48 protein-coding genes (2 of these 48 running past the window's edge) are annotated in these 57,193 nt (G+C 66.2%); 25 read left to right on the plus strand and 23 right to left on the minus strand.

Going from position 1 to position 57,193, the window contains the following annotated elements; translation table 11 throughout:
- Positions 1-222, plus strand: the 3' portion of a protein-coding gene (locus ACT53T_RS07675) for an N-acetyltransferase family protein (protein ID WP_476160771.1). The gene continues 309 nt to the left of window position 1, outside the view; 222 of the gene's 531 nt are visible here — the last part of the coding sequence; the start codon falls outside the window, past its left edge; its stop codon occupies positions 220-222.
- Between the two features lies 1 nt (position 223).
- Here the strand turns inward: ACT53T_RS07675 and ACT53T_RS07680 are convergent, their stop codons facing one another.
- From ACT53T_RS07680 to ACT53T_RS07690, 3 genes are all read right to left on the minus strand, one after another.
- Entirely contained in the window at positions 224-1,660 is a 1,437-nt protein-coding gene (locus ACT53T_RS07680; RefSeq protein WP_476160772.1) for a M15 family metallopeptidase, read from the minus strand.
- A gap of 50 nt (positions 1,661-1,710) precedes the next feature.
- On the minus strand, positions 1,711-2,622 hold the full coding sequence (locus tag ACT53T_RS07685) for a phage tail tip lysozyme (RefSeq protein WP_476160773.1): 912 nt from the start codon (positions 2,620-2,622) through the stop codon (positions 1,711-1,713).
- 129 nt (positions 2,623-2,751) lie between these two features.
- The gene (locus ACT53T_RS07690) at positions 2,752-3,225 is read right to left on the minus strand and encodes an NUDIX domain-containing protein (protein WP_400767835.1); all 474 of its coding nucleotides are present in this window, start codon (positions 3,223-3,225) and stop codon (positions 2,752-2,754) included.
- Between the two features lie 140 nt (positions 3,226-3,365).
- On the opposite strand from ACT53T_RS07690, the gene mbfA reads away from it, so the two are divergent.
- A complete protein-coding gene (gene mbfA / locus ACT53T_RS07695; RefSeq protein WP_036287222.1) occupies positions 3,366-4,337 on the plus strand; it encodes an iron exporter MbfA in 972 nt (323 codons plus the stop codon).
- 9 nt (positions 4,338-4,346) lie between these two features.
- Positions 4,347-5,228 (plus strand): metallophosphoesterase family protein, encoded by an 882-nt coding sequence (locus ACT53T_RS07700; RefSeq protein WP_476160774.1) that lies wholly within the window; start codon positions 4,347-4,349, stop codon positions 5,226-5,228.
- Positions 5,229-5,334: 106 nt separating this feature from the next.
- On the opposite strand, the gene ACT53T_RS07705 is transcribed toward ACT53T_RS07700, so the two are convergent.
- The gene (locus ACT53T_RS07705) at positions 5,335-6,099 is read right to left on the minus strand and encodes a hypothetical protein (protein ID WP_476160775.1); all 765 of its coding nucleotides are present in this window, start codon (positions 6,097-6,099) and stop codon (positions 5,335-5,337) included.
- Positions 6,100-6,525: 426 nt separating this feature from the next.
- Here ACT53T_RS07705 and ACT53T_RS07710 point away from each other — a divergent pair, with 426 nt between their 5' ends.
- The 3 genes from ACT53T_RS07710 (at position 6,526) to mobA (ending at position 13,613) form a co-directional block, all read left to right on the plus strand.
- Positions 6,526-11,970, plus strand: coding sequence for a GH36-type glycosyl hydrolase domain-containing protein (locus tag ACT53T_RS07710; protein WP_476160776.1), 5,445 nt, complete (start codon positions 6,526-6,528; stop codon positions 11,968-11,970).
- Between the two features lie 125 nt (positions 11,971-12,095).
- Positions 12,096-12,962, plus strand: a complete 867-nt coding sequence (locus tag ACT53T_RS07715; RefSeq protein WP_476160777.1) for a hypothetical protein — start codon at positions 12,096-12,098, stop codon at positions 12,960-12,962.
- Between the two features lie 24 nt (positions 12,963-12,986).
- The gene (mobA, locus tag ACT53T_RS07720; RefSeq protein WP_476160778.1) at positions 12,987-13,613 is read left to right on the plus strand and encodes a molybdenum cofactor guanylyltransferase MobA; all 627 of its coding nucleotides are present in this window, start codon (positions 12,987-12,989) and stop codon (positions 13,611-13,613) included.
- On the opposite strand, the gene lepB is transcribed toward mobA, so the two are convergent.
- The 3 genes from lepB to ACT53T_RS07735 form a co-directional block, all read right to left on the minus strand.
- Positions 13,601-14,308 carry a signal peptidase I gene (lepB, locus tag ACT53T_RS07725; protein ID WP_476160779.1) on the minus strand — a complete coding sequence of 236 codons (708 nt, stop codon included), beginning with the start codon at positions 14,306-14,308 and terminating at the stop codon, positions 13,601-13,603. The two genes, mobA and lepB, sit on opposite strands and share 13 nt — an antisense overlap.
- A gap of 98 nt (positions 14,309-14,406) precedes the next feature.
- Positions 14,407-15,438 (minus strand): cysteine synthase A, encoded by a 1,032-nt coding sequence (locus tag ACT53T_RS07730; RefSeq protein WP_476160780.1) that lies wholly within the window; start codon positions 15,436-15,438, stop codon positions 14,407-14,409.
- 69 nt (positions 15,439-15,507) lie between these two features.
- Positions 15,508-16,389 (minus strand): aldose epimerase family protein, encoded by an 882-nt coding sequence (locus tag ACT53T_RS07735; RefSeq protein WP_476160781.1) that lies wholly within the window; start codon positions 16,387-16,389, stop codon positions 15,508-15,510.
- A gap of 163 nt (positions 16,390-16,552) precedes the next feature.
- Here ACT53T_RS07735 and recJ point away from each other — a divergent pair, with 163 nt between their 5' ends.
- The 12 genes from recJ (at position 16,553) to mazG (ending at position 29,597) form a co-directional block, all read left to right on the plus strand.
- Positions 16,553-18,373, plus strand: a complete 1,821-nt coding sequence (gene recJ, locus ACT53T_RS07740) for a single-stranded-DNA-specific exonuclease RecJ (protein WP_476160782.1) — start codon at positions 16,553-16,555, stop codon at positions 18,371-18,373.
- 305 nt (positions 18,374-18,678) lie between these two features.
- Complete coding sequence (locus tag ACT53T_RS07745) at positions 18,679-19,668, plus strand: septal ring lytic transglycosylase RlpA family protein (protein WP_476160783.1); 990 nt, start codon at positions 18,679-18,681, stop codon at positions 19,666-19,668.
- A gap of 138 nt (positions 19,669-19,806) precedes the next feature.
- On the plus strand, positions 19,807-21,009 hold the full coding sequence (locus ACT53T_RS07750) for a D-alanyl-D-alanine carboxypeptidase family protein (protein ID WP_400767814.1): 1,203 nt from the start codon (positions 19,807-19,809) through the stop codon (positions 21,007-21,009).
- Positions 21,006-21,725, plus strand: coding sequence for a dTMP kinase (gene tmk, locus ACT53T_RS07755; RefSeq protein WP_018265387.1), 720 nt, complete (start codon positions 21,006-21,008; stop codon positions 21,723-21,725). Before ACT53T_RS07750 ends, tmk begins: the two co-directional genes overlap by 4 nt.
- Positions 21,722-22,795 (plus strand): DNA polymerase III subunit delta', encoded by a 1,074-nt coding sequence (locus tag ACT53T_RS07760; RefSeq protein ID WP_476160784.1) that lies wholly within the window; start codon positions 21,722-21,724, stop codon positions 22,793-22,795. The genes tmk and ACT53T_RS07760 overlap by 4 nt, the downstream gene beginning before the upstream one ends.
- Before the next feature lie 9 nt (positions 22,796-22,804).
- Positions 22,805-23,320, plus strand: coding sequence for a DNA-deoxyinosine glycosylase (locus ACT53T_RS07765; protein ID WP_476160785.1), 516 nt, complete (start codon positions 22,805-22,807; stop codon positions 23,318-23,320).
- A 68-nt stretch (positions 23,321-23,388) separates the two neighbouring features.
- Complete coding sequence (gene metG / locus ACT53T_RS07770) at positions 23,389-24,963, plus strand: methionine--tRNA ligase (RefSeq protein ID WP_476160786.1); 1,575 nt, start codon at positions 23,389-23,391, stop codon at positions 24,961-24,963.
- Positions 24,964-24,976: 13 nt separating this feature from the next.
- Complete coding sequence (locus ACT53T_RS07775) at positions 24,977-25,489, plus strand: hypothetical protein (RefSeq protein WP_400767803.1); 513 nt, start codon at positions 24,977-24,979, stop codon at positions 25,487-25,489.
- A 134-nt stretch (positions 25,490-25,623) separates the two neighbouring features.
- Complete coding sequence (locus ACT53T_RS07780) at positions 25,624-26,424, plus strand: TatD family hydrolase (RefSeq protein WP_400767802.1); 801 nt, start codon at positions 25,624-25,626, stop codon at positions 26,422-26,424.
- Positions 26,421-27,218 (plus strand): MBL fold metallo-hydrolase, encoded by a 798-nt coding sequence (locus ACT53T_RS07785; RefSeq protein ID WP_476160787.1) that lies wholly within the window; start codon positions 26,421-26,423, stop codon positions 27,216-27,218. The genes ACT53T_RS07780 and ACT53T_RS07785 overlap by 4 nt, the downstream gene beginning before the upstream one ends.
- A 587-nt stretch (positions 27,219-27,805) precedes the next feature.
- Positions 27,806-28,474 carry a cold-shock protein gene (locus ACT53T_RS07790; protein ID WP_400767798.1) on the plus strand — a complete coding sequence of 223 codons (669 nt, stop codon included), beginning with the start codon at positions 27,806-27,808 and terminating at the stop codon, positions 28,472-28,474.
- Between the two features lie 304 nt (positions 28,475-28,778).
- Entirely contained in the window at positions 28,779-29,597 is an 819-nt protein-coding gene (mazG, locus tag ACT53T_RS07795) for a nucleoside triphosphate pyrophosphohydrolase (protein WP_476160788.1), read from the plus strand.
- 16 nt (positions 29,598-29,613) lie between these two features.
- Here mazG and ACT53T_RS07800 read toward each other — a convergent pair whose 3' ends face one another.
- From ACT53T_RS07800 to dusB, 9 genes are all read right to left on the minus strand, one after another.
- Complete coding sequence (locus ACT53T_RS07800) at positions 29,614-30,267, minus strand: glutathione S-transferase family protein (protein ID WP_476160789.1); 654 nt, start codon at positions 30,265-30,267, stop codon at positions 29,614-29,616.
- A gap of 10 nt (positions 30,268-30,277) precedes the next feature.
- On the minus strand, positions 30,278-30,604 hold the full coding sequence (locus ACT53T_RS07805) for a DMT family transporter (protein WP_018265373.1): 327 nt from the start codon (positions 30,602-30,604) through the stop codon (positions 30,278-30,280).
- Between the two features lie 55 nt (positions 30,605-30,659).
- Complete coding sequence (gene hflX, locus ACT53T_RS07810) at positions 30,660-32,051, minus strand: GTPase HflX (protein ID WP_476160790.1); 1,392 nt, start codon at positions 32,049-32,051, stop codon at positions 30,660-30,662.
- 123 nt (positions 32,052-32,174) lie between these two features.
- The gene (hfq, locus tag ACT53T_RS07815) at positions 32,175-32,444 is read right to left on the minus strand and encodes an RNA chaperone Hfq (RefSeq protein WP_018265371.1); all 270 of its coding nucleotides are present in this window, start codon (positions 32,442-32,444) and stop codon (positions 32,175-32,177) included.
- 262 nt (positions 32,445-32,706) lie between these two features.
- Entirely contained in the window at positions 32,707-34,071 is a 1,365-nt protein-coding gene (ntrX, locus tag ACT53T_RS07820) for a nitrogen assimilation response regulator NtrX (RefSeq protein ID WP_476160831.1), read from the minus strand.
- Between the two features lie 12 nt (positions 34,072-34,083).
- Positions 34,084-36,348 (minus strand): sensor histidine kinase NtrY-like, encoded by a 2,265-nt coding sequence (locus ACT53T_RS07825; RefSeq protein WP_476160791.1) that lies wholly within the window; start codon positions 36,346-36,348, stop codon positions 34,084-34,086.
- Positions 36,349-36,431: 83 nt separating this feature from the next.
- Positions 36,432-37,910, minus strand: a complete 1,479-nt coding sequence (ntrC, locus tag ACT53T_RS07830) for a nitrogen regulation protein NR(I) (RefSeq protein WP_018265368.1) — start codon at positions 37,908-37,910, stop codon at positions 36,432-36,434.
- 25 nt (positions 37,911-37,935) lie between these two features.
- Positions 37,936-39,174, minus strand: coding sequence for a two-component system sensor histidine kinase NtrB (locus ACT53T_RS07835; protein WP_018265367.1), 1,239 nt, complete (start codon positions 39,172-39,174; stop codon positions 37,936-37,938).
- 61 nt (positions 39,175-39,235) lie between these two features.
- On the minus strand, positions 39,236-40,240 hold the full coding sequence (gene dusB / locus ACT53T_RS07840) for a tRNA dihydrouridine synthase DusB (RefSeq protein WP_476160792.1): 1,005 nt from the start codon (positions 40,238-40,240) through the stop codon (positions 39,236-39,238).
- A gap of 147 nt (positions 40,241-40,387) precedes the next feature.
- On the opposite strand from dusB, the gene ACT53T_RS07845 reads away from it, so the two are divergent.
- The gene (locus ACT53T_RS07845; RefSeq protein ID WP_476160793.1) at positions 40,388-41,593 is read left to right on the plus strand and encodes a bifunctional 2-C-methyl-D-erythritol 4-phosphate cytidylyltransferase/2-C-methyl-D-erythritol 2,4-cyclodiphosphate synthase; all 1,206 of its coding nucleotides are present in this window, start codon (positions 40,388-40,390) and stop codon (positions 41,591-41,593) included.
- A 54-nt stretch (positions 41,594-41,647) separates the two neighbouring features.
- Here the strand turns inward: ACT53T_RS07845 and katG are convergent, their stop codons facing one another.
- The gene (gene katG / locus ACT53T_RS07850) at positions 41,648-43,825 is read right to left on the minus strand and encodes a catalase/peroxidase HPI (protein ID WP_476160832.1); all 2,178 of its coding nucleotides are present in this window, start codon (positions 43,823-43,825) and stop codon (positions 41,648-41,650) included.
- Positions 43,826-44,004: 179 nt separating this feature from the next.
- On the opposite strand from katG, the gene ACT53T_RS07855 reads away from it, so the two are divergent.
- From ACT53T_RS07855 to ACT53T_RS07870, 4 genes are all read left to right on the plus strand, one after another.
- Positions 44,005-44,889: a hydrogen peroxide-inducible genes activator gene (locus tag ACT53T_RS07855; protein ID WP_476160794.1), complete on the plus strand. Its 885-nt coding sequence runs from the start codon at positions 44,005-44,007 to the stop codon at positions 44,887-44,889.
- Positions 44,890-45,049: 160 nt separating this feature from the next.
- Positions 45,050-46,861, plus strand: a complete 1,812-nt coding sequence (locus tag ACT53T_RS07860) for a methyl-accepting chemotaxis protein (RefSeq protein ID WP_476160795.1) — start codon at positions 45,050-45,052, stop codon at positions 46,859-46,861.
- 289 nt (positions 46,862-47,150) lie between these two features.
- Entirely contained in the window at positions 47,151-47,855 is a 705-nt protein-coding gene (locus ACT53T_RS07865; protein WP_476160796.1) for an HD-GYP domain-containing protein, read from the plus strand.
- Positions 47,856-48,011: 156 nt separating this feature from the next.
- Complete coding sequence (locus ACT53T_RS07870; protein WP_476160797.1) at positions 48,012-48,512, plus strand: CinA family protein; 501 nt, start codon at positions 48,012-48,014, stop codon at positions 48,510-48,512.
- On the opposite strand, the gene ACT53T_RS07875 is transcribed toward ACT53T_RS07870, so the two are convergent.
- Positions 48,497-48,967, minus strand: coding sequence for a type II toxin-antitoxin system RatA family toxin (locus tag ACT53T_RS07875; RefSeq protein WP_018265360.1), 471 nt, complete (start codon positions 48,965-48,967; stop codon positions 48,497-48,499). The genes ACT53T_RS07870 and ACT53T_RS07875 overlap by 16 nt on opposite strands.
- Positions 48,968-49,080: 113 nt before the next feature.
- Here ACT53T_RS07875 and ACT53T_RS07880 point away from each other — a divergent pair, with 113 nt between their 5' ends.
- Positions 49,081-49,485, plus strand: a complete 405-nt coding sequence (locus tag ACT53T_RS07880) for a DUF488 domain-containing protein (protein WP_476160798.1) — start codon at positions 49,081-49,083, stop codon at positions 49,483-49,485.
- Here the strand turns inward: ACT53T_RS07880 and lipA are convergent.
- The 4 genes from lipA to ACT53T_RS07900 form a co-directional block, all read right to left on the minus strand.
- A complete protein-coding gene (gene lipA, locus ACT53T_RS07885; RefSeq protein WP_476160799.1) occupies positions 49,412-50,386 on the minus strand; it encodes a lipoyl synthase in 975 nt (324 codons plus the stop codon). The genes ACT53T_RS07880 and lipA overlap by 74 nt on opposite strands.
- A gap of 9 nt (positions 50,387-50,395) precedes the next feature.
- On the minus strand, positions 50,396-50,704 hold the full coding sequence (locus ACT53T_RS07890) for a GlsB/YeaQ/YmgE family stress response membrane protein (RefSeq protein WP_400767769.1): 309 nt from the start codon (positions 50,702-50,704) through the stop codon (positions 50,396-50,398).
- 201 nt (positions 50,705-50,905) lie between these two features.
- Positions 50,906-54,373, minus strand: a complete 3,468-nt coding sequence (gene dnaE / locus ACT53T_RS07895; protein WP_476160800.1) for a DNA polymerase III subunit alpha — start codon at positions 54,371-54,373, stop codon at positions 50,906-50,908.
- A gap of 211 nt (positions 54,374-54,584) precedes the next feature.
- The gene (locus ACT53T_RS07900) at positions 54,585-54,926 is read right to left on the minus strand and encodes a phasin family protein (protein WP_018265355.1); all 342 of its coding nucleotides are present in this window, start codon (positions 54,924-54,926) and stop codon (positions 54,585-54,587) included.
- 267 nt (positions 54,927-55,193) lie between these two features.
- On the opposite strand from ACT53T_RS07900, the gene ACT53T_RS07905 reads away from it, so the two are divergent.
- Positions 55,194-56,876: an SPOR domain-containing protein gene (locus ACT53T_RS07905; protein ID WP_476160801.1), complete on the plus strand. Its 1,683-nt coding sequence runs from the start codon at positions 55,194-55,196 to the stop codon at positions 56,874-56,876.
- A gap of 55 nt (positions 56,877-56,931) precedes the next feature.
- Here the strand turns inward: ACT53T_RS07905 and ACT53T_RS07910 are convergent, their stop codons facing one another.
- Positions 56,932-57,193 carry the 3' end of a DnaJ domain-containing protein gene (locus tag ACT53T_RS07910; RefSeq protein ID WP_476160802.1) on the minus strand. It continues 464 nt past the right edge of the window, so the window shows 262 of its 726 coding nt (coding positions 465-726); the start codon falls outside the window, past its right edge; it ends in the stop codon at positions 56,932-56,934.

A 57,193-nucleotide genomic window follows, 5' to 3' on the forward strand; every position in this document is an offset into this window, starting at 1 on the left:
GCGCTGAGACGTGGGCTCGGCGGCAGGCTGCTGCGGCTGATGGCGGCGGAGATGCGCGCCAGCGGCCTCAAATGGGCGAGCCTCGTGGTGCTGCGCGACAATCTCCCCGCTCGCCATTTCTATGAGGCGATGGGCGCGCGTCGCTTCGGCCGCGAGCTCTCCTGGCGCGGCGTTCCGCAGGTCGCCTATGGCTGGCGGGACCTGCGTCGGCTCGGGCGTTAGCTCAGACGATTTGCCCGCTGGACGACGGGCGGCGGCAAAATTCGAAATGCATTCCGTCGCGCGCGCTGTCCGGTCGGAAATATCCGCCCCAGGCGAATCCGAAGCTCTCGAAGATCGGCGCCAGCTCGACCACGCTGCCGACAGAGCCTTTTGGAGCGGGGTCGGCGCCATAGGCGTTCCAGCGCGCATTGATGTCGAAAGCGAGGCCCCAGCTATGCGCGCTCAGATCGCGCGCGGGGTTCCAGGATTTGTGGCGCGGCACATGGCAGCCGTCCCATTTCAATATGCGGTCGAGCAGGTCGCGCGCGGCGATCTCCGCAATAGCGGCGCGCAGCGGCTCGGCGATGGCCTTGTTGCAGGCGATCTCGCCATTGGGGACGAGATGCGCGAGCGCGGCGATCTCTATGGTGACGATATTGTCTTTCGCCCAGTCGTCGGTGATCTTTATGGCGCCGCGGGGCGAACTCTCCTCATAGGCGAAACGTCCGAAAATCTCGCGGATCTCGTCGGTCTTCAGCACTTTGAGATGCGTCGCCGGCGTCAGCGGCGCGGCCGGCGCCGCGCTTTCGGGGAGCGGAACGACGACGACGCAATTCTGATTGGTCGACAGGCCGAGCTTGTGAGCGAGGCCGGGCGAGAGGTCGGCGACGCGGCCGGTATTCTCATTCGGCCCCCAATCGACCGGCTGCGCCCGCTCGGCGGCGCCCGTGCTCGGATTGACGACCGAGACCTCGATCTTTCTCAGATGAGCTTTGGGCGTGTCGTCGTAATTCCAGCGGCAGGCGACATAGAAAGCGTCGGGATCGAGGCGGCGCGCCAGCCCGGTCGTTCCCGGCGGCTGCTGCGCCAGGAAAAGGCCCGGATAAGCGGGGATGTCGGACTCTTCCAGCAGAGCGAGGCCCTCGTTCGGTCCGACGCCCGGATCATGCGGGCCGCCGAAGGTCGACATTGGACCTCGAAAGGTGACGCTGCGGCCGGGGGCGACCGGCAGCGAAGGCGTCGACGAGACGGGCGGCGGCAAGGATGGCGGCGTCGCGGGAAGCGAGACCGCGCCGGTCCGCGCGAACAGCGAGGCGTCGATCTTGGGCGCGGGGACGTTGGCGAGATTGCGCGTGAACGCCTCGATCACATCCGAGCCGACATAGCCGGCGACGATCACGCCGAGGAGAATTTGCGCCGATGCAGACGGATCGACATTCATCAGCTTGGCGGGGCCGAGTGAGAGCGTCGTCGCCACTCCGGCGACGAAGCCGATCATCAGGCTCGTCGCGAGACGGGCGGCGCTGAACAGATCCTCCGCAGAAGCGTCGGCGGTCTGAGCGTCGTCGTTCATCTTCTTGAGGCCGGCGATCACGCGCAGCCCCTGTCCGATCGCGCCGAGCAGGCCTCCGAGCGTGAGCGCGCCGAGGACGTCGAAGAGCTGGCTGCTGTCCGTCATGACAAACCTCACAAATAAAAACGCGGAAATTCGGCTGGGGCGGCGAGCGCTCAGGCGACCGCGGAACCGCTCATCGGCGGCAGATCGTCGAAGAAAGCCAATCTCTTGCGTATTTCGAGGTCCGGCTTGGCGGGAACTTCGTAATTGCGCACCAGCGCGTCCATGATCTCGCCGGCGGAGGCGCCGTGGTCGAGCGCGCTGCATGACCGGGCGAAGCGCGGGACGCTGCGAATTTCCCATATCGCCGCGGCCGTCTGCTCGGCGACCGACATGTCTTTCGGATAGCGGCCGAACTGCTTGCGAATGGCTTCCGCGCGGCTCGGATCCCATTGCACTATGCCTTGGGAGCTGTGGTGAACATCCCAATGCTCGTCCCGCGGATTTGCGAGGGATTCGCCGGTCATATTGGCGACGAGCGCGCGCGCGGCGAGATCGCCGAGACCGAGCTGGCGCGCCGCCCCATAGGCCTCGATCTGATTTTGCCGCAGTGGGCTGAGCCTGCCGCTGGGCTTGCCGCCGCCGCTGGGAAGCTTCGGCGGCGAGACGGGGCCGCCGCCGGCGCCGCCGGGGGCGGGGGAGCCTCCGAAATTGCGCGTGAACGCCTCGAGGAAATCGACGCCCGCATAGCCGGACGCCGCTATTCCCAAGAGAAGCTGCACATCGTCCGGCTTGATGGCGAGCAGGCGGCTTATTCCGATCGATATGCCGGCGATGACGCCGGCTATGAAGCCGACGACGAGGCTGACATTGATGCGGCTGGCGACGAAGAGATCTGCGCGGCTGGCGGGTTTCGTCAGCGCCTCGTCGTTCATCTTCTTCAACCCGACGATGGCGCGGGCCCCTTGGCCCACTGCGCCGAGCAAGCCAGCGAGAAGAAGCGCGCCGAGGATTTGTCCGGGGGTGAGGCTCGTCGTCACATTGGCGGCGGCGCTGGCTGCGCCGGCGATCGGATTCTCCGCCATTCTGCAACCCCTTGAAAATTTGTCGCTATTGTTGCAACATCCATGAAAACGGGAAAAATTCTCTACATATGATGACGAAATTTTGACAGTCAGGCAAGCGCATAGCCGCGGTCGAGACGCGTTTCAGTCTCACCAATAGGGAGAGACTTTCGCGTCGCCGAAAACCTCGGCTATGCGCGCCCGCGTCGCTGGAGTCGCGCCCTCGGGCAGGGCGTCGAGCGGGAAGAAGCCCGCCTCGGCGATCTCACGGTCCGGCGGGCGCGGCGCCGTCTGGCGAAAGGCGCGCGCGACGAAAAACGCCACATGGTCGCGCTTGGAGATGCGGCGGTTGAGATAGACGCCGCGCAGCTCCGCCGGGGCCTCCAGCTCTATATTGCCTTCCTCGGCCAGCTCGCGGGCGAGCGCCTGCTCCACAGTCTCGCCCGGCTCGACGCCGCCGCCCGGCAGATAATAGCCGGAGATATAGGTGTGCCGCACCAGCAGCACGCGCCGATCCGCATCGACGACGAGGCCGCGGACGCCGAGCGTCATCGGCCGTATCACCGTCGCCGCGAGCACGATCAGCCGCGTCGTCAGCAGCGTCCGCCAGGAGGGCTCGCTCATCGATCCGGCGCTCGCGCGGCCGAGCGTTCAAATGTCTGGCGTTCCATGGTTCGACCCTCTAGAACCGCTCCAAATCGTCGCCGGCGCGACGTCGACAGCTAACTAGCGCCGCCGTTCCGCCGCGCGCAAGGAGCGTCAGATTGAAATCCTTTAGCGACCTCACGGAACGTGAAATTCTCGCCGTCGCCATCGCCTCGGAGGAGGAGGACGGCCGCATCTATCAGAGCTTCGCCGAAGACCTCTCCGAGCGCTATCCCTCCTCGGCCAGCGTCTTCGAGGAAATGGCCGAGCAGGAGGCCGCCCATCGCCACGCGCTGCTCAACCTCTATCAAAAGCGCTTCGGCCCCAATCTGCCGCCCATTCGGCGCGAGGATGTGAAGGGCTTTTTGCGCCGCAGGCCGATCTGGCTGACGCGCAATCTCTCGCTCGAGACGATCCGCAAGGAAGCGGAGGTCATGGAATATGAGAGCGCGCTCTTCTACCAGCGGGCGGCGGCGCGGGCGACCGACGTCGGCGTGCGCAAGCTGCTCGGCGATCTCGCCGCGGCGGAGCAGGGGCACGAGACGCTCGCCATGCGTCTCGGCGCGCAAATCCTCACGCCCGGCGCGAAAAAGGAGGAGGATCTCGCCTATCGGCGCTTCTTCATCCTGCAATATGTGCAGCCGGGCCTCGCCGGGCTCATGGACGGCTCGGTCTCGACTCTGGCGCCGCTCTTCGCCGCCGCCTTCGCCACCCATAATAATTGGGAGACGTTTCTCGTCGGCCTCGCCGCCTCCATCGGCGCCGGAATCAGCATGGGCTTCGCCGAGGCGCTCTCGGACGACGGCTCGCTGACCGGCCGCGGCTCGCCGATCCTGCGCGGCGGCGTCTGCGGGCTGATGACGACGCTGGGCGGCCTCGGCCATACTCTGCCCTATCTCGTGCCGGATGCGATCCCCGACAGCTTCGCCATAGCGACGACCATCGCCGGCGCGGTGGTCTTCTTCGAGCTGTGGGCGATCGCCTTCATCCGCGCGCGCTACATGGACACGCCTTTCCTGCAGGCCGTGTTTCAGATCGTGCTCGGCGGCGCGATCGTGCTCGCGGCGGGCATTCTCATCGGCGGGGCGTGAGGCTAGCCAATGGCGTTTCTGCTCGCGCATCTCTCCGACGCCCATATCGGGCCGATCCCGCGGCCGAGCCTGCGCGAGCTCGCCGGCAAGCGGCTCACCGGCTACGCCAATTGGATCAATAAGCGGGCGCAGGCGCATGACATGAGCCTGCTCGGCCGGCTCGTCGAAGACATGGCGGCGCAAAAGCCCGACCATGTCGCGATGACCGGCGACATCGTCAACATCGGCCTCGACGCCGAGATAGAGGCCGCGCGGCTCTGGCTCTCCGGCCTCGGCAGCCCGGAGAATGTCAGCTTCACCCCCGGCAATCATGACGCCTATGTGCCGGCCGCCGTGCCGCGTATCGCCGAGACTTTCGCGCCTTGGACGACATCGGAGGAGGGGGCGGGCTTTCCTTATCTGCGGCGGCGCGGCGGGGTGGCGCTCATCGGTCTCGACTCGGCCGTGCCGACGGCGCCTTTCGTCGCCTCGGGCCGGCTCGGCGCGGAGCAGCGCGAGAAATTGGCGGCGCTGCTCGACAAGACCAAGGCGGAAGGGCTGGCGCGGATCGTGCTGCTGCATCATCCGCCGCATCGCGGCGGCGCCAAGGCGCTGCGCGGCCTGGACGACGCCGCCGAGCTGGAGGCGATCATCGCCCGCCACGGCGCCGAGCTGATCCTGCATGGCCATAATCACAAGATCAGCCTGCATCGCCTGCCCGGCGCGCATGGCGAAACGCCGGTCGTCGGCGCGGCCTCCGCCTCGACCAAGGCCGGCGCGCATTATCCCCGCGCCGCCTATAATCTCTATTCCATCGAGCGCGAGGGCGACAAAATCACCATCTCCGCCCGCTCGCGCGGATTGGGCGCGGACGGCGAGACGATCGAGGAGCTAGACGCGCTGGCCCTCTAGAGTGTTTTCGAGCGAAGCGGGAACCGGCTCGCGTGAAGAAAACACGACCGAACCCGGAGATAGAGAGTCATTCCGGTTCGATTCGAACCGGAATGACTCTGGAGGCTCAGCGCGTCAGATAGGGGATGGCGTAGACGCCGAGCCGCCACAGCAGGAAGAAGAACGCCGCCGCGCCGGCGCCCTGCGCCAGAAATAGAATGGCGCGATAGAGCGTCTCGCCGATTCCGCCCGGCCGGGGCAGGGCGGGCAGGCTCGCCTTCGGAGCCGCCAGCTGCTTTTTCTTCGCCGCCTCCTCGGTGAAGGCGCGGGCGCCGCCCTGTCCGGCAAAGTCGAAAGCCAGCGCTTTCTCCCGCTCGATCAGCCGATGCGCCATATATTCGGTGATGGCCTCCACCACCGTCGCAATATTTTCGCTCTCGCCTATGGTGACGCGGCCGTTGCGCGTGTCCTGCAGAAAGCGATAGGTGCGGCGGTCCCGGCCCATCTCGACGAAGCCGACGTGATCGATGAAGAGCCGCGGCCGATCGCCATGCGAGACGCCTATGTCGAAGAGGTCGCAATCCTTCGGCGCCTGGGCGAGGACGGGATCCAGATGTTCCCGCAATATTTCGAGCCGGGCGATCTCGGCGTCGCGGAGATCGGCGAGAACGCCCGAGCGCTCGGCGTTGGCGAGCCGCGCCCGACGCATCGCGCCGGTCAGATTGGCGACGCGGGTCTCCTTGGTCTCCGTGGCCAGCGCGCGCTGGCTGGAGCCCCGCTCGGGCCGCCTATCCGTCACCAGCGCCGTCGGGGCGGGCGCATCGCCCGTCGTCGCCGGCTGGCCCTCCCTTTTGGATTCGTCCATCTCACTCATTCGCACGAAAGACCGCATGGCCATCTCATTCATTATACCTTCTCGCGACCGAGTTTCGACCGGAAAGAGCCGCTCACAGCGAAGCTTCGGCCGGGGCTTCGCTCTCATGTAACGAGCCATTATCGGAGGCGAGCGCGTCTTGGTTAGACCGCAAAGGCGGATAAAGCATGGCCGTCGTTACGAACGCGCCAATAGGATGTCGGGAATAATACTGATAATTCGACGCGAATATTAGACGTTTCGGCCTCTGTTCCGATGATGTTCCTTACGCGCCTCTCGCCGACCGCGACGCGGAGAAATGCGGCTTCGACGGCCGAGCTTGCGGAGAGTCGACATTTGCGCCGCCATCCGGCAAATCTCCGGCCGACGAGAGCGGGCGCCCGCGATTCGCGCGCAGGAGGAGGCCGCAGCCCGCTGCTGGCCGCGCGCAAGCTGGAGACCCCTATGGCGCCTCACCAAGCCGGCCTGCCGACGGCAGGCGCGCGATTTGGGCGGATCGCATTCGGCGCGATCTGCTCGCTCGTTTCGGCCACGGAGGCGGGCGGCGGCCATGAGCATATGCTCGTCGCCGGCTTTTTCGCCGCGACGGCGCTGCTCCTTTTGCGCCCAGCGCAGGGGCGCATCCGCCAGGGCGTCGATTTCGCCATTGATTTCCTCGCCATTGGCGCGCTCGCCTTGCTCTGCGATCCCGCGGGCGTGCTGTGGCGCGCGCCGGAGGCGCTTTCCGGCCTCTTCACATTGACGCCGATCGGCGCGGGCTCCGCGGTCGGCCTCTATCTCTTCGGCGTCTCCATTCTTCCTGGATCGCCCTTCGCGCTGCGCGCGGCGCTTTTCCTTCTTCCCTTCCTGTTCAGCCTTTTGGTCGCGCTCGGCTCGCGGGTCGTCGGCGAATTGGGCGGGCTGCTCTTCCTCGGTCTCGACGTTCCGCAGACGGCGCGCGTCATCGCAGCGCGGACGATCATTGTTTTTCTGTTGAACGAGGCCGTCATCGTCGGCGCGCCGCTGGCGCTCGGCCGCTATCTGCCGCAGCAATGGCGCCCGCATGGCGTGCTGTTCCTCGCCGCGCTGATCGCCGCCGTCACGCCGGAGATCGCGAGCCTCGGCGCGCATCCGCATGTCGCCTTTCTGCCGGCGCCGGTCGCCATCATCGTCGCGGCGCTGCTCGCCGCCGCGGCGCAGGCCGGTCTTTGGGGCGAGACCTATCTCGTCACCCAGGCCATGGCGGGAATGCTGCGCGGGACGCCGTCTCTGCCGGTCATCGTGCTCAACGACTGGAAGACCGGCGCCGCCAAGGGCGCCGTCTATGGCTTCGTCTTCATGGCGCTGCTGCTGGTCGCCGGGCTCATTGTGAGCTTCCCGCCGGCGCTCGGGCTTGTCGTCGCGGCGGGGCCCGTCGGCGGCGCGCTGATCGGCGCGGCGACATTTCCGCTGCTGCGCGCCATCGTCGAGAGCACGGATTCTACCCCGCCATTCTACGCGAGGCTGCGGCTCGAATATGAGCGGACCGCCAATTTCCCGCGCGGCCTCGTCGCGGGCGCGGCGGTGGGGCTCGCGCTGCTCTTCGGCCTGCCGGGCGAGGACGGCGGCGCGCGTTTCCTCTTCGGCGCCGGGGCGGGGCTTCTCGCCTATGCCGGCGTGGACATGGGCTTCGATCTCTATGCTCTGCAGCAGAAGCGGCGCCAGCATTTGCGCAGCTGGCGCGTCTATGCGCTCGGCGCGCTCCTCGGCGGTCTCGTCGGCGGAGCGGTGGCTTGGTATCTCGACGCCGATCAGCTCTCGACGATCACCAAGAAATTCTTCGCCTATATCTCGCTGAGCTACGCCGCCGACGGTCGGCCGGTCGCCGATTACGTCATCCGCCCGCTGTTCTCCAAATGGGGCGCGACCAATCTCGGCTTCGTCGATGGCGGCGTTCGCCTCTTTTTCGACGAGTCGCTGTCGGGCGTCATCCAATGGGTGTTCGCCGCGCCCTTGTTCTCGGTCAATCTCTTCTTCCTGACGGCGCTGGTGCGCCGCAGCCTCGCGCCTTTGCGTCAGCTCGCGAGCTGGGAAGGTCTCGACATGCTGGTCGAGAATGCGGTGCGCGTGCTGCGCTGGGGCCTATGGATGGCGCCCGTCATCTACTCCTTCCTGAAGGCCTCGCCCGATCCGGCCTGGTACAATCAGGACGGCCTCATCCGCACTGTCGTCGCCATATGGATGAATCACGCGCTGCCGGATCAGGATTTCCGCGCCTGGAGCCTCGACATATTCACGGCTCTGCTGGCCTATGACGCGATCCGCGTGCTGATCTGGTTCGACCATATGGGGCTGCGCGTCGCGACGCTGGTGAACCTCTCCTTCGTCGGCGGCGATGTCGCGGACGAAAAGGCCGCGCGTTTCATCGGCAAGGCGCAGAAGAGCCGCGCCATACCGGAAGGGCTGCGCCGCTTCGCCACCTGGGCGCCGCTGCTTTTGCCCTTCTACATTCCGCGCGGCGCGGAATGGGATCAGGCCTGGGGCGCGGCCGAGCGCATGGCGCATCTGCGCCCGCCGTCCTATTCCTATCTCATGGGCGGCTATATGGCCTATGCGGGCGCGCTCTCCATCGCGCTGGTGATCTTCCTGCTGATCCAGCTCGCCAAGGCCGGCAAGCTTCCGCTAGAAGGAATCACCGGCGCCGGCGGCGCGCCCGGCTCCAAGCCCTTCGAGCTGACCAATGGCCTCGTTACCAGCCAATGGTTCGAGGATGGCCAGGGCGCGATGCGCGTCGAGGGCGTCGCCCGCGGCGGCCCGCCGATTGATCTCACCCGCAGGCCCGACGACCACGCGCATCCGCGCGGACGCTTTCTGTTCTTCCGCGAGGATGGCCGCGATCTCTGGTCGCTCGGCTCCGCGCCGACCTGCGCGCGCTGCGAGAAGGTCTCGCTGGAGAGCGAGGGCTGCACTTTCCTCTACGTGCTGATGGAGCAGGGCGGCTTCGCCATAGAAGCGAAGATTTCGCTCGCGCCGGACGAGGCCGTGGAGATCACGCGCCTGCGCCTCGTCGATCTCGAGCAGCGACCGCGCAAGCTCACGCTCGCGACGCTGCGCGAATGGGTGCTGAACGAGACCGGCGTCGAGCAGCGCGACGCCGCCTATAACGCCATTCACATCGGCACATGGTTCGTCGGCGGTCTCAACGCCATCATCGCGCAGAACCGCCTGCTGAAGGGCGGCGCGCGGCGCGACGTCGATCGCCGCCTTTCGCCGGAGGTCGGCTTTCATGCGATCGGCGCGGCCGAGGGCACGCGGCTTCGCGTCGTCGGCTATGAGGATGTGAAGGCGCGTTTCTATGGCCTCGGCGCCGCCGGATCGCCGGACAGCCTCAGAAATGGCGATCAGCCGCGCGAGCCGTCCGACGAGGGCCTGCTGTTCGGCTTCGAGCCGATCGCGAGCCTGCGTGCGGAGCTGGAGATCGCGGCCGGCGGCGCGGCGGAGATCGTCGTCGTCGACGGCTGGGCGCGCGACATCGCTTCGGCGACGCGCATGATCGCGAAGCACCTCGCGCGCGACTTCGATTTTGCGAGCGTGGAGACGGCGCTGGCGCGTAAGCGCGCGCTGCTGCATCCGCCGGCGCCGGCGGAGCATCGCTACGCCTTCGCCGAGGACGGCCGCAGCCTGACGCTAAGTCCCGACACGCCGCGGCTCTACGCCCATGTGATCGCCAATGCGGTCGGGCAGGGCGCCGTGCTCGGCAATCATGGCGATATTTATTCCTTCCATGGCAATTCGCGGCTCAACAGCCTGACGCCCTTCCGCATGGGCGAGGGCCGCATGACGCCGGCGGGACAGGCCATTTACGTCTATGACCTCGCCCGTCAGGACGCGCATTCGGCGACCTTCGCCCCGTTGCGCCGGCGCGACGCCGAGCACAGGATCGAATATGGCCTCGGATATGCGATCTATCGTTCTAGCCGCGACGGTCTCGACCTCGAGCTGACCGTCTTCGTCCCGCCGGACCAGCCGGTGGAAATCAAGCTGCTGCGCATTATCAACCGCCACGATCACGAGCGTCTGCTGCAGATCACCCCGGCGATGGAGATCGTTCTCGCCGAGACGCCGAACGAAAGCCTCGGCCGCGTCGAGGCCGTCGCGGGCGAGAACAATCGCGCGCTCTACTTCCGCAACCCGGACAATAATTTCGTCCAGGGCTGGGCCTTCGTCTCCACCTCGATCGCGGCGGAGTTCGCCGAGACCTCGCGGCGGCGCTTCCTCGGCCATGAGAGCCGCGATCCGGCGCTTCCCTATATGGTCGAGCATGGCCACCCCGACGCTGGCGCGCCGGAGCATCAGCGCAAGGTGGCGAGCTTCTCCGGCGCGATCGACGTTCCCGCCGATGGCGAGTCGCTCGTCGTCGTCGCCATGGGGCAGACGCCGACGCTCGAAAGCTCCAGGATTCTCGCCACGCTCGCCAGTGATCCGGCCTATGCCGCGCGCGCGCTGGAAGAGACCAAGCGCGATTGGGACGCGCGCCTCGGCGTGCTGCGGGTGAAGACCAATCGGCCGGAGTTCGACCGGCTGGTGAACGACTGGCTTCCGTACCAGCTGCTCGTCTCGCGGCTCTGGGGCCGTTCCGGCCCGGCGCAGCGCTCGGGAGCTACCGGCTATCGCGATCAGCTGCAGGATGTGCTGCCGCTCATCCATCTCGCGCCGGAGCTCGCCCGCGCGCAGATATTGAAGCACGCCGCGCATCAGTTCATCGAGGGCGACGCCGTCAAATGGTGGCATGACGCGCCGGACGGCGGCTGCGGCATCGCCGACCGCACCCACGCCTCCGACCCGCATCTGTGGCTGCCCTATCTGACGGTCCGCTATGTGAAGGGAACCGGCGACGACGCCATTCTCGACGCGATCGAGCCCTTCCTCGAGGCGGAGCTGACGCCGCCCGACCGGGAAGGAAACGCCAGCGTCCCGCTGACCTCGCGCGACAAGGACACGTTGCTCGGCCATTGCGCGCGGGCGATCGACTATTCGCTGGATCGCTTCGGCGCTCATGGCTTGCCGCTGATGGGGACGGGCGATTGGGACGACGGGCTCAATCTGCTCGGCGCGCAGGGACGCGGCGAGAGCGTCTGGGTCGGCTTCTTCCTGCATGGAATTCTGGCCGATATCGCGCCTTTGTTCGAGGCGCGCGGCGACGCCGAACGGGCGGCTCGCTATCGTGCGCGCGCCGAGGCGTTGCGCGCTGCGCTCGATTCCTGCTGGCGAGGCGATCGTTTCCTGCGCGCCTATGCGGATGATGGAAGCGAGGTCGCGCCGATGAGCGCCATGACCGCCTCCTGGCCGATCCTCTCGGGGGCGGTGGATTTCGCACGCGGCAAGGAGACTCTCGACAATGCGCTGGCGGCGCTCGCGCGGCCGGATCGCATATTGCTGGTGACGCCTTTCTTCGACGAGAACTCGCGTCCCTATCCCGGCCGCAGCGCCGAATATCCGCCGGGCGTGCGCGAGAATGGCGGCCAATATTCGCATGGCGTCTCCTGGCTGATCGACGCGCTGACGCGCCTCGCGCTGGAGGCCGCCGCCGGCGGCGATCAGGCGCAATCCGACGCGCTGTTCGCGCGCGCGTGGGACGCATGGTTCGCCGTCTCGCCGCTGTCGCGCCTCACGACGCCGGAGCAGGCCGATATTTACGGCCTCGCGCCGCATCAGCAGCCGGCCGACGTCTATGAGGGCGAGGGCTATGAGGGCCGGGGCGGCTGGAGCTGGTACACGGGCGCCGCCGCGCGAATGCTGTCCGCCGCCTATGGGCTGCTCGGCCTGGAGATGATCGACGGCGAGCTCAGCCTGCGTCCCGACGCCTTCGACCGCAAAGGCGAATTGAAGCTCGAGAGCGTCGCTTGGCGCGGAAAGAGCTTCTCCGCCTGAAGCGTATGTTTTCACCATGAATCGGCGTCCGCGGCGCGGACGCTTGTGGACAAATTGATTTCATTTTAGCGTTTCGTCGCTCGATCAGCAGCTTGCGTTCGGGCCTCGATGCGGCGTTTTTCTTCATGAGTTCATGGGCGCGTATCTGCTCCTGTGTCGCGGCGCTGTCGTTTCTACAATCGGCGGCATGCCGCGCCGGCGCGTTTCTACAAAAGCCGGGCGAGGGGATCGTCATCCTCTCGACCAGCTTCGCCGACGCCCATAAAGCCTATGACTCGCGCGGCAAGCTCGTCGCCGCGCCCTCCTATGCCAAATTCGAGACGCAGGCCTATGTCGAATATGGCCTCATCGACGAGATCACCTTCGTCGCCGAGTCGAGCTATATGCGCTTCCGCGGCGCCAATGAGCAGCGCCAGCTCCAGCAATTGCAATATTTGACAGCGGAAGCGATCGCCGGCGCGCCGCTCTATCTGCCGCCAGGCCTCGGCGGCGGCGCGCGCTATGAGGGACTCGGCGCCGGCTGGATCGGCGGGCGGCTGCGGCTGCTCGAATGGGGCGCGACCATTCTCTCCGTGCAAGGGAGCCTGCGCGCGGCGACGCCCGCCGCGCAGACCTATCTCGACATGAAGCGGCGCTTGCAGGAGGACGTGCGTCTGCAATTGGGCTGGCCTGTCGAGATTTTCGGTCTGTCCGGCTTCAGCGACATGCAGCTCGGCTATCGCTCTCTCGGACAGAGCGGCGATGAGCTGCGCGGCGAGATGACCTTTGGTCTGCGGCCCGTCGATGGCGTGCTGCTGCTGGCGCAGAGCTTTGTCTCCTTCTCTCCCTGGAGCGGATCGGCGCCGTTCATGTCCTCACAAAAAGCTCAGGTGAGCGCGGTCTACGACCTCACGCGCGAGGTCGCCCTGCAGCTCGGCGTTCGCGCCTCGCTGCGCGGCGTCAATGATTCCGCCGAGCGCGGCCTGCTCGGCGCCCTATGGTATAGGTTCTGAGAGGAACCGCCGGGCGAGGGGAAGATGACACGCTGTTTCGGACTCATTCTGGCCGGCGGCCAGGCGCGGCGCATGGGCGGCGTCGCCAAGCCGCTGATCGAGGTCGGCGGCGCGCCGATCCTCGAGCATCTCCTCCGCCGGCTCGCGCCGCAATGCCTGCGCCTCGCGCTCAACGCCAATGGCGATCCGGGACGCTACGCCGATTTCCATCTGCCGATCGCGCCGGACGAGGTGGAGGGTTTCGCGGGGCCGCTCGCCGGCGTGCTCGCCGGCCTCGATCATGTCGCCGCGCATTTCCCCGATGTTCCGCTCATGCTGAGCGTTCCGGCGGACACGCCTTTCGTTCCGCTCGATCTCGCGGCGCGGCTCGCGAGCGCGCGCGCCGAGGCGAAGGCGGAGATCGCCGTCGCCAAATCGGCCGACCGCGTGCATCACGCCGTCGCCCTCTGGCCGGTGGCGCTGCGCGAGCCGCTGCGTCATGCGCTGGTGAAGGAGGATTTGCGCAAGGTCTCGGGCTTCATCGAGCGCTATGCCAATGCGCAGGTGGAATGGCCGGTCGAGCCCTATGATCCGTTCTTCAACGTCAACCGGCCGGAAGATGTCGAGCGGGCCGAGCGCATAGCGTCGAGCCTCGAGGCTCAGCGGTCGTAGACGAATTCGACGCGCCCGATGATGTTTTCGACCGGCACGAAGCCCACGCCGCCTCTCGTCGTCGGGACTCTCGAATCGGCGGCGTTGTCGCGATTGTCACCGAGCACGATGAGGCTCTCAGCCGGCGCCTCGATGACCGGCGTCGTCGACAGCGGCGGCGCGACGCCCTTCGAGCAGACGAGCTTTTGGTAGATCCTATAGTGGCGCCCTTCGGGAAGCTGCTCCTCGACGAAACGGCTGTCGCAATCGTCCGCCTCCGGCACATCCGACGGACGGTCGAGCACGCGACGCGGGACGCGCGCGCCATTGATCCACAGCTCGTTGCGGAGAAGCTGCACCTTGTCGCCGGGCAGTCCGACGACGCGCATCACCAGGTCACGGCCGTCGAACTCGCGGAACACGATGACATCGCCGCGTATCGGGACGAGATCGGGCCACCGGCCGGAGATCGGGAGGGGAAGCAAATCATAGCTGAAGCGCGAGAGACCATAGGCGAACCTGTTCGTCCAGATCGTCGATCCCTTGTCGATCGTCGGCTCCATCGACGCGCTGACCATATGAAAGAGGCGAAAAACCGGGCCGACATTCGGCAGGCATGCCCAGACGACGAAAAACAGCAGAATGCCGAAGGCCGTCACACGTAGAAATAGACGTCGATCGGCGATGTCTGCCGGGTCGGCCGCGTCGAAACTCATCGTGATAATCCCGCGAATATCGAAATTCCGCGTCGGCGCGCGACGCAGGCCGAAGACTATCGCGAGACACGGCCCGAGTCACGGGCGCGCGAGGCGACTCACACGAACCCCGGATCGATCGTTCCCGTCCGCTCGAGCCATGCCGGCGTCGGCAGATTCTGCCCGAGCAAAAACTCGAGATTGTAGAGCTTGGAGGCGTAGCGCGTGCCGAGATCGGCGAGGATTGTCACGATCGTATGGCCGGGGCCGAGCTCCTTGGCGAGGCGGATCGCCCCCGCCACATTGACGCCCGAGGAGCCGCCGAGCAGCAGGCCTTCGTTCTCGGCGAGATCGAAGAGAATGGGCAGCGCCTCCGTGTCCGGGATCTGATAGGCGAGATCGATCGGCGCGCCTTCGAGATTAGCGGTGATGCGGCCTTGGCCAATGCCCTCGGTGATGGAGGAGCCGGCGGCCTTCAGCTCGCCGGTCGTGTAATAGGAATAGAGCGCCGCGCCGAGCGGATCGGCGATGGCGATTTTCACGGAGGGCTTGCGCTCCTTCAGCGCAATGCCGATGCCGGCGAGCGTGCCGCCCGTGCCCACCGCGCAGACGAAACCGTCGATCTTGCCCTCCGTGTCTGCGAAAATCTCCGGCCCGGTGCCGCGAATATGGGCGTCGCGATTGGCCACATTGTCGAATTGATTGGCCCAGATCGCCCCTTCTGGCGTCTCCTTCGCCAGCCGTTCGGCGAGGCGGCCGGAGAGCTTCACATAATTATTGGGATTGGCGTAAGGGACGGCCGGAACCTCGACCAGCTGCGCGCCTTGGAGACGGAGCGTGTCCTTCTTCTCCTGGCTCTGCGTCTCCGGGATGACGATGACGGTGCGAAAGCCGAGCGCATTGGCGACCAGCGCGAGGCCGATGCCGGTATTGCCGGCCGTGCCTTCGACAATGGTTCCGCCCGGCTTCAGCGCGCCTTCCGCAATGGCGGCCTGGACGATGGAGAGCGCGGCGCGGTCCTTCACCGAGCCGCCCGGGTTCATGAATTCCGCCTTGCCGAGAATGCGGCAGCCGGTGGCCTTGGACGCCGCCTTCAATTCGATGAGCGGGGTATTGCCGATCGCTTCGATGACATTGGCGGCGAATTTCATGTCGGACCCGTCCTTTACGCGCGACCAATCCGCGCTAGCCGATAGAGTGTGTGGAAGCAAGGTTTATTCCTATTCGCTCGCCCTCCGCTTCTCCAAGCGGAATGTGGCGGCATGAGTCGCGCGCTCGCCCGGCGCGAGGATTCGCATGGACGGCTTCTCATAGAGATCGCCGGAAAAATCCTCCGGGTCGCCATGGCCGGTCCAGGCTTCTATGCAGAGGAAAGGGGCCGGCGGCCGCGCCCATAGCGCGATATGGGGAAAATCCTCGAGCTCGACGGCGAGCGCCAGCCCTTCGCCATTGTCGTAAAGGAGACGCCGGCTCGCCGCGCCGAGAAAGCACAGCGCCTCCTGCTCCAGAAGCGCGGCGGAAAGCGGAAGCCGGCGATCTTCCAACGGGATGGCGCGGCGGCGGGCGGAGAATAGCCCACCCGGCGCGATGACCGGAACCTCGTCGCTCTCTTCTGTCTCGAAATGGATCGCATGCGCCGCCGCCGAGCCGTCCAGCGGCCAGCGAAATCCCGGATGCAGGCCGAGCGCATAAGGCAGGGGCCGCGCGTCGCGATTGGAGGTCGTGAGCGAGACGCGCAGCTCCCCCGGACGCAGCGAGAAATGCGCCTCGAGGCGGAAGGCGAAGGGATAGAGCGCGCGGCTTTCCTCGTCCTCCTCGAGGCTCAAGGAGACTGCCGTCTCCGACCGCTCCAACAGAGTGAAGCGCTTATGGCGCGCGAAGCCGTGCAGGCCGAGCGGAAAACGGGCGCCGTCGACGCGGATTCCGTCGCGCGTCCAGCCCACCACTGGAAATAGCAGCGGCGCTGTCTGCGGCCAGACCTCCGGCTGTGGCTCCCAGACGAGATCGACGCCGCTGGCGCGCCAGGAGACCAGCTCGGCGCCGAGAAGGGAGATTTCGGCCCCATCGTCGGAGCCGGCCGCGAGGCGAATCGTTTCGGTCATGCCCCGATCGTAACGAGCGCGGCCCTGGCCGGGGAGGGCGCGGCGGCTTTTCCGCGAGGGGAAGAACGTAAAGACGGGGGACGGCTTCTGCGCCGCATTGACCGGCCGGACCGTGGCCGCGATGCTTCTCCGTCACGATTCTCGCTTCTTCCCCAGGCCTTCGATGCTGGACAAAATCGCCGGGAGCGACCGACCGCTGTTTCTGGGGGTCGAGCGCTCGATCGCAGGCCGCGCCTGGCGCGCCCGGCTGCGCCTGCGTGACGAGGCCCAGGCGGCCGCTATCGCCCAAATCCACGGCCATGGCGACGCGCTCTCACGGGTCCTGGCGGGGCGGGGCGTGACGCAGGAGACGGCGGCCGCTTTTCTCGATCCGACGCTGCGCGCGCTGATGCCCGATCCGCTGTTGCTGCAGGATATGGAAGCCGCCGTCGAGCGCCTCGCTCGGGCGGTGGAGGCGGGCGAGCAGATCGCCGTCTTCGGCGATTATGACGTCGACGGCGCGACCTCCTCCGCGCTTTTCGTCGAATTTCTGGAGGCGGCCGGCTGCCCGCGGCCCTTCCTCCATATTCCCGATCGCATTCTCGAGGGCTATGGCCCCAACGCCGAGGCGATCGGCGAGCTGAGGGCGCGGGGCGCGAGCCTGTTGGTGACGCTGGATTGCGGCACGACCAGCCACGCCGCGCTCGCCTCGGCCCGGGCCTCGGGGCTCGACGTCATCGTCATCGACCATCATCAGGCGCCGGAGGTCTTGCCGGATGCGATTGTCGTCAATCCCAATCGGGCCGACGATCTCTCCGGCCTCGGCCATGTCTGCGCGGCGGGCGTCGCCTTTCTCGCTCTGGCGGCGCTGGCGCGCGAGCTGCGCCGGCGCGGACATTGGACCGACGCGCGGCCGCAGCCCGATCTGCTCGCAGGTCTCGATCTCGTGGCCCTGGCCACGGTCGCCGACGTCGCGCGGCTGCAGGGCCTCAACCGCGCCTTTGTGGTGAAGGGCCTCGCCGTCATGCGTGGCCGCGCGCGCATCGGCCTTTCGGCGCTGCTCGACGCCGCGCGGGTGGATGGGCCGCCGCGCGCCTATCATCTCGGCTTCGTGCTGGGGCCGCGCATAAACGCCGGCGGCCGCATCGGCGACGCGGCGCTGGGGGCGCGTCTGCTGACCTTGCGCGATCCCGTCGAGGCGGCTCGCATCGCCGCCGAGCTCGACCGGCTCAACGTCGAAAGGCAAGCGCTGGAGAAGGCCACTCTGGAGGAGGCGGAGGCCGAGGCGGACCGCCAGCTGATGCGCTCCAACCGGCTCTCCTGCCTCGTGGTCGCGGGCGAGGGATGGCATCCCGGCATTGTCGGAATCGTCGCCTCGCGGTTAAAGGACAAGTTCAAGATTCCCGCCTTTGTCATTGCAAAGACGGGGGAAGTTTGCTCAGGCTCAGGTAGAGGCTCGAGTGGCGTCGATCTCGGCCGCACGGTGCGGATGGCTGTCGAGGAAGGTCTTTTGCAAAAGGGCGGCGGCCATGCGATGGCGGCCGGCGTCACGCTCGCGAGCGAGCAAATCGACGCCTTTCGCGCCTTTATGAACGACGCGCTGGAGGAGGATGTCGAGCGCGCCCGCGACGCCGACGCGCTGCTCGTCGACGGCGCGCTGACGGCGCGCGGCGCGAGCGTCGAATTCATCCGCGCGCTCGAGCAGGCGGGGCCTTTCGGCGCCGGCAATCCCGAGCCGGTCTTCGTCCTGCCAGACCAGCGCATCGTCGATGCGGCGGTGGTCGGCTCCGCCCATGTGCGGGCGCGGATCCAATCCGGCGACGGAACGAGGCTCGACGCCATCGCCTTTCGCGCCGTGGGAACGCCGGTCGGCGATGCGCTGCTGCAGGGCCGCGGGCGGATGCTGCATGTCGCCGCGCGATTGGGCGCCAATGTGTTTCGCGGCGCGGAGCGCGTGGAGACGCGCATCGTCGATCTCGCGCGGCCGGATCACGAAACATGGTGAACGCGCGAATAATCGCGAAGATATTGGCGCATCTCGCGATTCCGGCGCACGGGCGCGTTGGGCGAATCTGTGGCTGGCGGCGAAGCTCCCGTCGCAATTTGGTCGCAATCGCCCTTTCTCATGCCAAAGCTCGAGGATGCGGGAGAGGGAGCGCGACGCGCGTTAACTCTCGAGTAATTCGGGCGCGAGACATTGAGGCGTGCGGTCGCGCCGAAGCAGCTCGGTTTTCGGGGCCCCGCATCGTGGCCTCCCGAGGCCGCCAGCGAAGCGAACCGTCCCCCATTTCGAGCGAATGCGCGCCTGACATGAGATCGAGATCGAGACTGCCGGAACTTCGCTACTCCTTCGCGCTTCTCGGCCTTTGCGCGCTCGCGGGCTGCTCGTCCGCCCCGCCGGCCGTGCATAATAAGATCGCCCGCTCGCAGGTCGATCCGCGCTATGGCGTCGCGCCGAGCCCGCGCGTCGTCGCGGACGGCGAGGAAGTGCCGCGCGGCGGCGGCTACTATATGGTGGGCAAGCCCTATCAGATCGCCGGCAAGACCTATTATCCGAGCGAGAGAGCCTATACGGCCACGGGTCTCGCCTCCTGGTACGGATCGGATTTTCACGGACGCAAGACGGCCAATGGCGAGGTGTTCGACAGCGCCTCCATCAGCGCCGCGCATCCGACCATGCCGCTGCCGAGCTATGCGCGCGTGACCAATCTGCGCAATCACCGCTCGATGATCGTGCGCGTCAATGATCGCGGCCCCTATCATGGCGGCCGCGTGATGGACGTCTCGCAGCGCGTCGCCGAGGCGCTGGATTTCCATCGCGTCGGCACGGCGCGGGTGAAGGTCGATTTCGTCGGCCGCGCTGCGCTCGAAGGCTCCGACGATCTCAAGCTGCTGGCGACATTGCGCGACGACGGCCGTCCTGCGACGCTGCCGGGCGGCGCGCCGATCATGATGGCGACCAATCTGCGCGAGACGCCGAGCCGCGTCGCGCGGCTGGAGCGCTCCGAGGAGACGCAGCAGGCCGAGCGCGCCGCCGCCGCCCGCGCCGAGGCGCGCGAGGAGGAGAGCGCATCACGGGCGGAAGCGCAGAGCATTGCTCGCGCCGAAGCGCGCGAGGAGAGGGCGATTTCTCGCGCCGAGGCGCGCGCGGTCGAGAAAGAGCCGGTCTCCACCATTCCGACTCCGATCTCGGCCAAGGCGCAGGCCATGGCCAAGAGCGCGCCGCTGCCGCCCTCGCGGCCTTTCGATCTCGGAACGGCGTCGCCGCGCAATCTGCGCTTGCGGCAAGCGCTCAATTAACCTCGCCGGCGCTCTGGACGGCCGCGCGCCGCGCGAGGCCGTTGCTTTCTGCCCTCCGACGCGCCACATTTCAACGGAACTCATTGCGTGAGGCCGTCGACGCGCTTCGACGGCGCATCGAACGAAGGCGAAAGACGCGTGCCTGTCTCCCTTCCCAAATCACTCGCCAAATCCCTCGCCCGCTGCGGCTTCGCCCTGGCGGCCGTTTTCATCGCGCCGACGGCGGCTTTCGCCGAAGGATTCCAGACCACGGCGCCGCGCGCCATACTGGTGGACGCCGGCACGCATACGGTGCTGCTGGAGAAATCCGCCGACGAATATGTGACGCCGGCCTCCACCGTGAAGATCATGACGGCGGAGGTCGTCTTCCACGAGATCGCCGAAGGACGGCTGAAGCTCGACGACGAATTCACCGTTTCCGAGCACGCCTGGCGCGCCGGCGGAGCGCCGGCCGGCGGCTCGGCCATGTTCCTCGCCGTCAACAGCAAGGCGCGGGTCGAGGATCTCATCCGCGGCCTGGTGATCGATTCCGGCAATGACGCGGCGATCACGCTCGCCGAGGGCGTCGCCGGATCGGAGGAGGCTTTCGTCGGCCGCATGAACAAGCGGGCCTCCGAGCTCGGCCTCACTCGGTCGATCTTCGGCAATCCCTGGGGGCAGGCCGGGCCGGACCAGAAGGTGACGCCGCGCGAGATGGTCCAGCTCTCCGCGCATATCATCAAGACCTATCCAGACCTCTATCGCTATTTCGGCGAGAAGGAGTTCACCTGGAACAAGATCAAGCAGCAGAATCGCAATCCGCTGCTCACCATGAGCATTGGCGCGGACGGGCTGAAGACGGGCAATATCGACGATTCCGGCTATGGCATGGTGGGCTCCGCCGTGCAGGACGACCGCCGCCTCATCGTCGCAGTCTATGGGCTGCGCACGGCAAAGGACCGCGCCGAGGAGGCGCGCAAGATACTGCAGTGGGGCTTCCGCAATTTCGAGGAGAAGTCGCTGTTCAAGGCCAATGAGACCATCGGCTCGGCCCAGGTCTATGGCGGAACCGCCGGCTCCGTGCCGCTGAGCGCGTCCAATGACGTGAAGGTGCTGCTGCAGCGCGGGGGCTCCGAGAAGCTCACCGGCAAGATCGTCTATGAAGGACCGCTGATCGCGCCGGTCGAGGCGGGGACCAAGGTCGCCAAGCTCGAGATCCGCCGCGGCTCGACCGTGGTGCTCGAGCAGCCGCTCGAAGCCGCCGAGACGATCGACAAGGGCTCGCTCGCCAGCCGCGCCTTCGACGCCGCCTATGAATACGCCGCCGGCGCCATTCACAACAAGCTGTCGAAGAAGCAATGAGCGTAGAGCCGCCGCTCGGCCCGGCGCGTGGGCAGGACAAGGGCCGCGCCGGCAAGTTCATAACGCTGGAGGGCGGCGAGGGAGCCGGCAAGTCGACGCAGATGCGCCGCTTGCAGGAACGCCTCGCGCAGAGGGGCATAGAGGCGATCGCAACGCGCGAGCCCGGCGGCTCGCCGCATGCCGAGGCGCTGCGCGAGGCGCTGCTCGGCGGCAAGGCGGCTTCGCTCGGCCCGCTCGGCGAGGCGATTTTGTTCTCGGCGGCGCGCATCGATCACCTCGACCGTCTGATCAAGCCGGCGCTCGCACGCGGCGCCTGGGTGATCTGCGACCGTTTCGCCGATTCAACCCGGGCCTATCAGGGCGCGCGCGGCGGCGTCGATCCGCGCCTCATCGCTTTGCTCGAGCGCGTCGCGCTGATGGGCTCGTCGCCCGATCTGACCATCATCCTCGATCTGCCGCCAGAGATCGGCCTCGAGCGCGCGCATCGGCGGCGTCCGCCGGACGAGGCGGCCGATCGCTTCGAGCGCGAGGGACTGGAGTTTCACCTCGGCCTGCGCCAGGCCTATCTCGACATAGCGACGAGCGAGCCCGGCCGCTGCTGCGTCGTCGACGCGCTGGCGCCCGAGCAGGAGGTGGCCGAGGCCATTTGGCATGTCGTCGAAGCGCGCTTTTTTCGGCCCGAGATCGTCATTCCCTTGAAGAGCGTGATGGCGTGAAGCGCGACGCCGAGGCTCCGCCGGAAAGCGATCGTTTCGCCGACTTTCCGCATCCCCGCGAGACCCACGCTCTGCTCGGCCATGACGGGGCCGAGAGCGAGCTGCTCGACGCCTTTCGCCGTGGCAAGCTGCCCCAGGCCATTCTCATCGGAGGGCCGGAGGGGATCGGCAAGGCGACGCTGGCCTGGCGGCTCGCGCGCTTCCTGCTGGCGCATCCCGACGCCGCCGCGCCCGAGGCGGCGAGCGCGCGGTCTCTGTTCGTCGCAGAGGAGAGCGTCGTCAGCCGACGCATAGCGGCGCTGGCGCTGCCCGATCTCTTCCTGCTGCGCCGCGAGTGGAACGAGAAGACCAAGAAGCATTTCACCGAAATCCGCATCGAGGATGTGCGGCGGCTGATCCATCTCTTTCACCAGAGCTCGGGCGAGGGCGGATGGCGCGTCGCCATCGTCGACAGCGTCGACGATCTCAACCGCTCCAGCGCCAATGCGCTGCTGAAGCTGATCGAGGAGCCGCCGGCGCGCTCGCTGTTTCTGCTGGTCGCGCATCAGCCGGGCCGCGTGCTGCCGACCATCCGCTCGCGCTGCCGCAAGCTCAATCTCGCGCCTTTGGCCGAGCCGGACGTCATCGCCGCGATTCGTGCGCTCGGCGCGCCCTTCGACGACGCGCCGCAGGAGACGCTCGCCGGCGCCGCGGCGGGGGCGGAAGGCTCGGTGCGCGAGGCGCTGCGCCTGCTGGACGGCGACGGCGTCGCTTTCGACACGTCGCTGCGGGCGATGTTCGCGCGCCTGCCGCAAGTGGATTGGCTCGCCGTTCATTCGCTCGCCGACCGGCTCGCCGGACGCGACAATGAGCAGGCCTATGAAACCTTCATGAGCGGGCTCTATCGCTTCCTCGATTCCACCGTGCGAACCAAAGCCCACGAAGGCGCGAGCGCGACGAGCCTCGCCCCCTACGCGCGCGCCTGGGAGCGCATCGGCGAAGCGGCGCGCGAGACGGAAGTGTTCAATTTCGACAAGCGCGGGCTCATTCTGCAGGTGTTCGCCGATCTCGAAGAGGCGGCGCGCCGATAGAGGCTTTGCGTGGACGTTATTCCGACCTCGAAAGGCTTCCCGCCGGTCTCCCGCGCCGACGCGCGCGTGCTGATCCTCGGTTCTTTGCCCGGGCAGGTCTCTCTGGCGCGCGTCCAATATTACGCGCAGCCGCGCAACGCCTTCTGGCCGATCATAGGGCGGCTGTTCGGCGTCGCGCCGGAGCTTCCCTATGAGGAGCGGCTCGCGCGGCTGACGGAGAGGGGCGTCGCTTTGTGGGACGTCTGCGCCCAAGGGCGGCGGCTGGGCAGCCTCGACCAGAAGATCGACGTCGCCAGCGTCGTCGTCAATGACATAGCCGGCTTTCTAGCGGCGCATCCGCAGACGGCCCTCGTCTGCCTCAATGGCGGCAAGGCGGGCGATCTCTATCGCCGGATGGTCGCGCCGACGCTCGCCGCATCAGCGCCGCCCAGCGTGATCTTGCCTTCGACCAGCCCGGCCCATGCGGCCATGAGCTTCGATCGCAAGCTCGAACATTGGCGAGCGGCGCTCGCGCAATTCGTCTAGTCAGGAATTTTGCTGCGCCGCACGCCTTCCGCTTCCCCGCCGCGGCAAAGCGCGCTAGACCCTTGCCCATGGCTGAACGTCCGACCTTCATGATCACCACCGCCATTCCTTACGCGAATGGCGCCCCGCATATCGGTCACGCCTATGAGCGCATCGCGACCGACGCTTTCGCGCGCTTCAAGCGGCTCGACGGCTTCGACGTGCTGTTCGTGACCGGAATGGACGAGCACGGCCAGAAGATGCAACGCACCGCCGAGCGCGACGGGCTGACCCCGCAGCAGCTCGCCGACCGCACGGCCGGCCAGTTCCAGACCATGGGCGAGACGCTGAACGCGCTCGCCGACGATGTCGTGCGCACGACGCAGCCGCGCCATGCGGAGGCGGCGCTCGAGATATGGAAGCGCATGGAGGCGGCGGGCGACATTTATCTCGCCAAATATTCCGGCTGGTATTCGGTGCGCGACGAGGCCTATTACGACGAAGGCGAGATCGCCGAGGTCGAGGGCAAGAAGCTCGCGCCGACCGGCACGCCGGTCGAATGGGTGGAGGAGGAGAGCTGGTTCTTCAAGCTCTCGTCCTATCAGGACAAGCTCCTCGCCCATTACGACGCGCATCCCGATTTCATCACGCCGGAGAAATATAAAAACGAGATCGTCTCCTTCGTGAAGCGCGGCCTCACCGATCTTTCGATCAGCCGCACCACTTTCGACTGGGGCGTTCCCGTCCCGCCGAAACCGCAGACCAATGCGCCGCATGTGATGTATGTGTGGGTGGACGCGCTCACCAATTACATCACCGCGACCGGCTTTCTGACCGGGGAGGGGGATCGCGCCCGCTTCTGGCCGGCGAACGCACATGTCATCGGCAAGGACATCACGCGCTTTCACGCGATCTATTGGCCGGCCTTTCTGATGTCGGCCGGCGTGGCTTTGCCGAAGCAGATCGTCGTGCACGGCTTTCTGTTCAGCCGCGGCGAGAAAATGTCGAAGTCGGTCGGCAATGTCATCGACCCGATCGATCTCGCGCAGCGCTATGGCGTCGATCAGCTGCGCTATTTCTTCCTGCGCGAGGTGCCATTCGGCCAGGACGGCAATTATTCGCATGAGGCGATCGTCAATCGCATCAACGCCGATCTCGCCAATGACCTCGGCAATCTGGCGCAGCGCTCTCTGTCGATGATCGCCAAGAATTGCGGCGGCGTCGTCCCGACCCCCGGCGAATTCACCGAGGCGGACCGCGCGCTGCTCGCCGACGCCTCCGCCGCGCTCGGCAAGGCGCGCGAGACGATGGACGCCTATGCGCCGCATCTGGCGCTGGCGGAGCTGTTCCGTGTCGTCGGGGACGCCAATCGCTATTTTGCCGGCGAGGAGCCCTGGGCCAAGAAGAAGACCGACCCCAAGCGCATGGAGACGATCCTCTATGTGACGGCGGAGGCGCTGCGGCGGCTCGCCATTCCGTTGCAGCCTTTCATTCCGGCCGCGGCCTCGGGCCTGCTCGATCTGCTCGCCGTTCCCGCCGATGCGCGCGATTTCGTCCATGCCGGCGAGGCGCATGCGCTGAGCCCGGGCGCGCCGCTGCCGGCGCCCGCGCCGGTCTTTCCGCGCTATGTGGAGGAGGGCGAGGCGCAAGGCGCCAAAGGCTGACGGGGAGACGCAGATGATACGGTCGCGAGCGAGCCTCATTTTGATGACGGCGACGGTCGCGGCCATGCTCTGCGCCGGCCCGTCGCGCGCCGACGCCTGGATCGCCTATCGCAACGCCCGCTTCGGCGCGACAGCCGATGTGCCAAAGGGCTGGACCATGGGCGAAGCGCCGGAGAATGACGACGGCCGCGTCTTCACCTCGCCAGACAAGCAGGCCGAGATCATCGTCTCTGGCGGCTATCGCGCCTTTCAGAAGGACCAGGAATTCGCGGACCGGCTCGCGCCCGGCGAGGGCGAGACCGTGACTTACGCCAAGAAGGGCAAGGATTGGGTCGTCGTCTCCGGCACGAAGGGCGACCGCATTTTCTATCGCCGCTCGCTACTCTCCTGCCGAGGCGAGATCTGGAACAATGTGTCGATCGAATATCCTGCGTCGCAGAAGAAGAAATTCGATGCGCTGGTGACGCGCGTCTCGCGCTCGCTGCGCGCCGGGCGCAGCGACGGCCTCGTCACCGGATGCTCGTGAGGGCGCTCGGTTGGTCGCAGACTTGCATCGCCGCCTGAACGAAGCGGAATCCTCCTCCGAATAGAATCGTTCCAATTCCCGGCCGGGCGCGTTAAGGGTTCGGCGCCGACACGCCGAGAGTTCAGGCCGAGCCCATGCTGATCGACACACATTGCCATCTCGACTTCCCCGATTTCGCTCCCGAGCAGGAGGAGGTCGTGGCGCGCGCACGGGCGCAGGGGGTCGCGCGTTTCGTCACCATCTCGACCCATGTCGAGAAATTCGCTGCGATCGCCGCCATAGCCGAGCGTTACGAGGATGTGTTCTGCACGGTCGGCACGCATCCCAACCACGCCCATGAGGAGCGCGAGGCGAGCGCCGGCGAGCTCGTCGAGCTGGCGCGCCACGAGAAATGCGTCGGCATAGGCGAGGCGGGGCTCGATTATCACTATGACAAAGCCCCGCGCGAGCTGGCGCATCGCGTCTTCCGCACCCATATCGCCGCCGCGCGCGAGAGCGGGCTGCCGCTCGTCATTCACTCACGCGACGCCGACGCCGATTGCGCCGAAATTCTGCGCGAGGAAATGGGGAAGGGGGCTTTCAAGGCCCTGCTCCATTGTTTCACCAGCTCGCGCGCGCTGGCCGAGACGGCTGTGGAGCTCGGGCTCTACATCTCCTTTTCCGGCGTGGTGACGTTCAAGAATTCCGGCGAGCTGCGCGAGATCGCCCGCGACGTGCCGCTGGAACGTCTGCTCGTGGAGACCGACGCGCCCTTCCTCGCGCCCGTCCCGCATCGCGGCAAGCGCAATGAGCCGGCCTATGTCGCCGATACGGCGCGCACGCTCGCCGCGGCCAAAGGCGTCTCCTTCGAGGAAATGGCGGCGCAGACGACGGCCAATGCGCTGGCGCTGTTCTCCAAAATGACGCCGATCGAGACACGGCGGGCGGCCGAATGAGCCTCGCCGTCACAATATTGGGCTGCGGCTCCTCTGGCGGCGTTCCGCGCGTCGGCCAGGGCTGGGGCGCCTGCGATCCCGCCAATCCGCGGAATCGCCGCCGACGCTGCTCGATATTGGCGACGCGAACCGAGGGCGACGCTCGGACCAATGTGCTGGTCGACACTTCGCCCGATCTGCGCGAGCAATTGATCGACGCGAAGGTCGACCATATCGACGCGATCCTCTTCACTCATCCGCACGCCGATCACACGCATGGCGTCGACGATGTGCGCGGCCTGGTGCTGGAGAGCGGCCGCCGCATTCCGGCCTATCTGGACGAGCCGACGGCGAAAATGCTGACGGATCGCTTCGATTACATCTTCAAGACGCCGCCCGGCAGCTATTATCCGCCGCTGCTCGACGAGCATCGCATCCATCTCGGCCGCGAGGTGACGGTGGAAGGTCCCGGCGGAACCATCGAAGCCATGCCGTTCCGGCTCGACCATGGCGATATGGACGCGCTCGGCTTTCGTATCGGCGGCCTGGCCTATACGCCGGACCTCAATTCCGTGCCGCAGGAGAGCTTCCGCCATCTCGAGGGGCTCGACGTCTGGATCATCGATGCGCTGCGTCACAAGCGCCACGGCACGCATCTCTCCGTCGGCGAGGCGCTGGAATGGGTCGCCCATTTCAAGCCGCGCCGCGCGATTCTGACCGATCTGCATGTCGATCTCGACTATGACGCGCTGGCCGCGACTCTGCCGGAGAATGTGACTCCGGCCTTCGACGGAATGCGGATCGAGCTGGGCTGAGCCGGGCGGCCAAAACAGCCGCATTATCCATGAACCGATCGAGCTGAGCCGCGCCGATATCGCGCGTGCTAATCTGCGCGCTGTCCGATCGCCGTCGCCGAGCCGCATTCCTGACTCGAGGCGAATGGATTTTAAGTTCCATAATATCGATTATGCGATTTTCATTTTTCCGATCTTCCATGATTTCAGACCATTGCGTGTCGAGCGTCCGGCCCCTCGCCTTCGAGGCCTCGCGCCGCTGCGGCGAGCCGAGCGCGGATGCGCGGCGTTCTTGCCGCGCTCGCGCCACTTTTCCGGGGTTCGATCACCATGTTCTCACCCTGTGATTCGTCGCATGGTGAGCGGCGGCCTCGGGTTTTTTCGAAAATGCTGGCGAATTCATCTAGCCAGACTGGGCCGCTTCCTGGTAAAAAGGCGATTGCGCGGGACTATATGGCATTCAACTGGCACACTTACGAACGCACCAAAACCGGCTCTCCGCGAGACGCCGGCGGACGCGTGCGTCGTCGGCGCTTTTGCGCCCGGCGAGAGGCCGTGCATGTGGCTATAGCGGTCTTTTGGCGGATGGCGGAGACGAGTACCAAGACATGAGCAGCAAAGGTCGAGACTTCCGGGGACCCAGAAAGCGTGGGTTCGACGACGACCCCCCATACGGCTATGACAGCCCGCGGCCCAGCCGGCCGCCGCGGTCGCCATTCGGCGGAGGTGGTGGATTTGGCGATGCGCCGCCCCCGTCCTCGAACGAGCCCGCGATCGACGCGGTCGTCAAATGGTTCAAGCCCGAAAAAGGCTTCGGCTTCGTGGAGCTCGGCAATGGCACGGGCGACGCGTTCCTGCATATCGGCGCCGTTCAGGCTGCGGGCTATGACGCCCTGCCGCCCGGAGCGAAGCTGAAGGTGCAGGTGTCGAGTTCGGTCAAGGGCCAGCAGGTCACTCGTGTGCTCGAGGTCGATCTTTCGACCGCGACCGCAGAGCGTCCGCGCAGCAGCAGCGGCGGCAGCGGCTTCGATCGGCCGCCACGTCGTCAGGCTCCCGATCCGTCGACGGCCGTGCCGGTCTCCGGCAAGGTCAAATGGTTCGACGAGACCAAGGGCTTCGGCTTCGTGCAGTCGAATGATGGCGGGAAGGACGTCTTCGTCCATATCTCGATCCTCGGTCCCTCCGGCGTCAATCATCTCGCCGAAGGCCAGCCCGTGACGATGCAGGTCGTCGACACGGCCAAGGGTCGCGAAGCGCTGTCGATCACGCTCGACTGAGGCTTTTAGAATCAGTGGGCCGCAAGTCGTTCCCGGCTTGCGGCTACGCGCCGAAAGGCGACGACGAACTCACCTCGGATGCGCAAGTCGGGTCCGAGGCGCTGTCGTTTGCAAGGCGTAATCTGGCCCCGGACCCTCGGATCGACTGCGGAGGGCGGTTAGACCAAGGGCGCAGTCGAGATCCGGCACTCATGTTAGAGCAAAGCGTTTCGGATTCCTCGCATTTTTTTCCGCGCCCTGCTGCGTCAAAACAACGCGTCGCTCACGCTTCTCGCCGCCCCTGCCGCCTCTTCGAGGTCCGCCGATGACGCAGGACGCGATCGCGCGCCTCCTCGGCATAATGGCGGCCTTGCGCACCCCCGGAACCGGCTGCCCTTGGGATCTCGAGCAGGACTTCGCCAGCATCGCTCCCTACACGCTCGAGGAGGCCTATGAGGTCGTCGACGCCATAGAGCGCGGCGATCTCGGCGATCTTCGCGACGAGCTCGGCGATCTGCTGCTGCAGGTGGTCTTTCACGCCCGATTAGCCGAGGAGGGCGGCGCTTTCGCCTTCGCCGATGTGGCAGAGGCGATCTCGGACAAGCTCATCCGCCGGCATCCGCATGTGTTCGGCGACAAATCCGCCGCCTCGGCGGATGACGTCGCCCTTCAATGGGCCGAGATCAAAGCGCAGGAGAAGAAGACCCGCGCCGAGCGCCGCGGCATAGAAGAGCCCGCCGGTCTGCTCGACGGCGTTCCGCCTGCCCTGCCCGCTCTGACGCGCGCGGTGAAGCTTCAGGAAAAAGCGGGAAAGGTCGGCTTCGATTGGGCCGACGCGCGTCTCGTACTGGAAAAAATCCGCGAGGAGACGCTGGAGGTGGAGGCGGAGCTGGGTGTCGGCGGCGCCCCGCATGCGCCCGCCGTCGTCGAGGAAATCGGCGATCTTCTGTTCGCCGTCGCCAATCTCGCCCGCCACGTCGGGGCCGACCCAGAGCAGGCGCTGCGCGGCGCCAACGCCAAATTCGAGCGGCGCTTCCGCTATATCGAGCGCGCGCTCGCGGAAAAGGGCAAGAGCCCGAAGCAATCGACGCTCGACGAGATGGAAGCGCTGTGGCAAGCCGCCAAAGCCGCCGAGCGGAAGTGAGTCCGGCGCGCCGAAGTCACTTCTCGAATTTCTCGAGGACCCAGGGCTCGGCGCGGCCGCTTTCCACCCATTCCCGATAGGCCGGCAGCGCCTCGATCGCGCGCATATAATCCTGCGCCGGCGGCGAGACGTCGAGCCGATAGGCCCTGAATCGGCAGACGACCGGCGCGAACATGGCGTCGGCGGCGGAGAATTCGCCGAAGAGAAATGGCCTCTGGCCGCCGAAACGCGCGCGCGCGTCGCGCCAGGCGGCGTCTATGCGCGCGATATCGGCGGCGGCCGCAGCGCTCGGCGCTGCGATGGCGCCGGGCGCGCGACGAAAATTGGTGGGATATTCGCTGCGCAGCGCGGTGAAGCCGGCATGCATCTCGGCCGAGAGCGAGCGCGCCAGAGCCCGCGCCGCCGGATCGCGCGGCCAGACCGGCAGATCGGGAAAGCGCTCGGCGATGAATTCGACAATGGCGAGCGATTCCCAGACGAGAATGTCGTCGGCGCGCAGCGCCGGAACCTTGCCGGCCGGCGAGAAGGCGAGGAGCTTTGCCTTGGAGTCCGCCTGATAGAGCGGAACCAATATTTCCTCGAATTCGATTCCGAGCTGCTTCAGCAGCAGCCAAGCGCGCAGCGACCAAGAGGAATAGCCCTTATTGCCGATGAGCAAGGCGAGCGGCATCGAAACATCCTCAATGAGCGGTCTGGGAAAACAGGCTCAGCACGACGACGCCGGCGATGATGAGGCCCATGCCGGCCATTTCCCCGGCGTTGAGCCGCTGATGGAAAGCGAACCAGGCGACGACGGCGATCAGCGCTTGGCCGACGCCGGACCATATCGCATAGGCGACGGCGACCGGAATGCTGCGCAGAGCGAGCGACAGTAGAAAAAACGACACGCCATAGCCGATGACGACGATGACCGACGGCAGCGGCTTGGAAAAAGCCTCGCTCGCCTTGAGCGCCGAGGTGCCGACCACCTCGGAGAGAATAGCGACGATCAGATAAATTCGATCCATGATGCGTTCCGCCGGTTCCAGCGCCTCGGGACTCGAGACGCGCCGAGAGGAGGAATTAGCGCGCGCGCCGCTTCGATGACGCCCGAGCGCGCACTTCCGCCTGCGGATAGCGGCGCGTGACCCCGTCAAATCGCTCCGGCGCGACGCGCACGATAAGCCGCGCGCGGCCGTCGGCTAGCGTCTGGCGATCCAGCACCTCCGTATGGGCGTGCAGCCAGGCGATGCCGGCGCCGTCGGCGGGATCGAGCTCGACCTCGAGCTGAATGCGCCCTTCGGCGAGACGCGTCTCAATGCGCTCGAGCAAAGCGTTGAGCCCCTCCCCGGTCAGCGCCGAGACGAGAGACGGCCGATCGACGTTCTTCTTTCCACGCGCGGCGATCTTCATCGCGGCGACGATCTCGTCGTCGAGCGCGTCGATCTTGTTCCACACTTCGAGAATGCGCGTTCCCGCCTCGCCGGACAGGCCGAGCTCGCTGAGAATGGATTCGACATCGGCGGCCTGCGCCTCCCAATCGGGATGCGAGACGTCGCGCACATGCAGGATCACATCGGCGAGCGTCACCTCCTCCAGCGTGGCGCGGAAGGCGGAGATCAGCATGGTCGGCAGATCGGAGATGAAGCCGACCGTATCGGAGAGCAGCACTTTGGCGCCATGCGGCAGGCGAATCTGGCGAAGCGTCGGATCGAGCGTCGCGAACAGCATGTCCTCGGCCAGCACGCCGGCCTTGGTCAGCCGGTTGAACAGCGTCGATTTGCCGGCGTTCGTGTAGCCGACCAGAGCGACGACGGGATAGGGAACCTCGCGCCGCTTCTTGCGATGCAGGCCGCGCGTGCGCTTGACCTGATCGAGGTCGCGCTCGATGCGCGCCATGCGCTCCTCGATCAGGCGGCGGTCCGTCTCGATCTGCGTCTCGCCGGGGCCGCCCAGAAAGCCGAAGCCGCCGCGCTGGCGCTCGAGATGGGTCCAGCTGCGCACGAGCCGTGATTTCTGATAGGCGAGATGGGCGAGCTCGACCTGCAGCGAGCCCTCCTTGGTGCGGGCGCGGCGGCCGAAAATCTCAAGGATCAGGCCTGTGCGGTCGATGACCTTTGCGCCCCAGGCCTTCTCGAGATTGCGCTGCTGAACAGGCGAGAGCTGGCAATCCATGGTGACGAGCTCGACCTCCGCGGCTTTCACCGTCTCGGCGATCTCCTCCACCTTGCCTTTGCCGAGATAGGTCGCCGGCCGCACATCATGCAGCGAGACGCCGATCTCTCCGACGATGTCGAGCTCGATCGCCTCGGCGAGACCGACGGCCTCCGCCAGCCGCGCGACGGGATCGCGCTCCGTCCCCTGCCCGGCTCCGCTCTCCGAAGCGCGCGACCGCGTGGGATAGGGGCCGACCACGAGCGCTTTCGTGGGCGCGCCGGCCGTCCGGTCCTCGGACGCTGATGCTTTTTCGTTCAACCTCACCTCGACCCGCCGAGCCGAGCGCCTCGGCGATTCGCCGCGCGTCTCGCCAGCCTTTTATAGTTCTCGCGCGGACTCCTACCAGAAAACGGAAAACGCCGCTTCTCGATGAATCCCCGCTCAGCGATGGCGCTCCGGCGGGCTCTGCTCGCCCTCCTCGCCCGGCTCGAACATATGGATCGGATGGCCGGGCATGATCGTCGAGATCGCATGCTTGTAGACGAGCTGGGAATGCCCATCGCGCCGCAGCAGGAGGCAGAAATTGTCGAACCAGGTCACGATGCCCTGCAATTTGACGCCATTGACCAGAAAAATCGTGAGCGGGACTTTGTTCTTCCGCACGTAATTCAAAAACGTATCTTGCAGATTCTGCGCGCGTTCGGAGGACATCGGCTATCCTGTTCTGTTCTTCGTTATCGGGGCGATTTGCGTCGCTCTTATCGGTCCATAGCCATCCGACAGCACATTAGAGCCCGCGTCGGCGCGATGCGCAAGACGCAACTCCCTCATGCGGCCAAAGGCCTCCCCTTACGGTCCTGTAACCCGCTGTTTCGACGAGTTTACGACGAGACGAAACGCATCAACTAGAGCCAAACCGCCGCAGAGCCAATAGGAAAATTTCGCAAGATCTTGTAACGGCGAGATTTGTCCGTCATTCGATGGCGAGCGACTTCAGCTTGCGATGGAGCGCCGATCTCTCCATTCCAATGAACTCGGCGGTTCGGGAAATATTGTTGCTGAAGCGATTGAGCTGGGCGATCAGATATTCTCTCTCGAACACTTCGCGCGCCTCGCGCAGCGGCAGGCTCATCAGCTTCTCGCCGCGCACGCCGGCCGGAGTGGCGGGAACGAGCTGGCCGATCTCGGACGGCAGCATCTCGGCGGAAATCTCCGCCGTCGCGTCGCCGGCGGTCAGAATCATCAGCCGCTCCACATTGTTGCGCAGCTGGCGGATATTGCCGGGCCAATCGTGCAATTGCATCACAGCGAGCGCGTCCTCGCTGATCTTGCGGCGCGGCATGCCGGAAGTCGCCGAGACCTGCTCCATGAAATATTCGATGAGCTCGGGGATATCCTCGCGCCGCTCGGCGAGCGAGGGGATACGAATCGGCACCACCGACAGGCGATGGAAGAGGTCCTCGCGCAGCGCGCCCTCCTCTATCGCCGAGGCGAGATCGCGCGCCGAGGAGGAGATGATCCGCACATCGACCTCGACGCGCGCCGTTCCGCCGACCCGCTGAAAATTCTGCTCGACCAGGACGCGCAAAATCTTCGCCTGCGTGTCCTTCGGCATGTCGGCGATCTCGTCGAGGAAGAGCGTGCCGCCATGGGCCTCCTCCAGCGCGCCGATCTTGCGCACGCCCTCGCCGCCCTCGCTGCCGAACAGCTCGATTTCCATATTCTCCGGCGTGATCGTCGCCGCATTGATGACGACGAAGGGACCGGCGGCGCGTTGCGAGGCCGCGTGAATGCAGCGCGCCGCGAGCTCCTTGCCGGAGCCCGGCTGGCCGGTAATGAGCACGCGCGAATTCACCGGCGCGACGCGGGCGATCACCTGTTGCAGCTGATGCGCCGGAAAGGAGCTGCCGACGATGCGGTCCGAGGCGCCGGCGCGCTGGCGCAGCGCACTCACCTCGCGGCGCAGATGCGAGGCCTCGAGCGCGCGCTCGGCGACGAGCACGAGACGATCCGCCTTGAAGGGCTTCTCTATGAAATCATAGGCGCCGAGCTTTATGGCGCTGACCGCGGTCTCGATATTGCCGTGGCCGGAAATCATCACCACCGGCAGGTCTTTGTGCTGCTTCTGGACGATCTCCAGCACCTGCATGCCGTCGAGGCGCGAGCCCTGCAGCCAGATATCGAGGAAGACGAGATGCGGGCGGCGCTGCTCGATCGCGGCCAGCGCGCCATCGGCGTCCTTGGCGGTGCGCACGCCATGGCCCTCGTCGCCGAGAATGCCGGCGACGAGCTCTCGGATGTCTTCTTCATCGTCGACGATGAGAATGTCGCTGACCATGTTCCTCACCATTCACGAAATCCGGGCCTGCGCCTGCGTTTCCTCCGCCGCCGACTCGGCGAGCGGAATGAGCAGGCGCACGCAGGCGCCCGTCCCGGAGGGGGCGTCGAGCAATTCGAGTCGGCCGCCATGGTCCTCGATGATCTTGGCGACAATAGGCAGGCCGAGCCCGGTGCCCTCGGCGCGCGTCGTCATATAAGGCTCGAGCAGGCGCTGCCGGTTGAAGGCCGGAAAGCCCTTGCCGTTGTCGACGACGTCGATCTCGGCCATGTCGTCGCGCACGCCGAGGCTGATGTCGATGCGCTTGGCGGCGAGCGCGCCGGCGTCCTCGCGTGCTTCTATGCCTTCGGCTGCGTTCTTCACTATGTTGGTGAGCGCCTGCGACAGCAGCCTTCGATCGAAGACGGCGAAGACCGGCGCCTCCGGCAGATTGAGCGTCATCTCCACATCGTTATGCGCGACGCGCGTCAGAAAAAAGGCTTGGCGCATGCAATCGCAGAGATCGTCGCGCACCGGCCGCGCCTTGGGCATGCGGGCGAAGGAGGCGAATTCGTCGACCATGCGCTTGATGTCGTCGACCTGGCGCACGATCGTGTCGGTGCATTGGTCGAAGACGTCGCGCTCGAAGGTGATGTGCTTGCCGTATTTGCGTTTCAGCCGCTCGGCGGAGAGCTGGATCGGCGTCAGCGGATTTTTGATCTCATGGGCGATTCGCCGCGCCACATCGGCCCAGGCGGAGGTGCGCTGGGCGGTGACGAGATCGGTGATGTCGTCCAGCGTCACGACGAAATGCGCGCCGCCTTTCTGCGTGCTCGCCGAGGTGACGCGGACGGCGAGCGTCAGCTCCTTGACGCCGCGCCTTATGTTGATCTGCGTCTGAATGGCGCGCGGAAACGCTTCGACGGCGTCGGCCAGAATGGGCGCGATCTCGGGGAGCGCCTCGGCCGCGCGCGCGCCGATCGCCGCAGCGCCTTCCTTCCCTGCCCCATCCGGCCCCGCCCCGCCGATGAGCAGCTCCTCCGCCGAGCGGTTCAGCACATTGATCCGCCCTTCCGCATCGACGCCGATGACGGCGGCCGGCACGCCCGAGAGAACGGCCTCGGTGAAGAGGCGGCGCTCCTCGTTCTGGTGGTTGGCGGCCAGCAGGCGGCTCTGCTGCTGCTCGATCTCGCTGGTCATATTGTTGAAGACGGAGCCGAGCCGCGCGAGATCGCCATGCGAGCGCTCGACATTGACGCGCACGTCGAGATTGCCGGCGGAAACCTGATCTGTTGCGGCGATGAGCGCGCGAATCGGCGCCACCAGCCGATCGACGAAATCGAGCCCGACCCAAACGGCCGACAGCAGCATTATGGTGGCCAGCAAGGCGTACATGACGGTGAACGCCCTCTTCACCGCGCCGCGATAGGCTTCGAATGCGTCATAGGTGGCGATGAGGCTCGCCGCCTGCTCCGGGAATTGCACGCCGAAAGGATCGACCGGACGCGTCACATAGAGGAATGTGTCGGGAAAGCTGGATAGCGGCCGCAGCGCGACGAAGGTGAGCCCGTCGTCGATGACGAGGCAGAGCGGCTCGCCCTTGCGCGCATCCTCGAAATCCGAGGCCGGCGGCGCGATGACGATGGCGGAGCCGTCCGCCGTCACATCGACGCGCTCCAATATCTGCCCGTCGGTCTTGACGATCGCCGCCACGGAAAAGCCGAGGAAGCGCGCCCGCGAGACGAAGAATTCATGGAACAGGCCGCGATCGGCGTTGAACATGGCGCGGGCGCGGTCGAGATCCGAGGCGGAGAGCTGCGCTTCCTGCAGCAGCGAGCGGCATTGCGTCTCGCGGAACACGCGCGCCGCCTCGGCCGTGCTGTGAACGGAGGTTTTCACCATGGCGAGGAATTGCGGGTTTAGCGCGCGCTCGAGCGTCACCGATCCGACGATGGCGAGGGTGATCGCCGGCGTCAGCGCCAAGGCGGAAAAGAAGGCGAGGATGCGAATATGCAGCCCCGCCGCCGCGGCGCCGCGCCGCCAGGAGCCGATGAGCGTGCCCGCCTTGACGAGCACCAGAGCGACGAGAAGAACCAGGGCGACGGCGTCGGCGAAGAAGAGCGGATAGACGACGTCGCTGGTCGGCGCCACGGGCGCGAGCTCGGCCATGACGAAGAAGGTGGCGAGCGCGCAGGCGACGGCGGCGACCACCGCGATCGGCCCGAACCACAGCCGCCAGGATCGCTTCCTGGGCGCGGCCGGCGGCTCGGGCGCCTGAATGTCTCCCGCCATGGACATGCGCCTGTATAGGTCGCGATGCGGGGAGAGGCAATCTCGCGCGCTCCCTTCTCCCGTTTACGGGAGAAGGAGTCTGCGCTTCCCTACCGCGGCGAGCGCATCAGCCGGATGTCGAGGTCGTTGACCTTCTTGCGCAGCGTGTTGCGGTTGAGGCCCAAAAGCTCCGCCGCCTTGATCTGATTGCCGCGCGTCGCGGCGAGCGCGGCGGAGATCAGCGGCACCTCTATTTCGCGAATGACGCGGTGATAGAGGCCCGGCGGCGGCAGACGATCGCCATGGTCGCGGAACAGCTTGGCGAGATGCTGCTCGACCGAGGTGGAGAGCGTCACATCCTTATCGGACGGCAGATCGGCCAGAATGGTCGTCGCCGCTGGCGACCGATCGCCGGGCGAGGCTTGACGCATCTCATGCTCGAGCTCGAGCTCCACCACCGCCTCGGTGATGACCTCCTGCGGATGCAGGGCGGCGAGTCGGCGAATGAGATTCTCCAGCTCGCGAATATTGCCGGGCCAGCGATAGCGCTTCATCCGGTCGAGCGCCGCCTGCTCGATATATTTCTGCGGCAGGCCCTCGCTCGCCGCCACTTTGAAGAAGTGATGCACGAGGTCGGCGATATCCTCGGAGCGCTCGCGCAGCGGCGGCAGGCGCAGCGGAACGACGTTGAGACGGAAATAGAGGTCCTCGCGGAACAGGCCCTGCTGAATCAGCGCGCGCAGATCCTTATTGGTCGCGGCGATGATGCGGACATTGGTCTTGATCGGCGTGCGGCCGCCGACTGTCGTATATTCGCCCTGCTGCAGCACGCGCAAAAGCCGTGTCTGCGCTTCCATCGGCATGTCGCCGATCTCGTCCAGGAACAGCGTGCCGCCCTCGGCCTGCTCGAAACGGCCGATGGAGCGCTGATTGGCGCCGGTGAAGGAGCCCTTCTCATGGCCGAACAGCTCGCTCTCGATGAGATCGCGCGGGATGGCGGCCATGTTGATGGCGACGAAGGGGCCTTTCTTGCGCTTGCCATAGTCGTGCAGCGCGCGGGCGACCAGCTCCTTGCCGGTGCCCGACTCGCCATTGATCATGACGGTGAGATCGGTCTGCATCAGCCGCGCCAGCGAGCGATAGATCTCCTGCATCGCCTGCGAGCGGCCGACGAGGGGCATGCCCTCCATATCGTCCGGGCCGTCGATCTCGTTCTTCTTGCGCGGCTCGGCCATGGCGCGGCCGACGATGCCGACCAACTCCTTCAGATCGAAGGGCTTGGGCAGATAATCGTAAGCGCCGCGCTCGGAGGCGCGGATCGCGGTCATGAAAGTGTTCTGCGCGCTCATCACGATGATGGGCAGATCGGGACGCAGCTTCTTTATGCGCGGCAGCAGCTCGAAGGCGTTTTCATCCGGCATCACCACATCGGTGACGACGAGATCGCCCTCGCCCGATTGCACCCAGCGCCACAAGGTCGCGGCCGTTCCGGTGGTGCGCACCTCATAGCCGGCGCGCGAAAGCGCCTGCGCCACCACAGTTCTGATCGCGGCGTCGTCGTCGGCGACCAGAATCTCGCCGTGGGTCATCGGATTTTTCTCCAGCAGATCGTTCTCACGAGCGGCGCTCTGTCGGCGCAGGCTCTGTTCCCTCGGCGGCGGAATGTTGTCGTCTGGCTCGTCGCTCGTCCGCTCTCTTCTCCTCGTCCTTGTTGCGATACATCGGCATCAAAATACGGAAAGTGGTACGCCTCGGGTGAGATTCGCATTCGACGATGCCGCCGTGGTCATTGACGATCTTGGCCACCAGTGCAAGTCCGAGGCCAGTTCCAGAAGTCTTCGTGGTGACGAAGGGATCGAACAAATGCGCGGCTATGTCCTCGGAGACGCCGCGGCCATTGTCGCGCACGCAGAATTCCAGCGGCAGCCCCACCGGGCGCTTGTCGCCGGCGGTGCGCAGGCTGACCCCCGGCCGGAAGGCGGTGGACAGCTCGATCTCGCCGTCTATCGAGTCGCCGATCGCCTCCGCCGCATTCTTGACCAGATTGAGAAAGACCTGGACCAGCTGGTCGCGATTGGCGGCGACCGGCGGCAGCGAGGGGTCGTAATTCTCGATGAAGCGAATGTGGCGGGCGAAGCCGCTGCGGGCGACGCGCTTCACATGGTCCAGCACGACATGAATATTGACCTTCTCGCGCTCCAGCGGCCGCGAGTCGGAGAACACCTCCATCCGGTCCACGAGGCGGACGATGCGGTCGGTCTCCTCGCAGATCAGCCGCGTCAGCGCCCGGTCGGCGTCCCCCACCGAGCTTTCCAACAGCTGCGCGGCGCCGCGAATGCCCGATAGCGGATTCTTGATCTCATGCGCGAGCATTGCCGCCAGCCCAGAAACAGTGCGCGCCGCCCCCCTATGGGTCAGCTGCCTGTCTATTTTATCGGCAATTGTGCGCTCTTGCAGCACGACCAGAACGCCGCCTTCGCTGTCCGGCAGCGGCGCGCAATGCACATCGACGCGTCTTTCACCCTCCGCGCCGGGGCGGCCGAGGTCGATGCGATATTCATTGATCGCCGAGCCGCGCTCGCGCACCTGCTCGATCAGCGCGAGAATCGGCGAGCCGAAGGGCACGAGACGGCTCAGCTCCTGGCCGATGAGGATCGGCTTGCCGATCTCGAAAAAGGATTCCGCCGCGGCGTTGGCGTCGACGATCACGCCGTCCGGGCGGATCGCCAGGATCACATTGGGCAATGCTTCGAGGATGCAGGCGCGATTATCATCGGCGATCACGCGCAGCCGCGCGCCGACGGGCGTGGCGAGCGCGCTCTTGCGCCGGTGCGGATTGGATTCGGCGGTCATCTCGACACCTCGGAACTCCTCTGGCGCGAAGCGCGCGCCGAGCCTCTACGGGACATACGCGTCAGCAATATGCCGGAGCCGGATCCCCTCGCGCCGGCTCGAGCGAGAACAAAAGGCGAAGAAGGCCATGAACCTCCTCGGCCGAGGACGAAGCGAGCATGGCCCGTCGGAGACGGGCGCGCTGTTCCGCGTCCCCCTCCGCCTGCTCGGCATAGGCGGAGAGATGCTTGCGCGCATGGCGCAGGCCCAAATTAGCGCCCATGGCGGTCAGCAGACCGTCCAAATGCTCGAGCGCCGCCTCCATTCGCGCGACGGCGGAGGGCGCCGCGCGGCGACGCCCGGCGGCGAGAAAATGGGCGATGTCGCCGACGAGCCAGGGCCGGCCCATCGCCGCCCGCCCCACCATCACCGCATCGGCGCCGGAGGCCGCGAGCATCGCCGCGGCGTCCTGCGGCGAGGCGCAATCGCCATTGGCCACGACCGGAATTTTTACGGCGGCCTTGACCGCGGCGATCGCCTGCCAATCCGCTTTGCCCTCGTAGAATTGCGCGCGGGTGCGGCCGTGAACCGTCACCATGACGGCGCCCTCCGCCTCCACCAGCCGCGCCAGCTCGGCGGCGTTGCGGCTGGAGTCGTCCCAGCCGAGCCGCATTTTGACGCTCACCGGAACGGAAACCGCGCCGACGGCGGCGCGGACCAGCTCGGCGGCGAGCGCCGGCTCGCGCATCAGCGCCGCGCCGGCGAGGCCGCCGGTCACGCGCTTGCAGGGGCAGCCCATGTTGATGTCGATCAGCCTCGCTCCCGCGGCCTCGGCGTGGCGCGCCGTCTCGGCTATGCCGGCGGGATCGCGCGCCGCTATCTGCACGATATGGGCGTCTATGCCGGAGCCGTCCAGCCGCTGACGGGCCTCGACGTCGCCGCGCGCCAGCGCGCTCGCCCCGACCATCTCGCCGACCGCTGCGGAAGCGCCGAAACGCAATGCGATCCGCCGCATGGCGAGATCGGTCACGCCGGCCATAGGCGCCAGAAAGGCGCGCCCCTCGAGATGAAGCGAACCGATGCGCAAAGGCGTGGCTCCTATGGTCTCGCCTATAAATTCATCAGTTGTCATCGTGCCTACACTATATGCAGACTGTCATACGTACGCAATGCGTACATCCCCGAGAATAGTGAAAATTGACGCGAAGCCGAAAAAGCGGGAGAGGAACCTCCTATGAGCTCATCCTCGACCATTGCGATCCTCACCGTCGCCGGCGGCCGCGGCGTGCGGGCGGGCGACGGCCTTCCAAAACAATATCGTTCGCTTCTCGGCAAGTCTGTGCTGGCGCGCACGCTCGAAGCCATGCATCGGGCCGCGCCGCAGGCGCGGCTGATCGTCGCCATCCACGCCGACGACGCCGAGCTCTATCGCGGCGGCGTCGCCGAGCTTTCGGACAGCGCGCGTGCGCGGCTGCTGGAGCCGGCGATCGGCGGCGCGACGCGCCAGCAGAGCGTGCGCAATGGGCTCGAGGCGCTGGCGGCCCTCTCCCCTGCGCCGGAGATCGTGCTGATCCAGGACGCCGCGCGGCCCTTCGCCGATCCGGCTCTCGTCGCCAGGGCCATAGAGGCCGCGCGCGCTCATGGCGCGGCGGTGCCGGGCCTGCCCCTCGCCGACACAGTGAAGCAGATCGACGCCGAGGGCGTCGTCATCGCCACTCCCGACCGAGCGAGCTTGCGCTTCGTGCAGACGCCGCAGTCCTTCGCCTTTCCGCTGATTCTCGAGGCGCATCGCAAGGTCGCGAGCGGCGGCGGCGAGCTCACCGACGACGGCATGGTCGCGGAGGCCGCCGGCCACAAGGTCCATGTGTTCCCGGGCGACGCCGCCAATTTCAAGCTCACCACGCCGGAGGATTTCTTGCGCGCGCAAAACGCATTGCTGGGCGACCTCTCCGACATTCGCACCGGCCAGGGCTATGACGTCCACGCTTTCGGCGAGGGCGCCGAGGTCTGGCTCGGCGGCGTTCCGGTGCCGCACACCCACGGCCTCGCCGGCCATTCCGACGCCGATGTGCTCGCCCACGCGATCACCGACGCTCTGCTCGGCGCGCTGGCCGATGGCGACATCGGAAAACATTTCCCGCCCTCGGACCAGCAATGGAGAGGGGCGCCCTCCTCCATCTTCCTGGCTTTCGCGGCAAAGCGCGTGCGCGAGCGCGGTGGGATCATCTCCCATGTCGACGCGACCATCGTCTGCGAGGCGCCCAAGATCGGCCCGCATCGCGACGCCATTCGCGAGAGCCTCGCGAAAATCATGGAGGTCGACATCGGCCGCGTGGCCGTGAAGGCCACGACCTCCGAGCGCCTCGGCTTCACCGGGCGGCAGGAGGGCATGGCGGCGCTGGCGCTGGCGACAGTGCGGCTGCCGAATTCCGCTGCATGAACGAATTTCGCCGGCCGAGCTCCGAGGGGCGGAGTCCGGCCGGCGTTTCGTCGATTACGACTTGCGCAAGTCGAAGCGGTCCAGATTCATCACTTTGACCCATGCGGCGACGAAGTCGCGCACGAACTTCTCTTTCGCGTCGTCCGAGGCGTAGACTTCCGCCACCGCCCTCAGCTCGGAATTGGAGCCGAAGATCAGATCGACAGCGCTCGCCGTCCATTTGAGCGCGCCGCTCTTGCGGTCGCGTCCTTCATAGACGCCTTCCGTCTCGGTCGACTTCTTCCATTGCGTGGACATGTCGAGCAGATTGACGAAAAACGCGTTGCTCAGCACGCCCGGCTGCGAGGTGAGGACGCCGAGCCGCGAATTCCCCTCATTCGCGCCGAGGACCCGCATTCCGCCGACGAGAACGGCGGTCTCGGGGACGGTGAGCTCCAGCAGGCTCGCGCGATCGACCAAGGCCTCCACCGGCGATTTCTCGCCGCCTTTGGCGAAGTAGTTGCGGAAGCCGTCGGCTTTCGGCTCGAGAACCGCGAAGGATTCGACATCCGTCTGCGCCTGCGTCGCGTCCGCGCGCCCTGTCGAGACCGGAACCTCGATCGTGACGCCGGCTTTTTTGGCGGCGTCCTCGATCGCGGCGGAGCCGCCGAGCACGATGAGATCGGCGATCGACACGCGCTTGCCGTCGGCGCGCCCCTTGTCGAAGCCGGCCTTCACCTCCTCCAGCGCCTTCACGACCTTCGCCAGCTCGGCGGGGTCGTTGACGGCCCAATCCTTCTCCGGCGCGAGGCGAATGCGCGCGCCATTGGCGCCGCCGCGCTTATCCGTGCCGCGGAACGAAGCCGCCGAGGCCCAGGCCGTTCGGATCAGCTCGGCGTCGGTGAGGCCCGAAGCGAGGATTTTCGACTTCAATCCGGCGATGTCCGCGGCCTCGATCGGCTTGTAGTCGATCGCGGGCACAGGATCCTGCCAGATCAGCTCCTCCTTCGGAACCAGCGCGCCGAGATAGCGCGAACGCGGCCCCATATCCCTGTGCGTCAGCTTGAACCATGCCTTGGCGAAAGCCAGCTTGAACGCATTGGGATCGTCATGGAAGCGCTTGGCGATTTTGGCGTATTCGGGGTCGAATTTCAGCGCCAGATCGGTGGTGAACATCATCAGCGGATGCGCCTTGCCGGGCTCGTGCGCATCGGGGACGACGTCCTCCGCATCCTTGGGCTTCCATTGCGTCGCGCCGGCCGGGCTCTTGGTCTTGATCCACTCATGGCCGAAGAGATTGTCCAGATATTGCGTGGTGAAGGAGACCGGATCGACCGACCAGGCGCCTTCCAACCCGCTGGTGATCGTATCCGCGCCCTTGCCGGAGCCGCAGCGATTGGCCCAGCCGAGGCCTTGCGCCTCGATCTTTTCGCCCGCCGGCGCGGGGCGTACGCATTTGGCCGGCGATTTGGCGCCATGCGCCTTGCCGAAAGTATGGCCGCCGGCGATCAGCGCGACGGTCTCCTCATCGTTCATCGCCATGCGGCCGAAGGCTTCTCTTATGTCCTTGGCCGCGGCCAGCGGGTCCGGCACGCCATTCGGCCCCTCGGGATTGACATAGATGAGGCCCATCTGGACGGCGCCCAAGGGTTTTTCCAGCGCGCCGCTCTTGTCGCGATTATTGCCCATGAATTTGGGCGCGCCCCAATAGACGAGATCGGGCTCCCAATCGTCGCTGCGGCCGCCGCCGAAGCCGAAGGTCGCAAAGCCCATCTTCTCCATGGCGACATTGCCGGTCAGCACCATGAGATCGCCCCAGGAGAGCTTCTGGCCATATTTCTTCTTCACCGGCCACAGCAGACGCCGCGCCTTGTCGAGATTGGCGTTGTCCGGCCAGCTGTTGAGCGGCTCGAAGCGCTGCTGCGCCCCGCTCGCGCCGCCACGGCCGTCGTGAATGCGATAGGTTCCCGCGCCGTGCCAAGCCATGCGGATGAAGAAAGGCCCGTAATTGCCATAGTCCGCCGGCCACCAGTCCTGCGAGGTCGTCAACACGGCCTCTATGTCCTTCTTCACCTCGGCGAGATCGAGCGACTGGAACGCCTTCGCATAGTCGAAATCCTTGCCGAGCGGATTCGATTCCGCGGCGTTGCGGCGCAGCGGCGAGAGATCGAGCTGGTCCGGCCACCAGAATTGATTGGGATGCGGCGCGCCCTCGGCCGAGGCGGCCAGCGTCGCGCCGACGACGATCGCCATCGCCGCGGCCGTCGTCCGCAGAAATCGCCGCAAGTCGCTGCGCAAGCGTGACCTTCCGGCCCTCTCCGTCGTTTTTTCCATCGCATTTTCCTCCTCGTCGCGCCCCCGCTCAGCTTGCTATAAGACGCGAAATCGATTAGGTAAAATTCGATTTTCTTCATCATCGATCAGGAAAACTGATGATAACGACCAAGCAGCTCCGCTACTTCGACGCCCTGGCCCGCACCGAGCATTTCGGCAAGGCGGCCGACCTCTGCGCCGTGACGCAGCCGGCGCTCTCCATGCAGATCAAGGAGCTGGAGGCCGAGGTCGGCGCGCAATTGGTCGAGCGGCGAGGCAAATTGGTCACACTGACGGCCGCCGGCAGTGAGATTGCCAAGGTCGCCCGCCGAATCCTCGCCGATATTTCGGAGCTGGAGACGATGGCGGATCAGAATTTCTGTCCGCTGCGCCTCGGCATAATCCCGACGGTCGCGCCCTATGTTCTGCCGACCTTGTTCGACGCGCTCGGCGGCGGCGCGGCCGCTCTGCGGCCTCTGCATATCCGCGAGGCGCAGACGGCGACGCTGCTGGCCGAGTTGGATGACGGCCTTCTGGATCTCGTCATGCTGGCGACGCCCGTCGATCCAGAGCTCGACTCCATGCCGCTCTTCGAGGACCGCTTTTTTCTCGTCGCTCCTTCGAGCGGATTGCCGGAGGAAGCGGGCTCGGTCAGCGCGGAGACGCTGAAAGCGCAAAGGCTTCTGCTGCTCGAGGACGGCCATTGCCTGCGCGATCAGGCGCTCAGCTATTGCGAGAGCCGCAATGTGCTGAACATCGACACTTTCGGCATGACCAATCTGACCACGCTGGTTCAGATGGTCTCGGCGGGCATGGGCTGCACGCTGCTCCCGGAAATGAGCCTGCCGATCGAGACGGCGCGAGGAAACGTACGCGTGTTGCGGATCGAGTCGCCGGAGCCGCGCCGGATCATCGGGCTCGTCTGGCGCAAATCCTCGCGCCGCGGCGACGAGTTTCGCGCCCTCGGTCGCATGATCGTGGCGTCGCGACAAAACCGTCCGTAGCGGGAGATGTCATAGAAACGTCATTAAAAATAATGGCTTGAATGGCTTCGTCTTAGTTTTTTCGAAACATGCGCAGCGGATGATGCCGCCACTCTCGGCTTTGTCTCAACGCGTTTCCGACGCCGAGCCGACGTCTGGAAACGCACGCGCGCGGCGTCCAATGAAAATCACATCGAGCATCGCAGGCAAGCTCGGCGCGGTCATCGCGCTGCTCGGCGCTCTCGCCCTCGGCCTCTCCCTTTTCGCCTTCTGGCAATCGCGTCACGACGCCGGCCGGATGGAGGCTCTCGAGGCGAGCTATGCATTCGCCCTCCAGGCGCGCGGGCTCGCGCAATCCGTCCAACATTCGGCCATCGTCGCCAATTCCGTGTTCGCATCCGACAGCAAGGCGGAGATCGAAGGAAAGCTCGGAACGCTGCGGCGAACGCTCGACGAGCTTCGCGCGGCGAGCGAGGCGCTGCTCGCTCGGGCGGACGTCCGCATCCCGGACGAGCGCAAGACGCGCATCGCGCTCGCCGTGCAAGAATTCGTTTCCTATCAGAACGACACTGTGGAGCTCGGTCTCTCCATTTCCCCCAAGGCGGCGCTTCTGCAGGCCAATGACGAGGCGACCATCGCCAATCGCGAGAAAATGGTCGCGGAGATGGAAGCCTTCGTGCGGGGAACGCTCGACGGGCTCGCCGCCGAGCGCCAGGCGCGCGAGAATGTTCGCGGCCGCGAGGAGGCGCTGACGCTCGCCGTGCCCGCGGCGGTGACGAGCCTTGCTCTCATCGCCGCCATATGGATCGTCGCGACGCAGATCCGTCGCCCGCTGGCGACGATCGCGCGCGCGATGAAGCGCGCCGCCGACGGAGATTTCGACGCGAGCGTTCCACATGTCGAGCGGCGGGACGAGATCGGCGACATGGCGCGGGCGCTGCTGGCCTTCGAGGCCGCGGCGCGGGACAAGCGCCGGCTCGAGCAGGAGGCCGAGGCGCAGCGCCGAGCGGCGGCCGAGCTGCGGGAAATGGCGGAGGCGGAGCGTCGCCGCACGGCGGAAAGCCAGGCGGCGGTCGTCGCCGCCCTCGCCCGCGGGCTGGAAAATCTCTCCCAGGGCGAGCTGACCTATCGAATCGACGAGGCTTTCGCCGCCGAATACGAGGCGCTGCGCCAGAATTTCAACATAGCGGTGGAGAAGCTGCGCCGCGCCATAGCGGCGGTGGCGGCCAATTCGCGCTCCGTTCTCGACGGGACGGCGGAGGCCGCCGAGGTCGCCGGCCGCCTCGCGGATCGCAGCGAAAGGCAGGCCGTCGATCTCGAGAAAGCGACCGCCGATCTCGACCGCTCGACGGCCGCGATCGGCCACACCGCCGAAACGACGGCCGAGGTTCGCGATCTCGCGCTGCGCGCCAGCGGCAGCGCGCGGCGCGGCGGCGACGTCCTGCGCGAGTCGATCGGCGCGATGAGCGCGATAGAGACGTCGTCCCGGCAGATCGGCCAAATCGTCGATATCATCGACGAGATCGCCTTTCAGACCAATCTCCTCGCGCTCAACGCCGGCGTCGAGGCGGCGCGCAGCGGCGAGGCCGGCCGCGGCTTCGCCGTGGTCGCCTCGGAAGTGCGCTCGCTCGCGCAGCGCTCCTTGCAGGCGGCGAAGGAGATCGGCCAGCTCGTCTCCACCGCTCAGACACAGGTGAAGCGCGGTGTCGGTCTCGTGAATGAGACGAGCCGCGCCTTGACGGAAGTCGCCGAGCTGACCGCGGCCTCCGACGCTCTGGTGGCGGAGGTCGCCGCAGCGGCGAAGGAGCAGGCCGCGAGCCTCGGCGGCGTCTGCCTCGCGATCGGCGAGATCGATCGGGCGACGCGCGAGAACGCCGCGATCGCGACGCGCTCCTCACGCGCCAACGCCGATCTCACCGCCCGCACGCGCGAATTGATCGATCTGGTCGCCCGCTTGCGGGTTGTGGCGACGCGGGACGTGCGCGCGGCGTGAGGGCCGACATGCCGAATGTAAGCGCTGTCGAGCCTCGGCGCCTTCCAGCGGCCTGGGCCAAGTGAAGCACAGAGGCGTCGCCAGAGCGGCTTTCGCGAGGACGAGAAAAGGTTGGAATGTAAATAAAAATTGAATAAAATAAAGAAACTGCCTTTCCTTGTTCAGTCTCTCTGCCAGGCTTCGGCTGCCGACCTCCAGTAGACAATCTCATTGCCTCACATTCGTCGTATTACTGCATTTAAGAACCAACTGAAAATCTACCGAAGGCAACGGAGGAAAGCCGAAATTAATGCGTTCGCCCGAGAGTAATTTGCGGTCGATTCCGACTGACGCTTTTTCGAATTTGTCTAGACGAATAGCGGAGTCGGAGCAATCTACTCCAGGGCTCGGGCTGGCTTTCCACTCACACAGGGTGAGCGCTCTGGTTGCGCATCTCGCTTCCATCATTGGTCATGAAGCGAGCGCCGCTCGGTTTTCTCGAGCGGCTTACTTTCACGATCTCGGGAAACTGGCGGTGCCGACCGGAATTTTGATGTCTCCAGATGTCCTCACTTCTGACGAGCGCGCGATTGTCGAAACGCACTCGGAGAGCGGCGCGGATATTCTCGCCTCCTCATCGGCTCCCGACGGCGCTTTGGCCGCGGATATTGCGCGATGGCATCATACGAGATTTGATGGCTCGGGATATCCAAAGGGGCGCGTCGGAAGAGAAATCCCGCTCGCGGCGCGAATTACCGCCGTGGCGGACGTGTACGACGCGCTTCGTTCGAGACGAAGCTATAAGCCCGCGGAGACAAACGACAGCGCTCTGGCGCGAATGCGCGCTATACAAAGAGCCGGCTCAGGATTTGCGTTCGACCCCCAAATATTGGAAGCGCTTTTTGACACCGACAGAAGCGTGAGTCTTCTTTGGGATGCTGCGGCGCTATGTGCAATAAGCGGTTTTGATGCGAACAGCCCGAGAGGGCGTCCGCATCGCCGCTCGCGGGCATGAGGAATTTCCGTCTTCGCCAATTCGGCCTGCGGCGAAAAATCACGACAGAGCCGTCGTGAGCGCATCGTCGACTCCGTCCCCGCTCGACGGCGACGCTTTGATGGCGCGGCGGGCGGGATTATGCTCGCCATACAAGCCGTTCGAGCTCTTTGCGACATGCCCACTCCCGACCTGCCCCGCCTCGCCGAACATCTGCTCGACCTCTGCCGCGCGCAGTCTCTGCGCATCGCGACCGCCGAATCCTGCACGGGTGGGCTCGTCGCCGGGGCGATCACCGATATCGCCGGCTCCTCGGACGCCTTCGATCGCGGCTTCATCACTTATTCCAACGCCGCGAAGGAGGAGATGCTCGGCGTCCCTCACGATATTCTCGAGCGTTACGGCGCCGTCAGCGCCGAGACGGCGCGGGCCATGGCGAGCGGCGCCGTCGAGCGCTCCTTCGCCGATGTCGCCGTTTCGATCACGGGCATAGCCGGCCCTGGCGGCGGCAGCGTGGAAAAGCCGGTGGGCCTCGTCCATTTCGCCTGCCTTCGCAAAGGCTTCGGCGTGGAGCATGTCGAGCGCCGCTTCGGCCCCGAGACGCGCGAGGCGATCCGGCGGGCCGCGGTCGTTCAAGCGCTGGAGCTGATGATAGAAGCCGCTCAGCGGCGGCCATAGACCTCGCCGGCGCGCTTGACGAAAGCGTCCGAATATTTGTGGAAGGCGGAGTCGAACATCGCCCCCATCACCAGCCCGAGCGTGCGGCTGCGGAACTCATAATTGATGTAGAAATCGACGACCGAGCGCGCGCCGCCATCCGGCCCGGCCGGCTCGTCGGCGAAGGTCCAGCGATTTTCGAGCTTCTTGAACGGGCCATCGACATATTCGACGAGGATTTCGCGCTTGTTCGGATCGCAGGTAACGCGGCTGGTGAAGCGCTCGCAGACCGCTTTGAAGCCCACCTGCATTTCCGCGAGAATGACCTCCACCCCCTCCTCCGTCGTGCTGCGGCGGCGCACGCGCAGCGCCTCGCAGAGCGGCACGAATTTGGGATAGGATTCGACATCCTTGACCAAAGCGAACATGTCGTCGGCGCGGAAGTTCACGCGGCGGCGGTTGCGGAAGCTCTTCATGGGCGAAGCTATTACCACTATTGCGGAAGGCGCGAAAACGGCGTTTTCGAGCGTAAGACCTCGCCGTCCTTCGCCCTATCTGCGTCCCCAGCGGCCTCGGCCCGGGGAAAATCATGTTCAAGATCAAGCGCGCCTATGAGCCTGCGAGCGCCGAGGACGGCAAGCGCATCCTCGTCGATCGCCTGTGGCCGCGCGGCCTCTCCAAAGCGAAGGCCGCGCTCGACGAATGGGATCGCCTCGTCGCGCCGAGCGACGCTCTGCGCCGCTGGTACGGCCATTCGCCCCAACGCTGGCGGGAGTTCAAGACACGCTACGCCCGCGAGCTGCGCGAGACCTGCCCGGAGGAGCTGAAGCGCCTGCGCGCGCTCGGCCGTGGCAATGTGGTGACGCTGGTTTTCTCCTCGCGCGAGCCGGCGATGAACAATGCCGCCGCGCTGAAGGAGATCATCGAGACGCGCCGAGCCGCTTCTCCCGCAGCCGCTCGAAATCCGCGCCCGCATGGTGCGAGGAGCGGGTGAGCGGCGAGGCGGAGACCATGGAGAAACCCTTGGCGTAGGCGATCGTGGAAAGCGCCTCGAACTCCTGCGGCGTCACGAAGCGCGCGACCTCGTGATGCTTGCGGGTCGGCTGCAGATATTGGCCGATGGTGAGGAAGTCCACATCGGCCACGCGCAGATCGTCCATCACCTGGAGAATCTCGTTGCGCGTCTCGCCGAGCCCGACCATCAGGCCGGATTTGGTGAAGATGGCGGGGTCGAGCTCCTTGACCCTCTGCAGCAGCCGCAGCGAATGGAAATAGCGCGCGCCCGGCCGCACCGTCACATAGAGGGACGGCACGGTCTCGAGATTATGGTTGAACACATCCGGCCGCGCCGCGACGACTTTCTCGAGCGCGCCCTCCTTGCGCAGAAAATCCGGCGTCAGCACCTCGATCGTCGTCGTCGGACAGGCGGCGCGTATGGCGCGGATCGTCTGCGCGATATGATCCGCCCCGCCGTCGTCGAGATCGTCGCGGTCGACCGATGTGACCACCACATGGGCGAGGCCGAGCTTGGCCGTCGCCTCCGCCACGCGCTCCGGCTCGGTGGAATCGAGCGCCGCCGGCAGGCCGGTGGCCACATTGCAGAAGGCGCAGGCGCGCGTGCACACCGACCCCATGACGAGGAAGGTCGCGTGCTTCTGCTCCCAGCATTCGCCGATATTCGGGCAGGAGGCCTCCTGGCAGACGGTGGAGAGTCCGCCGCCGCGCAGGATCGCGCCAGTCTCGCGCCAGGCCGCCGAGCCCGGCGCCTTGACGCGGATCCAGTCCGGCTTGCGCGCGAGCGGCGTGTCCGGCCGATGCGCCTTTTCCGGGTGGCGGAGCGTGGGCGCATCGCGCTTGCGCGGGTCGTCGTTGAGGAGATCGAGAAGGACGGTCATGGGTTGCGCCTAATGTCTCGGCCTTTCGCCCGGCCGTAGAGGAGTCGCGCCGTCGACTCGCGCCCAGAGCGAGACGCTGATTATGGACCCGAGCAGGCCGGCGAGGAAATGGCCGATCGAGCCGTCGAGAACGAGCCCGCAGAATTCGGCGAATTGCGCGCCGAGCCAAGCGCCGGCGACGCCGATCGCCATATCGGAGAAGAGCTGATCGGAGCTTCGCAGCAACGCGCCGACGAGCCAGCCGCCGAACGCGCCGATGACGACGAGGGGAAGAAAGCCCGCGTCGAGCTTTCCGAGAAAGGCGATCGCAGCGTCCATTTCCGCCACCCCGATCGAGCGGGCGCCGCCTGCCGCGGACCCTGCTACAAGATAGGCGCATCTCACGTCGACAAGAAGAGGCGCGGCGTCGCAGGCTGTCGACGAGATCGCCGAGGCGAAGTCGCGCATCAGCAATATTACGTAATTATTTCAATAAATAAGTGTAATTACCTAATATGCTACATTAGCTTTGGCGGCGCCTCAGACATGCTCCACGGCGAGCACGCCGGGAATTGTCTTCAGCGCGCCGGCGACATCGGCCGAGACGGAATAGCCGCCCGGCAGCTTGATCTCCACCTCGCTCGCCATGCGCTCCAGCGCGACCACGATCGAGACCTCGCCCTCGCCCCGCGTCGTCAGCCGCGACTTCAGCGCGTCGAGCGGCGCGGCGTCCTGAAGGAAGATGCGCAGCCCTTTTTGCGCCTTGGCGGCGGCCGCCGCGAGCGGCTGCACCTCGGTGATGCGCGCCCGCACATCCTCGCCCTCGAGCGCGGCGGAGAGCGTCACCAGCACGGTCGCGCCCTTCTCCAAAAGGTCGCGATATTGGTTGAGCCCCTCCTGAAACAGGATCGCCTCATATTGCCCGCTGTCGTCCGAGAGCTGGACGACGCCCATTTTGGAGCCGGACTTTGTGCGCCGCTCGGCGCGGTCGAGCACCACCGCCGCGAGCCGCCCGGCGCTCGCTCCGCGCTTCACGGCGATGATGAACTCCGTCCAGCGCGTCAGCCGCAGCCGGCCGAGCACGCTCGCATAGGCGTCGAGCGGATGGCCGGAGAGAAAAAAGCCGGCGGCGTCGAATTCGCGCTTCAGCTTCTCGGACGCCGTCCAGGGCTGGCTCTTCGGCAGGACCAGCTCCTCCTCCGCCTCCGCGCCGCCGAACAGCGCATTCTGTCCGGCCTGCCGGTCCTCGGCGCAGCGATTGGCGCAAGCGAGAATCGTCTCGATCGCGCCGACGACGCGGGCGCGGTCGGCGTCGAGCTCGTCGAAGGCGCCGCAGCAGGCGAGATTTTCGAGAACCTTCTTATTGACCTCGCGCGGATTGATCCGCCGGGCGAAGTCCGAGAGGCTGCGGAAAGGCGCGGCGCCGCGCGTCCGCACGATCGCCTCCGCCTGCCCCTCGCCGACGCCTTTGACGGCGGAGAGCGCATAGCGAATGGCGAGCTTGCCATCGGCGCCGGGCGCGACGTCGAAATCGACGCCCGAACGGCGGATGGAGGGCGGCTCGACCGCAATGCCGAGCCGCCGCGCCTCATTGCGGAATTCGGCCAGCTTGTCGGTGTTGCCCTTGTCGAGCGTCATGGAGGCGGCCAAAAACTCCACCGGATAATGCGCCTTGAACCAGGCGGTCTGATAGGCGATCAGCGCATAGGCCGCCGCATGGCTCTTGTTGAAGCCGTAGTCGGCGAATTTCGCCAGCAGGTCGAAGATATCGCTGGCCTTTTGCGCCGTGAGCCCGCGCTCCACCGCGCCAGTGACGAAACGCTCGCGCTGGGCGTCCATCTCCGCCTTGATCTTCTTGCCCATGGCGCGGCGCAGCAGATCGGCCTCGCCCAGCGAATAGCCGGACAGGACCTGGGCGATCTGCATCACCTGCTCCTGGTAGATGATGACGCCGAATGTCTCCTTCAGGATGTGCTCGATCTTGGGGTGGATGTAGTCCGGCTCCTCGTCGCCGAGCTTCACCGCGCAATAGGTCGGGATATTGGCCATAGGACCCGGCCGATAGAGCGCGACGAGGGCGATGATGTCCTCGAAATGATCGGCGTGCATCTCGACCAGCGCCTTGCGCATGCCGGCGCTTTCCAGCTGGAACACGCCCACCGTCTCGCCGCGCCCGAGCATTTCGTAAGTCTCGGAATCATCGAGCGGAATAGTGGCGAGATCGAAATCCGCCGCGCGCCGGCGCACGAGATCGACGGCCGTCGCCAGCACGGTCAGCGTCTTGAGGCCGAGAAAGTCGAATTTGATGAGCCCGGCCGGCTCCACCCATTTCATATTGAACTGGGTGGCCGGCATATCGGATTTGGGATCGCGATAGAGCGGCACCAGCGCGTCGAGCGGCCGGTCGCCGATGACGACGCCGGCGGCATGGGTCGAGGCGTTGGAATAGAGCCCCTCGAGCGCGCCGGCGATTTTGAACAGGCGCGCGACCTTCTCGTCCTCGTCGATCGCCTCGCGCAATTTCTGCTCGCCGGAGACGGCCTCGGCCAAAGTCACCGGCTTCGCCGGGTTCTGCGGCACCAGCTTGGCGAGCTTGTCGACCTGTCCCAGCGGCATTTCCAGCACGCGGCCGACGCTGCGCAGCACGCCGCGCGCCAGGAAGGAGCCGAAGGTGATGATCTGCGCCACCTTCTCGGCGCCATAGCGCTCGCGGACATAGTCGATGACCTCGCCGCGCCGCGTCTGGCAGAAGTCGATGTCGAAATCCGGCATCGACATGCGTTCTGGATTGAGGAAGCGCTCGAAGAAGAGGCCGAAGCGCAGAGGATCGAGATCGGTGATGGTCAGCGCATAGGCGACCAGCGACCCCGCGCCCGAGCCGCGCCCCGGCCCCACCGGAATTCCTTGCGATTTCGCATATTTGATAAAGTCCGAGACGATCAGGAAGTAGCCCGGGAAGCGCATCTTCTCGATCGTGTCGAGCTCGAATTCGAGGCGCGCGTCATAGGACGCGCGCGTCTGGCCCGGGGCCGGCGGCTGCGCGAGGAGGCGCGCCTCGAGGCCCTCCTTCGCCTGCCGGCGCAATTCGCGCGCCTCTATATCCTCGAGGGATTCCCCTCCCCCTTCGCCGTCCAGCATGAAGCGCGGCATGATGGGCTTGCGCGTCAGCGGACGAAAGGCGACGCGCCGCGCGATCTCGACCGTCGCATCCGTCGCCTCGCGGAGATCGGCGAAGAGCGCGAGCATCTCCTTGCGCGTCTTGAAATAATGCTGAGGCGAGAGCCGCCGGCGCTCGGCGACGCTGGTCACTGTGCCCTCGGCGATGCAGAGCAGCGCGTCATGCGCCTCGAAATCCGCCGCCGTGGCGAAAAAGGGCTCGTTGGTGGCGACCAGAGGCAGGCCGCGCCGATAGGCGAGATCGAGCAATTGCGGCTCGACGCGCCGCTGCGTCGCGAGGCCGTGACGCTGGATCTCGACATAGAGCCTTCCGTCGAAGAGCGGCAGCAGCGCCTCGAGACGCGCCAGCGCCTGCTCCGCCCTGCCCTTGGCGTAGAGCGTGTCGAGCCCGCCCTCCGAGCCGCCGGTGAGGGCGATCAACCCCTCGCAGCTTTCGGCGAGGCTCGCCAGCGAGACATGGGAGGCCTCGCCCTGCTCCGGCTCGAGATAGGCGCGCGAGGCGAGCCGAATGAGGTTGGAGTAGCCCTGCTCCGACTGCGCGATCAGCACGATATGGCCGCGCCCGTCGGCGCCGCCCGCCACATTCTGCGATCCGTCGCCGAAATCGACATTGAGCTGCACGCCCGGGATCGGCTGCACGCCGGCCTTGGCGGCCTTTTCGGAAAACTCCAGCGCGCCGAAGAGATTATCGGTGTCGGTGACGGCCAGCGCCGGCATCTGGTCCTTCTGGGCCAGATCGATGACGCGCGAGAGGGTCAGCGCGCCCTCGCGCAGCGAGAAAGCTGTGTGGACATGTAGATGGACGAAGCCGACCGCGTCGATCGCGCTCATTTCGACAGCCTCCTGCGACGTCTCCCGCGTCTCGGGCGATCTTATCGCGCCGCAGCGCCGGGATTCGCAATGCGCGCGTCACGGCGCTCGGATTTTACGCACAGGCTTCGTGATTCTACTGCGGCGCCGCAGAGCCGATAAATGAAAAGCCGGGCGGAGGTCCCGCCCGGCTTTTCCGAGATTTCGTGTCGAGGACGCGTCGGGCCGGCGATCACTCGCCCGCGGAGTAGACTTTCGTCGCCGCCGCTTCGACCGGCTTGAACGCTTCCTTGGCGAGGCTGGAATAGAGCTCGCCGAGCTTGGTCGCCTCGGCGATGAAATCTTCGTACGCGCCCTTGGCGTAATCCGACTGCAGCTGCAGGGCTTCGTCGATCTTCTTGACGCCGATCAGCTTTTCCGCGAGGAGACGGCTCTTCTCGAAGGACTTCTTCGAATAGTCGGTCGTCTCCGCCGCAATGGTCTGCCAGCCCTTGGTGAGGGCCGCCGCGGCCGCGGACGCCGCTTCGAATTGCTCCTTGCCCAGCTGCTGAACGCTTTCGAAAGTGGCAACCATCGGTTTCGTCCTCGTATCGAGCGCTATTCGGCCTTCGCCCCGTGGCGGACTCCATGCGCTCAGTTGACAGGGTCAGCTTATATGCATTGCACAATCGAAGTCAACGGCAATGTTGCGATGCAAAACCACAATCCCGGTCTGCTTTCGCCTTAACCAGGGGGTAACTTCATATCGGTAAGATTGTAATCATGTGACTTTTCGGCAACGCCCAGGCTGATCGGGCCCGCCGCGAGCGCATGATGGGGCAAGTGAACGGGATATGCATAGATGACGAAGCGTGGCGTCGCCGGCGGGCTCGAGCGTTGGAAGTGGGTGGCGGCTCTGGCGGCTCTCGCCGCTTTATCGGCACTCTTCGCTTTTCCGGCCGAGGCCAGACGTCATCATCATTCCGCCCGCGCCTATCATTCGCGTCACACGTTCATTCATCATGCGGCGCATCATCGCCGCGGCGGCGCGCATCTCTCCCATGCGGCGCGGCGCGGCCATTCGGAGGCCGGCGGCGGTCCCGCCTTCGCCGCCATCGTGGTCGACGCCAATAGCGGCCGCACGCTCTATGCGCGCAATGAGCACGAGCTGCGCCATCCCGCCTCCGTCACCAAGGTGATGACGCTCTATCTCCTGTTCGAGCAGCTCGAGAAGGGGCGGCTGCGGCTCGACTCGCCGCTGGTCATCTCCGCCCATGCGGCGTCGCAGGCGCCGACCAAGCTCGGCCTCGCCCCCGGCCAGACGATCGACGTCGAGAGCGCCATAAAGGCCGTCGTCACCAAATCGGCGAACGACATCGCCGCCGCTATCGCCGAGAACATCGCCGGCGACGAGGAGAGCTTCGCCGAGATGATGACGCATAAGGCGCATCAGCTCGGCATGAGCCGCACGCATTACGCCAACGCCTCCGGCCTGCCCAATGACGAGCAGATCACCACGGCGCATGATCTCTCCGTGCTGGGCCGCGCGATCCAGGACCGCTTCCCGCGCTATTATCACTATTTCTCCACCCACGCCTTCGTCTGGCGCGGCCAGTCGCATCGCAATCACAATCATCTGCTCGGGCAGATTCGCGGCGTCGATGGCATCAAGACCGGCTACACCCACGCCTCCGGCTTCAACCTGCTGACCTCGGTGCGCCGCGACGGCCATCATATCGTCGCCGTCGTCATGGGCGGCCGCACGGCCGCGGCCCGCGACCGCGTGATGGCCGGCCTCATCGCCGAGCATATCGACGATGGCGCGGCCGTCCGCACCGCGCGCGCCATCACCGAGGGCGAGCCCGCTCCGGCGCCGGTCGCCCGCGCCGAGGCCGCCGAGGAGGAGAAGGACGAGGCGCCGGTCGTCGCGGCCGCCGTCACCACTCCCATTGTTCCGGCTCCCGCCCCGCGCGCTCCGCAGCCGATGGCGCTGGCCTCGGCTCCGCCGCTTCTCGCCGTCCCGACGCCCGTGCGCGGCGACAAGATTCGCCCGGCCTTCGTCGCCGGCGGCAAAAAGGAGCCGGCGCAAGAGAGCGGCGCGCGGCGCCAGCCCGAGCCGTCCCGCCGCGATGGCGTTCATGCGACCGCGGACGGCTCGACTTCCGCCAAGGCCGGCCATGGGACGAAGGTCGCCTCGGCGACGACGCCGACCGCCCTGCCGGCGCGCATCTCGGACGCGGATCGCACGCTGGTCGCCCGCAGCGATCGCGCCGAATTGTCCAAAGCCGATCAGGCCCGTCCGATCCACTCGGGCTGGATGATTCAGATCGGCGCCACCGACGACGCCGAAAAAGCGCAGCAGCTGCTCTCGCGCGCCCGCGCCAAGGGCGTGCCGGCCACCGCCAAGGCCTTCACCGAGAAGGTGCAGAAGGGAAGAGAGACGCTCTACCGCGCCCGTTTCGCCGGGCTCGAGGAGAAAAGCGCGGAGACCGCCTGTCGCGCGCTGAAGCGCTCGGGCTTCTCATGTTTTGCGACGAAGAATTGATCGACGGACCTATTTTTCCAAAAAGCGACGAGCATTGAGCAAACAAGGCCGAGCTTCAATGATGATGACGACGCATGAGGACATCTTTGGCTTCGTTCACCCGAGCCGCGAGATCGGTCGTCCCTCCATGGTCAGGATGAAGCTTCTTCATCAGATCGCGATGCGCCCGCGCGATGTCCTCGCGCGCCGCTCCCTTTTTGAGGCCCAGAATTTCATAGGCCTCATCTTCCGAAATCGTGCCGCCGCGGCGGCCTGGTCCGACGCCGCCCGCATCCGCGCCCCCCGCGTTGCGTCCACCGTCTCCTGTCTGACGCCAG

Source organism: Methylosinus sp. DMC45, assembly GCF_056313885.1.

Excerpts from the sequence above, each read along its gene's own strand:
- recJ (WP_476160782.1), top strand. The coding sequence starts at position 16,553 with ATGCTGGACAAAATCGCCGGGAGCGACCGACCGCTGTTTCTGGGGGTC.
- ACT53T_RS07735 (WP_476160781.1), bottom strand. The coding sequence starts at position 16,389 with ATGACCGAAACGATTCGCCTCGCGGCCGGCTCCGACGATGGGGCCGAA.
- dnaE (WP_476160800.1), bottom strand. The coding sequence starts at position 54,373 with ATGAGCGCGATCGACGCGGTCGGCTTCGTCCATCTACATGTCCACACA.
- ACT53T_RS07805 (WP_018265373.1), bottom strand. The coding sequence starts at position 30,604 with ATGGATCGAATTTATCTGATCGTCGCTATTCTCTCCGAGGTGGTCGGC.
- ACT53T_RS07870 (WP_476160797.1), top strand. The coding sequence starts at position 48,012 with ATGCCCACTCCCGACCTGCCCCGCCTCGCCGAACATCTGCTCGACCTC.
- ACT53T_RS07900 (WP_018265355.1), bottom strand. The coding sequence starts at position 54,926 with ATGGTTGCCACTTTCGAAAGCGTTCAGCAGCTGGGCAAGGAGCAATTC.
- ntrC (WP_018265368.1), bottom strand. The coding sequence starts at position 37,910 with ATGACCCACGGCGAGATTCTGGTCGCCGACGACGACGCCGCGATCAGA.
- ACT53T_RS07880 (WP_476160798.1), top strand. The coding sequence starts at position 49,081 with ATGTTCAAGATCAAGCGCGCCTATGAGCCTGCGAGCGCCGAGGACGGC.
- ACT53T_RS07685 (WP_476160773.1), bottom strand. The coding sequence starts at position 2,622 with ATGGCGGAGAATCCGATCGCCGGCGCAGCCAGCGCCGCCGCCAATGTG.
- ACT53T_RS07860 (WP_476160795.1), top strand. The coding sequence starts at position 45,050 with ATGAAAATCACATCGAGCATCGCAGGCAAGCTCGGCGCGGTCATCGCG.
- ACT53T_RS07890 (WP_400767769.1), bottom strand. The coding sequence starts at position 50,704 with ATGGACGCTGCGATCGCCTTTCTCGGAAAGCTCGACGCGGGCTTTCTT.
- tmk (WP_018265387.1), top strand. The coding sequence starts at position 21,006 with ATGAGCGTAGAGCCGCCGCTCGGCCCGGCGCGTGGGCAGGACAAGGGC.
- ACT53T_RS07700 (WP_476160774.1), top strand. The coding sequence starts at position 4,347 with ATGGCGTTTCTGCTCGCGCATCTCTCCGACGCCCATATCGGGCCGATC.
- ACT53T_RS07745 (WP_476160783.1), top strand. The coding sequence starts at position 18,679 with ATGAGATCGAGATCGAGACTGCCGGAACTTCGCTACTCCTTCGCGCTT.
- ACT53T_RS07875 (WP_018265360.1), bottom strand. The coding sequence starts at position 48,967 with ATGAAGAGCTTCCGCAACCGCCGCCGCGTGAACTTCCGCGCCGACGAC.
- ACT53T_RS07715 (WP_476160777.1), top strand. The coding sequence starts at position 12,096 with ATGAGTTCATGGGCGCGTATCTGCTCCTGTGTCGCGGCGCTGTCGTTT.
- lepB (WP_476160779.1), bottom strand. The coding sequence starts at position 14,308 with ATGAGTTTCGACGCGGCCGACCCGGCAGACATCGCCGATCGACGTCTA.
- mobA (WP_476160778.1), top strand. The coding sequence starts at position 12,987 with ATGACACGCTGTTTCGGACTCATTCTGGCCGGCGGCCAGGCGCGGCGC.
- ACT53T_RS07835 (WP_018265367.1), bottom strand. The coding sequence starts at position 39,174 with ATGACCGCCGAATCCAATCCGCACCGGCGCAAGAGCGCGCTCGCCACG.
- ACT53T_RS07780 (WP_400767802.1), top strand. The coding sequence starts at position 25,624 with ATGCTGATCGACACACATTGCCATCTCGACTTCCCCGATTTCGCTCCC.
- ACT53T_RS07865 (WP_476160796.1), top strand. The coding sequence starts at position 47,151 with ATGCGTTCGCCCGAGAGTAATTTGCGGTCGATTCCGACTGACGCTTTT.
- ACT53T_RS07785 (WP_476160787.1), top strand. The coding sequence starts at position 26,421 with ATGAGCCTCGCCGTCACAATATTGGGCTGCGGCTCCTCTGGCGGCGTT.
- ACT53T_RS07690 (WP_400767835.1), bottom strand. The coding sequence starts at position 3,225 with ATGAGCGAGCCCTCCTGGCGGACGCTGCTGACGACGCGGCTGATCGTG.
- ACT53T_RS07680 (WP_476160772.1), bottom strand. The coding sequence starts at position 1,660 with ATGACGGACAGCAGCCAGCTCTTCGACGTCCTCGGCGCGCTCACGCTC.
- ntrX (WP_476160831.1), bottom strand. The coding sequence starts at position 34,071 with ATGGTCAGCGACATTCTCATCGTCGACGATGAAGAAGACATCCGAGAG.
- ACT53T_RS07800 (WP_476160789.1), bottom strand. The coding sequence starts at position 30,267 with ATGCCGCTCGCCTTGCTCATCGGCAATAAGGGCTATTCCTCTTGGTCG.
- metG (WP_476160786.1), top strand. The coding sequence starts at position 23,389 with ATGGCTGAACGTCCGACCTTCATGATCACCACCGCCATTCCTTACGCG.
- katG (WP_476160832.1), bottom strand. The coding sequence starts at position 43,825 with ATGGCGATCGTCGTCGGCGCGACGCTGGCCGCCTCGGCCGAGGGCGCG.
- ACT53T_RS07710 (WP_476160776.1), top strand. The coding sequence starts at position 6,526 with ATGGCGCCTCACCAAGCCGGCCTGCCGACGGCAGGCGCGCGATTTGGG.
- ACT53T_RS07845 (WP_476160793.1), top strand. The coding sequence starts at position 40,388 with ATGAGCTCATCCTCGACCATTGCGATCCTCACCGTCGCCGGCGGCCGC.
- ACT53T_RS07855 (WP_476160794.1), top strand. The coding sequence starts at position 44,005 with ATGATAACGACCAAGCAGCTCCGCTACTTCGACGCCCTGGCCCGCACC.
- ACT53T_RS07730 (WP_476160780.1), bottom strand. The coding sequence starts at position 15,438 with ATGAAATTCGCCGCCAATGTCATCGAAGCGATCGGCAATACCCCGCTC.
- ACT53T_RS07775 (WP_400767803.1), top strand. The coding sequence starts at position 24,977 with ATGATACGGTCGCGAGCGAGCCTCATTTTGATGACGGCGACGGTCGCG.
- ACT53T_RS07905 (WP_476160801.1), top strand. The coding sequence starts at position 55,194 with ATGACGAAGCGTGGCGTCGCCGGCGGGCTCGAGCGTTGGAAGTGGGTG.
- lipA (WP_476160799.1), bottom strand. The coding sequence starts at position 50,386 with ATGACCGTCCTTCTCGATCTCCTCAACGACGACCCGCGCAAGCGCGAT.
- ACT53T_RS07705 (WP_476160775.1), bottom strand. The coding sequence starts at position 6,099 with ATGCGGTCTTTCGTGCGAATGAGTGAGATGGACGAATCCAAAAGGGAG.
- ACT53T_RS07790 (WP_400767798.1), top strand. The coding sequence starts at position 27,806 with ATGAGCAGCAAAGGTCGAGACTTCCGGGGACCCAGAAAGCGTGGGTTC.
- hfq (WP_018265371.1), bottom strand. The coding sequence starts at position 32,444 with ATGTCCTCCGAACGCGCGCAGAATCTGCAAGATACGTTTTTGAATTAC.
- mazG (WP_476160788.1), top strand. The coding sequence starts at position 28,779 with ATGACGCAGGACGCGATCGCGCGCCTCCTCGGCATAATGGCGGCCTTG.
- ACT53T_RS07825 (WP_476160791.1), bottom strand. The coding sequence starts at position 36,348 with ATGTCCATGGCGGGAGACATTCAGGCGCCCGAGCCGCCGGCCGCGCCC.